The organism is Catenuloplanes japonicus, assembly GCF_000717135.1.
Lineage (GTDB): Bacteria > Actinomycetota > Actinomycetes > Mycobacteriales > Micromonosporaceae > Catenuloplanes > Catenuloplanes japonicus.
This window is the reverse complement of sequence record NZ_JNXY01000002.1, coordinates 57,672-115,342: the sequence shown is the minus strand read 5'-3', so window position 1 is coordinate 115,342 and position 57,671 is coordinate 57,672. Positions and strand designations below refer to the sequence as shown.

Here is a 57,671-nt window from a genome sequence, read left to right as displayed (position 1 = left end):
TCGCACCGTGGAACCTCCTCTTCGACGCCACCGACGGCCGCCTGACCGGCCTCGTCGACTTCGAGGGCACCCACTTCACGCTCCAGGTCGCCGATTTCGCGCTGTCCTGGCGCGGCTACCAGGACGAGGTGCTGCGCGGTTACGACGAGGTCCGCCCGCTGTCGGATCTCGAATGGCACGCGATCCGGCCGGCCTTCCACGCCTGGCTCTTCATCGGCGTCGCACAGACGCCGGCCGTCCCGGGCCCGCCGCCGGACCTGGCCTGGCAGGTGGCCCACCTCAGCAAGCACTCCGCCCTCCTGGACCGGAAGACCGGCCTCGGCCGCTGAGGCACCTCAAGATCGGCCCTGTCGTGCCGGTGTGACAGCTCCGGAGGCGTGTGCCGCGCGATGGGCCGCCGTCGCTGGTCGCGACCGTGGCCGCCGTCGCCGGAGTGATCTACCTCGACCGACGCACGCGCGCGACGGTGCCGGTGGCCGCGCCGCCGGTATACGACACCGGATAGCCGGGCCGGCGGTGGAGCCGCTCCCGTCGCGGATGGCGGTGGCCATGGGTAGCAGTGCTGCTGGTCGCCGCGCCCTCAGGCCCACGATCCCCGCGAAGCTGACATCGCCGGGGTGAGCCGCGCTCGGGCACTGTGCCGCGCAGGCCGGGATCGCGGCTGCGGTGCCGCTCCTGGACGGTCCCGAGGGCGCGACGGTCACTGTGGACGGTGGGCTCACGGCCTGAGTGCGGCCTGCGCCGCGACCGCGTCGGCCAGTGGTGTCCACAGGTGCTGCTGGATGAGGTGGCCCATGCGGGGCAGGATGACCGCTCGCGCGCCGGGAACCCGGCGGGCCAGGGCGGCGCCGGCCGATGGGCGGATGAGCGGGTCGTCGGCGCCGTTCAGGAGCAGCGTCGGCGCGGTGATCTCGCCGAGGCGGGCACTGAGCGGGCCCGGACTGAGGCCCGCCGCGGCCTGCCGCTGCGTGCTGCCGGGGTCGTGTGGCGCCCGAGCGTGACTGATCGCGGCGGTGGCCCGCGCCCACTCCTCGTCGAACGGCGCGTGTGGCGTGGCCAGCATGCGGGTCAGGTCGACCATGGTGCGGACCGCGCCCTCGCCGGTCGCGGGATGCCGGATCCGGGCCGCGCGCGCGAAGAAGCCGAACCGCACGAAGCGCAGCGCGTCACGGCGGCGCATCGGGCCGCCCATCGTGGCCGTGACCGTGCGGACGCGGCCCGGGTGCAGGATGGCGGTGGCGAGCGCGATGCCGCTGCCCATCGAGGTGCTGCACAGGTGCGCGGAGTCCCAGCCGAGCGCGGACATCACGGCCGGCCCGTCGCCGGCCATGTCGTGGATGGTGCAGGGCGGCCGGGTCCCGCGCCCGCGCAGCAGCACCGTGAACGGGCTGCCGGTGCTGATCGGGGCGCTGTCCCACGACGCCGCGATGGCCGTGGTGGAGGCCCACCTGATGGAGACGGGCCGCCGTCCCGGCGGCCCGTCTCACTGATGCAGGACTCAGCCGACCTTCAGGACCTCGTAGTAGAACCGCGTCTGCGGGTACGAGGTCGGGTCCAGCGGCGGGAAGTTCGCGATCAGCGGCGAGTTGCCGTTGTCCGCGGCCTGCCACAGGTTGCCGGTGACGACGGTCTGGAACGCGAGCGACCCGTCACCGAGGTGGTAGTAGTAGAACGTCTGCGGATCGCCGGCCGTCGTGCTGTTCGCGATGAGCGGCTGGACGCCGTTCGACGGGGACGTCACGTACTGCCGGTTGGCCTGCGAGCGGAACGCGACCCTGTCCGCGCCGAGGTCCAGCATGTCGAACTTCTCGGGGTTCGCCGGCGCGGTCGTGGTGCTGCTGGCGATGAGCGCGGTCGCGGCGTTGTTCGGCGCGGTCACGATCTTGTCGTTGACGGCCGCGCGGAGCACGACGACCGCGGACGGTGAGGCCCAGATGAACTTCTCCGCGCCGCCGATCGTGGTCGCGCTGGCGATCAGCGGGCTGTTGCCGCTGTTCGGCACCGTCACGTACTTGCCGTTCAGCTTGGAGATCAGGCTGACCGTGCCGTCGCTGTTCGTCACCGGCTGGAACCGCTCGGCGTCCGTGACCGTGGTCGCGTTCGCGATGAGCGGGCCGTTGCCGGCGTTCGTGGCGCTGACGTACCTGCCGTTGACCCACGAACCGAACGTGATGTAGCCGGTCCCGGCCGCGGCGGTGGTGAACTTCTCCAGGTCGCCCATGGTGGCCGGCGCGGAGAGCGGCTGCAGCGGGCTGTTGCCGTTGGCGCCGACCGACACGTTCTTGCCGTTGGTCAGCGACCGCAGGCCGGTCACCTGCGGCACCACGTTCGTACCGATGCGCAGGATCACGTCCGCGGTGCCGGCGTAGGCGGCCACGTTGCGTACGACCCGGCGGGTGCCGCCGAAGACGAGCGCGTTGCGGACCTGCACCGGTGTCAGGGCCGGGTTGGCCGAGAGCGCCAGGGCTGCCGCGCCCGCGACGTGCGGGCTCGCCATCGACGTGCCGCTGAGCTTCCCGATCGCGGTGTCGCTGGTGGCCACGGACGACGGGATGTGGTTACCCGGCGCGAAGATGTCCACGCAGCTGCCGAAGTTCGAGTCGGACGTGCGGTAGTCGACCTCGTCGGTGGCGCCCACGGTGATCGCGTCCGGGACCCGCGACGGCGAGTAGTCGCAGGCGTTGTCCCAGTTGTTGCCGGCCGCGACCGAGTAGGACAGGCCGGAGGCGATGGAGGCGTTCACGGCCGCGTCGAGCGCGTCGCTGGCCTCCACGCCGAGGCTCATGTTCACCACGGCGGGCTTCACCGCGTTCGCGGTGACCCATTCGACGCCGGCGATGGCGTTCGCGACCGTGCCGAGGCCCTGGCAGTCGAGGACGCGCACACCGACCAGGCCGACCTCCTTGGCGACGCCGTACGTGGTGCCGCCGATCGTGCCGGCCACGTGCGTGCCGTGCCCGTCACAGTCGTTCGCCACCGCGTCGTTGTCGACGAAGTCGTAGCCGTTGCTCGCCCGGCCGCCGAACTCGGTGTGCGAGACGCGGATGCCGGAGTCGATCACGTACGCGCGGACGTTGCTCGCCGTGTTCGGGTACGTGTACCGCTTGTTGAGCGGCGCGAAGATCTGGTCCAGACGGTCCAGACCCCAGGACGGTACGTTGAGCTGGGTGGTGTCCGCGCTCTTAGAGATCGTCCGGTTCTGCTCGACGTACGCCACCTCGGGCGCGGCCGCCAGCTTCCCGGCCTGCTCCGCGCTCGCCGTGACGGAGAAACCCTTGAGCGCCCTGGTGAACGTGCGCTCGACGGTGCCGCCGTACTTCTTGGCCAGGGCACCGACGGTGCCGTCGGCCGCGGTGCTCTTCAGCACCACGATATAGCTGTCCTTGATAACGCTGCTGTCGTTGCTGGTCCGGACACCGCCCGGAATCGTCCGGTTGTCCGGACGTGCTGCGGAGGCGGATCCCGGTGCGGAGACGACCGTGACCGCCGCCAGGGTGGCGACGGCGATTCCGGTCAGCACCGAGCGACCAGCCCGGTGAATCTCGAACAATCTGACTCCCCGTTGTCTCGGACGTCCGCCGCGATGCGCGGACGGACGCTGCCGCCTGTCGGCAAGGACGCGTGTCATCCTCGCCTAGTCGTCATGATCGATGGTTCCCCCGTTCGGCTCATATGGACAGTGGGCGCGGACACGAAAAAGGCCGCCGGGACCGAGGTCCCGGCGGCCGTCAATCAGGTGGATCAGCCGACCTTCAGCACCTCGTACCGGAACTCGGCGTGCGGGGTGAAGACGCCCGGCTCACCCGTGATCAGCGGCGAGTCGCCGCCGTTCGGGGTGAGCAGCCAGCCGCCGTTGCCCCACGAGCCGAAGCTCAGCGTGCCGTCGCCCCAGGTGACGTACAGGAACTTCTGGGGCTCGCCCACGGAGAGGGAGTTCGGGCGGAGCTGCTGGTCGTAGCCCAGCGCGGTCACGAACTGGCGGTTCAGGTGCGACCGGAACGCCACCGTGTCGTCGCCGAGGTCCAGCATGTCGAACTTCTCGGAGTTCGTCGGCGCCGTCACCGTGCTGCTCGCGATCAGCGGGCCTGCGCCCGGCGTCGTGACCAGCTTGTTGTTCTGGTTCGAACGCAGCACGACCACCGCGGACGGCGAGGCCCAGATGAACTTCTCCGCCAGCAGAATGTCGTTGGCGGTGGCGGTCAGCGGGCTGTTGCCGTTGTTCGGCACCGTGACGTACTTGCCGGTCAGCTTGGAGAGCAGGCTGACCGTGCCGTCACCGTTGAGCGCCGGCTTGAAGCGCTCGGCGTCGCCGATCGCGGACGCGTTCGCCACCAGCGGTCCGGAACCACCGTTCGTGACGCTGAGGAACTTGCCGTTCACCCAGGACCCGAACGCGTAGTAACCGTCGCCCGCGGCCGACAGCGTGAACTTCTCCTGGTCGCCCATGGTGGCGGGCGCGGAGACCGGCTGCACCGGCGTGGTGCCGTTGGAGCCGACGGAGATGTTCTTGCCGTTGACCAGCGACCGGAGACCGGCCACCTGCGGCACCGCGTTCGTGCCGATGCGCAGGATCACGTCGGTGGTGCCGGCGTAGGTGGCCACGTTACGGACCACACGCCGGGTGCCACCGAACACCAGGAAGTTGCGCACCTGCGTCGGCGTCAGCGCCGGGTTCGACGAGAGCGCCAGCGCTGCCGCGCCCGCGACGTGCGGGCTCGCCATCGACGTGCCGCTGTGCTTGATGATCCCCGTGCTGCTGGTGAAGTCCGCGGACGGGATGTCGTGCCCCGGCGCGAAGATGTCCACGCAGCTTCCCCAGTTGGAGAAGGACGCGCGGAAGTCGACCTCGTCCGTGGCACCCACGGTGATCGCGTTCGGCGTACGCGCCGGCGACTGCTGGCAGGCGTCCGCGCTCTTGTTACCGGCCGAGACCGCGTAGGTCACGCCCGAGGCGATGGATCGCTCCATCGCCGCATCGAGCGCGGAGCTGACCTCGCCACCGATGCTGACGTTGGCCACGGCCGGCTTGACCGCGTTCGCCGTCACCCAGTCGATGCCGGCGATGACGCTCGCGTCGTCACCGGAACCCGCGCAGTCGAGCACGCGCACACCGACGAGCTTGACCTCCTTGGCGACACCGTAGTTCGTGCCGCCGATCGTGCCGGCCACGTGCGTGCCGTGCCCGTGGCAGTCGTCCGCGACCGCATCGTTGTCGATGAAGTCGTAGCCGTAACTGGCCCGGCCGCCGAACTCGGTGTGCGAGGTCTTGATGCCGGTGTCCAGCACGTAAGCCCGGACGTTACTCGCCGTGTTCGGGTACGTGTACCGCTTGTTGAGCGGCGCGAAGATCTGGTCCAACCGGTCCAGACCCCAGGACGGCACGTTGAGCTGCGTGGTGTCCGCGTCGACAGTGACCTTGCGGTTCTGCTCGACGGACGCCACGGCGGAGTTGCCGGCCAGCTTCTTGGCCTGCTCCGCGCTCATCTTCACGGAGAAACCACGCAGCGCGCTCCTGTAGGTGCGCTGCACGGTGCCGCCGTACTGCTTGGCCAGGGCGTTGGCGGAGACATCGACCGCGTCGGCCTTCACCGCGGTGTCCTTCAACACCACGATGTAGCTGTCCGCGATCACGCCACGATCGGCCGTGAAACTCTGCTTCTTCTCCAGATCATCGGACGGCGCGGCGAGCGCAGCCCCGGAACCGACCAGCGTCGACGACACCGCGAGCGCGGCGACGGCGATACCGGCCAGAGCGGTACGACCCGCTCGGCGAAGTAGAAACACGTAAAACTCCCCGTTTGTCGAACACCCGCCGCGAGACCGCGGCGGACGATGCCTCCCGGCAAACCGCCTGCCATCCTCGCCCATCTAGATCATCAATGCCTCATCCGTTCGTCCATATTGACGTGTCTCCGAGCTGACATTCAGCTAGCCGGCGTAGGTGCGGACGTAGTCGAAGGCCGCGGTCGCACCGGACGCGTTCATCGAGACCAGGCCGATGCGCAGCGGGCCGTCGTGCGGGAGCGTCCAGACGCCGCCCCAGGTCCAGGTCCGCCCGTCGATGCTGGAGGCGGCCCGCACCTCGTCCTCACCGGTCGCCGCGTCGTGGTGGTAGCGCAGCCGCAGCCAGGTCACCGGGGCCGCGGGGCCGCCGAACATGGGCGCGTTCGCGACCGGCGTCGGCAGGCTGTAGGTGGGGCGCGGCCCCTCCTTCGCGAACTCGACCTCGTGCAGGATTTCGGCGGAATTGTTCAGTGGCAGCACCGAGTGCGCGAGTGTGAAGTACCGGTCGTCGGTGCCGTAGAGCAGCACCCCGGCCCGCTGGTTGCCGCGCGTGCCGTCGAACGTCAGCTTCGTCTCCACCGTGAAATCGGTCAGCGCGGGGGCGTCGCGGAGCAGCACGGAGGCGGTGTTGGTGCTGTTCCACAGCTCCGCGTTCTGCGTCGGCCAGACCAGCGCGCCGCCGGTCCGGACCGCCTGCGCGGACTCGCCGCGAACCCACGACCACGCCGTCTCCGACGCCCTGACCGTGCCCTCCGTCGTGCCCGCGGTCGTGTTGACGGTCGTATTGACGGCCGGGTCGGATCCGTCGCCGAACTCGTCGCCGGGCTCGTCGTCGAACTCGTCCGAGAAGGCGGGCAGCAGCGGGCCGGGCACCGGGTCCGGGACGCGTGTGGTGACCGGCCGGTGCAGCGGTGCCGCGCCGAGATTGTCGGCCGCCGAGCCCGCGGACGACGCCGCCGCACCGATCCGGCCGGCCGTCTGCGAGACCGGCAGCGTGACCGTGGCCAGCGGCGCGCCCTGCCGGTCCGCGGTCATCTCGACGGTCAGCGACCGCCCGCGCCGGGACGCCGCGACCGTGTGCCAGGTGTCGTGCCGGAACCCGGCCGGGAGCGCGGCCGAGGCCGAGGCCGCCCTGCCCGCGACCGTCGACGTCACCGTCAGCCGGTCGCGCGACAGCCAGGCCACCACGTGGTTCGCCGGGTCCCGGTAGGAGACCACCAGGCCGGCGCCGCCGCGCAGATCGCCCTCGACGCGCACGTCCCCGCTGACCGACCGGTCGCTCAGCTCGAAGGAGGCGCGCTTCGCCACCGCGTACCGCCCGGAGTCCGGGTCCGTCGCCCGGCTCCACGCGGTCGAGAACCCGGCGCCGGACGCGAACGTCGTCCCCACGGTCCAGGTCGTCACCGGGGCCGGGCGCGCGTCCGCGGACGGTCCGTCGACGACCGGCCAGCCGTCGGCCCAGTCCAGCCGGTCGATCATCAGCGGGCGCTTGGTGAGCCGCAGCGTGGCGCCGTTCGCGCCGGTGATCGCCGGGAAGTCCGGGTCCGCGGCCGGGATCGCGTGGTAGACGATCCAGTCCTGGCCGGAGACGTCGGTGGCGATCGAGTGGTGGCCGGGACCGATCCAGCCGTTGCCGGTCGCGGTGAGCACGATGCCGTCGTGGCTGCGCAGGTCCATCAGGTCGTCGCCGAGCGGCGTGGTGAACGGCCCGAGCGGTGACGTGGCCCGCCCGGCCTTGACCGTGTATCCGCTGAACGCGCCGTCGCAGCAGCCCGCGTCCGAGTAGAGCAGGTAGTACCAGCCGTCGCGGTGCACGACGTAGCCGCCCTCGGCGCGGCGGCCGCGTGCGACCTGGGTGACCGGGCCGGTGAGCGCGGTCGCGTCCGCGGTCGTCCGGGACACGCAGATCACGTCGTAGCTGCCCCAGTAGAGGTAGTGCGCGCCATCGACGTCGGTGAACAGGGCCTGGTCGATGCTGCCGGTCGGGCATCCGCTGTTCGCGGCCGGCACGATCAGGCCGTGGTCGGTCCACGGTCCGAGCGGCGTCGGGCCGGTGAGCAGCGCGATCCCGCCGACGGAGAGCGAGTAGGTGAGCCGGTAGGTCCCGTCGACGTAGCGGATGTCGGGCGCCCAGGCGCGTGTCGCGGCCGGCCACCACGACGGCTTGGCGTCGACCGGGTACACCTCGCCGCGCAGCGTCCAGTGCACCAGGTCGGGCGAGGACATGATCGGCAGGATGTGCTCGCCGGTCTCGCCCGCGCTGTTGCGGATCGGGTTCGTGGTCCCGTAGGCGTACCAGAGACCGTCCTTGGCCTTGAGCAGCGCCGGGTCGGGAAACGTGTCCACGGTCCCGGCGCTGACCGGGTTGGTGTAGGACGCGGGCGCGGCCTGTGCCGGCGACGGCAGCGTCAGAAAAGACACGATCAACAACAGCAGCGGGGGTACGACTCGGAGCTTCACAAAGCCTCCTCACTGAGGGCGACGGTCCGGAATCCGGCATTGCCCGTCGACGAATCGGGCGTGTTCGACGACCGGGCCGCATTGCGGTAGCGGTTGCAGTACGAGTCGTGGCACAGGTAGGAGCCGCCGCGGAGCACACGGGTCACGCCGTCCGCCGGGCCGTTCGGCGAGTCCACAGCGGACTCGCCGTAGTACGTGGGTGAGAACCAGTCGGCACACCACTCCCAGACGTTGCCGACCGGCTGCCAGAGCCCGTATCCGTTGGGGGCGAACGACTCCACCGGTGCGGTGGTCACCCAGCCGTCCTCGGCCGTGTTCTCCACCGGGAAGCGGCCCTGCCAGATGTTGCAGGCCCAGCCGTCCGCGGGCAGCGCCGAGCCCCACGGGAAGCGCGCACCGGCCAGGCCGCCGCGGGCCGCGCACTCCCACTCGGCCTCGGTCGGCAGCCGGCGTCCGGCCCACGCGCAGTAGGCCTGCGCGTCGTTCCAGCTCACGTGCGTGACCGGATGGTCGTCCTCGGCGTGCGAGCGCGGGCCGTGCGGGTGTGCCCAGTCGGCGCCGCGGATGCCGAGCCACCACGGCGTGCCGGCCAGCGTGCCGAGCACGTCGTCGTCCGAGGCCGTGGCCGCGACCAGGTGGAACACGGCCGACCAGCCGAACGACTCGGCCTCCGTGCGGTAGCCGGTCGCGGCCGTGAACCGGGCGAAGTCGCGGACCGTGACCGCGGTGACGTCGATGTCGAACGCGTCCAGGCGCACGTCGTGCACCGGGCCCTCGCCGTCGGCCGGGTCGCCGTCGCCGTGTGCGTCGCCCATGGCGAAGACCTGCGCGGGGACCCGGGCCTGCGGAATGCGGTGCTCACCCCGTACCCCCGGCAGAATTTGATCTTGATCGTTCGCGCGGTGGCCACCGGAGGGCGTGCAGCAGGTCATGTGTACGTCGCGTCGTCGAGGCCGCTCAGCGTGGGGTCGTGGCCGAGCGTGCCGACCTCGTACATCGAGGCCATCCAGTGGTGGAAGTTGTCGCCGCGCTCGCGCAGCAGCGTGTAGAGGCGGGCCACCAGGCGTCGCCGCACATCCGCCATCTCCGGCAGCTCGTACATGTTGATGAGTTCATCTGCATCAACCTGAAGGTCGTACAGCTCGTTGACCGAGTCCGGGTTGACGACCAGCTTGTAGCGCTCCTCGCGGAGCATCCGCTGTGGGTACGGGAAGTGGTGGCCGTGGAACTCCGAGACCACGTCCGGCGCCCACTCCGGCGTCTCGCCGCGGACCAGCGGCAGCAGGCTGCGTGAGTCGACCGCGTCGGAGGCGTCCACGCCGGCCAGGTCCAGGATCGTGGCCGTGCAGTCGGTGAGGCTGACGAACTCGCGGCGCACCACTCCCCCGGGCGCGCCCGGCACCCGGATCAGGCCGCTCGTGCGGTAGATGTCCTCGTACATGGCCGGGCCCTTGTCGTGCAGGCGGTGGGCGCCGGTGAACTCGCCGTGGTCGCTGGTGAAGAAGATCGACGTGTCGTCCTCGTCGACGACCTCCAGGACCCGGCCGATCTGCTGGTCGATGAGCGTGACGTAGCCGTGGTAGACCGCGATCAGCTTGCGGCTGACCTCGAGCGGCATGGTGTCGAACGTCCAGTGCGCGCTGTAGTTGCGCTGCACCGGCGGCTTGCCCAGGAACGTCTCCGCGACGGATTTCGGCATCTCGATGTCCGCGGGGTCGACCAGGTCGAAGTACTCGTCCGGCACGATGTACGGCAGGTGCGGGCCGAAGAAGTGCAATCCCAGGAAATATGGCTTTTTTTCGCTTTTGTAGCGGCGGATCATTTCGATCGCGCGGTCCGCGAGGTAGTGCTCGAACGTGGCCTCGACCGGCTGGTGCAGGCGCGCGGCCAGCAGGTTCCCGGGCTCACCGTTCGGCAGCGTGCCCCGGATCCGATCGCTGATCTCGTAGGGCGGCAGCCCCCGCTCGGCCAGATACGCCCGGTAGTCCGCGTGGCCGACCGGGTTGTGCCAGCCGGGCAGGTGCACGCCGTCGAAGCCGAAGTCGTTCGGCCCGCGCTCGGTACCGGCGTGCCACTTGCCGACCAGCCCGCAGTTCCAGCCGGCCTTCCGCAACGCCTGCGGGAACGTGAACGTCTCCGGTGGCAGATCCTCCGCGTACCCCACGTTGCGCTCGTGGTTGGCGAGCAGCTTGTGCCGGAACGGGGCCTGGCCGGTGAGCAGGCTGGCCCGCGCGGGCGTGCAGATCGCGGTCGGCGTGTACCAGCGGTCGAACCGGGTCCCGGTCGCGGCCAGCCGGTCGAGGTGCGGCGTGACCGCTCGTGCACCGCCGTACGCGCCGAGCGTGTCCACCCGGTGCTGATCGGTCATCAAAAACAGGATGCTCACGCCGGACTCCCCTTCGGCCTGCGGATCCGTCGCACTCGGCGCCGAGCCGATGACTCGCTCACGCCGCCCCCGTGTAGACGTCGCCCAGGTAGTAGCTCGCCGGGTCGGCCTGCTGCGGCAGCTTCCCCGCGCCGACGAAGTAGTCCCCCATGCCGGTCAGCCACTTCGCGATCGTGCCGTCCTTCGTGGCCGCGTCCAGCTCGGCCGTGGTGAGCGTCCGGCTGTTCGCCGCGTCCGCCGTGACGTCCTCGACCTTGAGTTTCAGCAGCTCAGCGGTGGCGGCGATCGCGGCGTCGCGATGCGTGGCCCGGTAGTCGTTCGCCTCGCGCAGCACGGCCACCACCTTCGCGGTCCGTGCCGCCGGGACCGCGTTGCCGGCCACGAACGCGTTCGGGAACGCGACCGTGTCCGTGAAGTCGTCGTTCTTCGCCAGCTCGACCAGGTCCGGGATCGTCTTCTTGATCGTGGCGATCGCCGGGTACCAGAAGCCGGCCGCGTCGATCTGCTTCGACGCGAACGCGCTGACCAGCGTGGACGCGTCCAGTGGCACGCGCTCGACGTCCGCGTTCGTCAGGCCGGCCTTCTGCAGCGCGAGCGTGAGGATCATGTCGCCCGACGTGCCCTCCGGCACGCCGACCTTCCTCCCGCGCAGGCCGGCGACGCTGGTGATTCCGGGCTGGGCGATCACCCGGTCCGCCGCGCCGATCGTGTTGATCGCGATGATCTTCGCCTGACCGGACGCGGGCAGCCAGAACGCGCCCGGCCCGATGTACCCGTAGTCCAGGTCGCCGGTCTGCAACGCCTGCACCTGCAACGGCCCGTTCGTGAAGACCTTGATCGAGGCGTCCAGCCCGTGCTTGGCCCACAACCCCTGCTTCTGCGCGACCGCGAGCAGGCTGGTGCCGTTCCAGTCACCGATGTAACCGAAATTGATCTTCTCGGCGTTCGGGTCGCCCGCTTCCTCCCCGCACCCGGCCGATCCGGCAACGGCAGAAGCCCCCAAAGCGGCCAATATGGTACGACGTGAAAGTCCCACAACTACTCCTGGTGATAGACGGCGGTCCAGACCCGGTTGCGCAACGCCGCGAACTCCGGGCTCAGCCGGACCTCCTCCGTGCGCGGATGGGGCAGGTCGATCTCGACGCTCTCGACGATGCGGCCCGGCCCCGCCGCCATCACGACCACGCGATTCGCCAGGAACACCGCCTCGTCCACGTCGTGCGTGATGAACAGGACCGTGCGCCGCTCCCGGCTCCACGTGTCCAGCAACTGCTCCTGCATCCGGACCCGGGTCAGCGCGTCCAGCGCGCCGAACGGCTCGTCCATCAGCAGGATCTCCGGGTCGACCGCATAGGCGCGGGCGATCGCGCACCGCTGCTTCATGCCGCCGGACAGCGTCTTCGGCAGCGCGTCCGCGAACCGGGTCAACCCGACCAGGTCGATCGCCTCCTGCGCCCGCGCCTGTCGCCGCTTTCTCGGCATCCCGGCCGTGCGCAGACCGAACTCGACGTTCTTCCGGACGGTCAGCCACGGGAACAGCGCGAACTGCTGGAAGATCACGCCGCGGTCCGGGCCCGGACCGGTGATCGGCCGGCCGTTGACCAGCGCCTGCCCGTCCGTGGGCGTCTCCAGCCCCGCGAGGATGTTGAGCAGCGTGCTCTTCCCGCACCCGGACGGCCCGACCACGGTGACGAACTCGTTCTCCGCGATGTCCAGGCTCACGTCACCGAGCGCGGTGAACTCGCCGTCCCTGAGCGCGAACGTCTTGTGCACGTTCTTCATCGCGATCATCCGTGCCACTCCCCCGTCAGTGCGTCCGCGCGCGGCGCCGCCTGCATCACCGTGTTGACGGGCGCTGCCCGATCGGTCACGACCACGCGCAACGCCGCCCGGCCGGTCGCGATCACGCGCAACGCCGCCCGATCGGTCACGATCACGCGCAACGCCGCCCGATCGGTCACGATCACGCGCAACACCGCCCGGCCGGTCGCGATCACGCGCAACACCGCCCGATCGGTCGCGATCACGCGCGACGCCGCCCGATCGGTCACGATCACGCGCAACGCCGCCCGGCCGGTCGCGATCACGCGCGACGCCGTCTGGATCGTCGTGGTCATGCGCGGCGCTCCTGCCAGGCGGTGAGGCGGCGTTCGACGAGGAGCAGGGCGCGGTCCATCAGCAGGCCGAGCACGCCGATCGTGATCAGGCCGACGAAGATGGTGGGCAGGTCGTAGTAGAGCTGCGCGCTCTGCATCCGGTAGCCGAGGCCCTCCTGCGCCGCGATCAGCTCGGCCGCGACCAGCGTCGCCCACGACGAGCCCAGCCCGACCCGCATCCCGACCAGGATGAACGGGCTCGACGCCGGCACCACGACGCGCAGGAAGATGGTCAGATCGCCGGCGCCGAGCACACGCGCCGCGTTGATCAGCGTCCGGTCCACGCCGACCACGCCCTGGAACGTGGACACCACGCACACCAGGAACGCGGCCAGGAAGATGACGAACGTCTTCGGCGTCTCCCCGATCCCCATCAACACGATCGCCAGCGGGATCAGCGCCAGCGGCGGGATCGTCCGGAAGAACTGCACCCACGGCTCGATCAGGCCGCGCGCCACCGGGTACCAGCCCATCAGGAACCCGACCGGCACCGCCAGCAGACAGCCCAGCCCGAACCCGAGCACCACGCGACGCAGGCTGGCCAGCACGTCGTCGCCCAGCGTGCCGTCCGCGATCAGCTCGCCGGCGCGCGTGAGCACCTCCGCCGGGGCCGGAACGGTCGCGCTGCCACGCGACGCCCACCACCAGAGCGCGATCCCGGCCAGCGCGGACACCACGTTGAGCGCCGGCAGCAGCCCGCGCCGGGTGCGACGCCGCGGACTCGGCCGCGACGCGCCCGCTCCGGCCCGCGCCGGCACGGCTTCCACGACACTCATGCCGAGCACCCGCCCACGTCACGGCTCCATGCGGACCGGGCCGGAACCCTTGCCGGGCCCCGGCGCTCACTCATGCCGGACCCAGGTCGGCGCTGATCGCTCATGCCCGGCCTCCTTTCCATTCCACTTCCACGTGATTAATGGGTTATCGCGAAGACCTCGCCTGCCGGGCAAGGCGGGCCGCTCAGCCGGCGCGCCGATGTGCCTCCGGGTCCGCGGTCTCCGGGTAGCCCGCGAGCAGCGGCGTCTGCCGGAACAGTGCCGCGACCGCGCCGAGCGTGCCGTCGTCGTCGCCGAGCCGGGCGCCGCGCACGATCGGGCGGTCGCCGCCGACCGAGATCAGTTCCGCGTCCAAGATCTCGGCGACCGCGTCGACCAGGTGCGGGACCGCGCGGACCAGGCGCCCGCCGAGCACGATCCGGTCCGGGTTCACCACCAGCGCGGCGGCCGCGACCACGCCGCCGACCCGCTCGGCCACGTCGTCGATCACGGCACGCACCGCGGGATCGCCCTTCCGTACCGCTTCCGTCAGTGCGCGGGCGTCCGCGAGACCGCACCGGCGCAGCACCGCGGGCAGCGACGCCACCGTCTCCAGGCAGCCGCGCTTGCCGCACCGGCACGGCTCGCCGCCCCGGCGGACCACGACCACGTGTCCGAACTCGCCCGCGACGCCGTGGCCGCCGGACACCAGCCGTCCGCCCACGATCAGGCCGCCGCCGATGCCGTCGGACAGCCGGACGTACATGACGTCCTGCGCCTGCGGCCCGTCCGTCAGCGCCTCGGCCAGCGCCGCGTACCGCGTGTTGTTGTCCACCAGCACCGGCGTCCCGAGCCGCGCCGCGAACAGGTCCGCAACCGCTTCCCGCGCGTTCCCGTCGTCGATCGGCACACCGGCGAGGTCGATCGGCCCGCCGCCGACCGGCTCCGCCGCACGCAGGCCCGTCCCGTGCTGTCCCGCCTCGCGTCTCCCGCTCGCCTGGAAGCTGCGCGGGCCGCCGCCGGCCGACGGCGACGGCCGCAACGCCGCCACCTCCGCCCGCCGCGTCGTCGGGTGCGGGCCGACCACGCCGACCGCGACCGCCTGCAGCGCGCGCAGCGTGACCCCTCGGTCCCGGCACAGCCGGTCGATCAACCCGAGCGCGGCCTCGAGGCGCCCCGCCCACCCGGAATCCGCCGGGTACGGCTGGCAGCCGGCCGCGATCACCTCGTGCGACGCGTCGACGATCGCCACGCGTACCCGTGAATGCCCGATGTCCACACCGAGGAACTGGCCCGGCGTCGGGTCGAGCGTGAGCAGCTCGGCCGGGCGGCCGCTGCCGTGCCGGGAGGCCGCGTCCGTCGTGGTCACCACCACGGCGCCGCGGGACAGCAGCTCGCCGGTGATCTCGGACAGCGTGGTGCGGGACAGACCGACGAGGCGCGCGATCTGGCCGCGGCTGAGGGCGCCGTGCTCGCGCAGGACGCGCAGCACGCTCTCCTCATGGGTACGCCGCAGACGCACCTGAACACCCTCGGGCGGCTTCACGGATGCACCGTAGGCAAACCGCAATTTTTCCGTCAACGCTCCGACATAATTAATCCCAGTATTGAGATAGGAGATACAGGGATTTGTGGTCCGAGGGCTCACCCGAGTGGCCCTTCACCTCCGCCGCCGACGACCCGCCGGACCGTCTCTACGCGCTCTGGGACGACGAGGTCCGCAACGCCCGCGCCCGCCTCGCCGCGGCCCTGGACTCCGGCGGCCTCGACCTCCCCGCCGACATCGCCGACGACACCGGCACCCACGCCAGCCTCCGCCGTCTCGTCTGCGACCTCATCGAGGAGTACGGCCGCCACACCGGCCACGCCGACCTCCTCCGCGAGTCCGTCGACGGCCTCACCGGCGAGGACCCGCCCCCTGGCTGGCGGGCACGGTCCGGAACGTCCCCGGTCGGCATGCAGCCCTGAGCCCACGCCCCCCTCAACCCCAGGATCACATTCTTGCTTTCCCGCTTCCGGCGTGGTTGCGGTCCGCATGCTCCCGCAGGCACCGGTCGTCGCCGGCGCTCCTCCCTGCCGGTTTCGCCGTGGTCCGGGAAAACCCGCCTCCCGGCCGACGCGAATACCGGCGGCGAGCCGCGGCCCGGACCATCGCGCCGGCGGAATCGCGGCTGACCTCGCCCCGGGCAAGCTCAGGCGAACGTCACAGCAGGTGGAGGTGGCGGGGAGCGACGGAGACCGTGATGCGCTGGCCCCAGGTCAGGGGCAGGGCGTCGGACTCCAGGCCGTCGGCGAACGCGACCAGGCGCTCCGACTCGCTGCTCAGTTCGAGGGCGGCGCCGCGCGGGAGCAGGCCGGAGACGCGGGTGGTGCCGGTGGACGGCGACGGCCATGCCTCGCGGACGTACCAGCAGAGGGACGGCTCGGACGGCGACGGCATCGGCGGGGCGGCGGCGCGGTCGCGGGCGATGGAGGCGCACCAGCCGGTGGCGCCGGTGCCGGTGCCGATGATGAGGCCGGAGGAGGACTGCCGTTCGCGGGTGCCGTCGGGTGTGGTGAGGATGTAGCGGGCCGACTGGTGCCCGGCGTGTCCGATGTAGATCTCGTTGAGGCCGAACAGCTCCTGCCCGTCGTCGAGCCGGGCCGCGACCATCGTGCGCTGCTCGCCGCCCTCGCGGGAGCGCAGCAGGCCGGCCACGGCGCCGGCGGAGTGCCGGACCAGCACGCCGGCGTTGCGGCCCGGCTCCGGGTCGACGCCGATGACGGGCTGGCCGGACAGGTACTTCGCCACGTTCGCCACCAGGCCGTCCTGGCCGACGGCGACCACCACGTCCTCCGGCGCGAAGAGGAAACGCGGCAGGTCGGCGCGCTCGACGTGGCCGCGCCGCCAGTCCGCGGGGACGGCGGCGCCGACCGCGGTCAGCGCCGCGGTGAGCGCCTCGTGGCGGGCGCTCACCTCGTCCAGGTCGCGGCCGCGCTCGCGCAGGAAGAACGCGGCCGCGCCGCGGGTGCCGTGCCGGGCGAGGAGTTCGTCGAGCTCGCTGCGCCGTGACACGACCACCACGCGCGGGGAGAGCGTACTCATCCGAGGCGTCCGACGAGCTTGCTGATCAGGTCGGGCGTGACGGTCAGCTCGTTGATCGAGGGCAACTGGCCGGCCAGCTCCTTGAGCGCGAGCGCCTGGAGCACGGCGGGCGGCAGGTCGCGGTAGGCGGCGAGGCGCGCGGCCTCCGCCTCGGCCTCGGCCAGGCCGACCAGCCGGGCGCCGGCGGCGCGGGCCTCGTCACGGGCGCGCTCCGCGTCGGCCTCCGCCGCGGCGGCACGGCGGACACCCTCGGCCTCGGCGGCGCCGGCGACCTCCTGCCGGTCGGCCTCGGCACGCGCGGCGACCAGCTGGGCCTCCGCGTCGAGCTCGGCCTCGCGGCGGGTGTTGGCGCCACGCTGCTCGACCAGCTCCTGCTCTCGGCGGGACAGCTCGATCTTGCTCTGCAGCTCGTTCTCCGCGATGGTGCGCTCCTGCTGGACCGCGTGGGCGCGGCGGGCGTACGTGGCCCGGTCCGCGTCCTGCTGCACGGCCTCGCGGGTGGGGGTCTGCAGCGCACGCTCCAGGTCCGGCTCCGGGCGGATCGCGACGATCCGGGCGCTGACCACGGAGACGCCGGTCTCGGCGAGGCGCGGGTCGGCCGCGAGCGCGTCCGCGACGGACTGCCGGATCGGGGCCATGCCGGTGGTGAGCGCCTCGGCGAGCGGGAGCCGGGCCAGCAGGTCGAGCGCGGGCTGCTGGGCGAGCTCGGCGAGCAGGCCGGCGACCTGGTCGAGCGGCTGTCCGCGCCAGGACCCGGTGTACGGATCGATGGAGAAGTCCAGCCGGGCGGCGACCGCGGCCGGGTCACTCACCCGGTACGTCACCGTGGCCTGCACGGTCACGTCCGCGAAGTCCTCGGTGCGGGCGTGGAACAGCAGCGGCAGCTCGCGGTCGTCGACCGGCACCTCGGAGAGCACGGCGGTGAGCGGCCGGTACCAGAACGACAGCCCGGTGCCGGCGCGCTTGACCCGGCCGTTGAGCGTGTGGCTGACCCAGCTGGTCGGGGCCGAGCGCAGGTGCCGGAAGTTGAACCGTCGTGTCACGTCAGCCATCTCGGCCGCCCTTCATCGTTTTCGTCAACATGACGATAAAGCATCCACGCTATTATCGTCAACATGACGATTAACGGGTCCGCCGTCACCGTCGACCTGGTGCTGCTCACGATCCGGGCCGGCGCGCTGCACGTGCTGCTGATCCGCCGCGGCATCCCGCCGTTCAAGGGCCGGTGGGCGCTGCCGGGCGGGTTCGTGCTGTCGGGCGAGGACCTGGAGGACGCGGCCCGGCGGGAGCTGCGCGAGGAGACCGGGCTGGATCCGACCGCGGGGCACCTGGAGCAGCTCGGCACGTACGGCACACCGGACCGCGATCCACGTGGCCGGGTGTTCACGGTCGCCTACCTGGCGCTGCTGCCGGACCTGCCGGCACCGGTCGCGGGCAGCGACGCGGCCGGCGCGGACTGGCTGGCGATCGAAGGGCTGGAAGATCTCGCCTTCGACCACGACCGGATCCTGGCGGACGGCGTCGAGCGGGCGCGGGCGAAGCTGGAGTACACGCCGCTGGCCACCGCGTTCTGCCCGCCGGAGTTCACCATCGCGGAGCTGCGCGGCGTCTACGAGACGGTCTGGCGGGCCAGGATCGACGCCCGGAACTTCCATCGCAAGGTCACCGGCGCGGACGGGTTCGTGGAGGCGACCGGGCAGAGCGTGACGCGCGAGCGCGGCCGTCCGGCACAGCTGTTCCGGCGCGGCCCGGCGGCACTGCTGCACCCCCCGCTGCTGCGGCCGGGGTCATAACAGCTTGGACATACCACCCGGCCCGCCACTCACCTGACCAGGCGCAACGCGCGCCGCGCAGGCCCGCCCCGGATAGAGAGTCTTGTGCCGCCCGCATCGATCGCGTATTCACGCATCTAGATCGCGCAATCGGTTAGGGCGTGCCCGCGGTCACCGCGGGCGAGAGGGGACGATCGTGCGCAGACTCCCACCAGGAATCAGGAGGGCGACGGCAGGGGCCGCCGCCCTCATGCTCGGGACCAGCATGTTCGCGGTGCTGCAACCGCCGGAGCGGGCCGTGGCCGGCACGTCGATGCGGGAAGCGGCGCCGCAGGGCGAGCACGAGCACGTGAGCTTGGACCAGGACAACCGCCGCGGCACCGTGGCACCGGACGCGCGCCAGCGCGGCGCGGCGCCGGGCGTGCGGTTCAACGCGCTGGGCACGCCGAGCGCGGAGGGGCCGGGCACGCTCGCGTCCGGCCTGCCCGCGGACCCGGTCGCGGCCGCGCGCGCCTACCTGGCGAACCCGGAGAGCGGGTACGGCCTGGACGCGGCCTCGGTCGGCGCGATGGACGTGGTGCTGCAACGCACGATCGGCGACGGCACCGTGGTGACGCTGCGCCAGCGCTTCGGCGACCTGCCCGCCGGCTTCGACGGCCTGGCCACGCTGCTGGTCAAGGGCGGCGCGGTGCTGCGCGTGACCGGCTCGTTGTCGCGGGACGCCTCCGCGCCGGACCCGGCGACGATCACCCGGGACCAGGCGGTCACGATCGCGCTGGCGGACGTGCGCCTGCCGGCCGGCACCGAGACCAGCGCGCAGACCGTGGCCGTGCCCACGCCGGCGGACGGCCCGCGGACCGCGTTCGCCGTGACCGCGATCGCGCCGAGCGGCGGCGACCCGACCGCGGTCACGACCTATGTGGACGCGCGCACCGGCGCGGTGCTGGTCCGGGAGGATCTGGTCGACCACGACTCGGACAACCCGACGTGGGCGGTGTTCCCGTCCACGCCGAGCCAGCGCAACCAGCGCGCACTGTGGTGCTTCGAGCCCAAGCCGGGCTGTGCGAGGACGGTCTCGACCGCGGACACCGGCGCGCCGTGGGACCTCGACCCGGTGACCGGCGCGCCCACGCTGACCTCGAGCGGCAACTCGGCGAGCAACGTGGTGCAGTGGGGTGGCGGCGTCGCCGCGTTCCCGGCCACGCCGCAGGCCGACCGCAATTACACGTATCCGTTCACCGATCAATGGAAGACCGCACGGTGCAACCCGTCCGTCTACACGTCGGCGCAGCGCAACGACGCGGACGCGGCGGTGTCGAACCTGTTCGCGATGCACAACCGGATGCACGACTGGTCGTACCACCTCGGTTTCACGGAATCGGCCTGGAACATGCAGGTGGTGAACGTGTCCGGGCAGGGGCTCGGCGGTGACCCGGAGAACGGGCGCGCGCAGTCGAACGCGCTCGGCGGCTCCCGGAACAACGCGAACCAGGGCACGCCGCGCGACGGCCTCCCGCCCACCACGAACATGTTCCTGTGGCAGCCGGTCGCGGGCAGCGCGTACCCGCCGTGCGTCGACGGCGACTACGACATGACCGTGATCGGTCACGAGTACGGCCACGCGATCACGAACCGGATGATCGCCGGGCCGGACACCGGCATCGGGTCCGTGCAGGGCGGCTCGATGGGCGAGTCGTGGAGCGACCTGCTCGCCATGGAGTACCTGTTCGAGAACGGGTTCCGCGCGGCCGGCAACACCCCGTTCGTGACCGGCGCGTACGTGACCGGCAACACCGTCAACGGCATCCGCAACTTCGACTCCAGCCGCAGCCCGCTGAACTTCTCCGACGTGTCCTACGACCTGGTCGGCCAGCAGGTGCACGCGGACGGCGAGATCTGGAGCGCCACCCAGGTCCGGCTGCGCGAGGCGTTCCTCGACGAGTACGGCGACGGCTCCCCGGAGCTGCAGAAACGCTGCGCCGAGGGCAAGACCGACGTCAACCGGTGTCCGGGCAACCGGCGCTGGATCCAGCTGATGTTCGACTCGTTCCTGCTGCAGGCGTCCAGCCAGTTCAGCATGCTCGACATGCGGGACAACATGCTGGCCGCGGACCTGGCCCGGTTCGGCGGCGCGAACCAGAAGCTGATGTGGGACGTGTTCGCCGAGTCCGGCATGGGCCGCGACGCCACCAGCGGCCCGTCCGACGCGCAGCCGGTGCCGAGCTTCGCCTCCCCGCAGGCCCGGAACGCGACCGTGACCGTCAAGGCGTCCGCGCCGGTGCAGGTGTTCGTGGGCGACTACGAGGCGCGGGCCACGCCGATCGCGGACACCGACCCGGCCACGCCGCTGGGCGACACGTTCGAGATCGTGCCCGGCGTGGAGTTCGATTTCACGGTGACCGGCGCCGGCTACGGCCACCAGCGGCTCTCCGAGTCGTTCCGGGCGGGCCGCGCGTCGACGCTGCGCGTGGACCTCAAGCCCAACCTCGCCTCCGCGGCGGCCGGAGCCACGGCCACCGGCCCCGGCGTGAACCTCGACAAACTGATCGACGACACCGAGGGTACGAACTGGGCGTCGACGGACGGCGTCGCAGGCAAGGCCGTGACCGTCGACCTGGCGGGCACTCAACGCCGCACCGTCACCGACGTCAACGTCAGCGCGCTGCTGCGGCCCGCCATCCTCACCGACGCTGACCCGGCCAACCCGCAGAACCGGTTCACCGCGCTGCGCTCCTTCGCGGTCTGGGCGTGCGACGCCACCCGCGCGGACTGCACCACGGACGCCGGTTTCCGCAAGGTCTACGTCAGCCCGTCCGACGCGTTCCCGGCCCCGAACTTCCGGCCGACCGCGCCCACGCTCAACCTGCGCAGCTTCCGCATCCCGCCGACGCAGGCCACCCACCTGCGCCTCGAGGTGCTCAGCAGCCAGTGCACCGGCAACCCGCGCTACGCCGGTGAGCAGGACGACGACCCGGCCGCGGCCACGGACTGCGCGACGGCCAGCCCGTTCCGCAACGAGGTCCGCATCGCGGAGTTCCAGGCGTACGGACGGTGACTTCATCCCCCTTTCCCGGCATGATCATGGCGGGAAAGGGGGACCCACCGTGGTACTGGACTGGTTGAACAGCACCGCCGTCACCGCGTTCGGCGCGCCGACGAGCTGGGCCGAGGTGCTCGGCTTCGCCACCGGCGCGCTGTGCGTGTGGCTGGTCGTCCGGCAGCACATCGCGAACTGGCCGCTCGGCATCGCGAACGTGCTGCTGCTGTTGCTGGTGTTCCTGGACGCCAAGCTCTACGCGGACGCCGGGCTGCAGGTGGTCTACGTGGTGCTCAACGCGTACGGCTGGTGGCACTGGCACACCGGGCGTGGCCAGGCCCCGCTGCCGGTACGTCGTACCACCCGGGTGGAGTGGATCGGCCAGATCGTCGCCGGAATCGCCGCCACCGCCGCGCTCACCTGGTGGCTGACCACGCACACGGACTCGACCACCGAGCTGCCGGACGCCGCGACCACCGCGCTGTCGCTGATGGCCACCTACGGCCAGTCGCGCAAGCTGCTGGAGAGCTGGTGGCTGTGGATCGCGGCCGACCTGATCTACATCCCGCTCTACGGTTACAAGGGCCTGTGGCTGACCGCGCTGCTCTACGTGCTGTTCCTCTGCCTGTGCATCGCCGGCCTGCGCTCGTGGCGGAGGACCGTATGAGCTTCGGCACCGGCCTGGTGATCGGCAAGTTCTACCCGCCGCACGCCGGCCACCACCATCTGATCGCGACCGCGGCCGCACAGTGCGACACGCTGACCGTGGTGGCCGCGCCGTCCCGCCGGGAGTCCATCCCGCTCGACCTGCGCCTCACCTGGCTCCGCGCCGAGCACCCCACCGTCCACTTCATCGGGATTTATGACGATCATCCGGTGGATTACGGCAGCGACGACGCCTGGGACGCGCACGTCGCCGTGTTCCGGGAGGCGGCCGGCACGGACCGGTTCGACGCGGTGTTCAGCTCCGAGGAGTACGGCGCGGAGCTGGCCCGCCGCTTCCGCGCGGTCCACGTGCCGGTCGACCCGCCGCGCGCCACGGTCCCGGTCTCCGGCACCGCGATCCGCGCGGACCCGGTCGCGCACTGGGAGCACCTGGCACCGCCGGTCCGCGCCTGGTTCGCCCGGCGCGTGATCGCGGTCGGCGCGGAGTCCACCGGCACCACCACGATCGCGTCCGCGCTGGCCGCGCACTATCGGTCACGCGGCGGCGTCTGGGCGAATACGCGGTGGGTGCCGGAATTCGGTCGCGAGCTGACCGAGCGCAAACTGCGCGCGGGCGTGGCGCTGGCGGACCTGACCTGGGACCGCGACGACTTCGTCGAGGTCGTCACGGAGCAGAACCGCGCCGAGGACGAGGCGGCCGCGCTCGGCTCCCCCGTCCTGTTCGGCGACACGGACGCGGCCGCCACCGCGATCTGGGAGCGCCGCTACCTCGGCAGCACCTCCACCGCCGTGCTGCACGCGGCCCGGAAACCGGACCTCTACCTGCTCACCGACCACGAGGACGTGCCGTTCGAGGACGACGGCACGCGTGACGGCGAGCACCTGCGGGCCTGGATGACCGGCCTGTTCCGCACACACCTCGCCGGGACCGGCGTGCCCGTGGTCGCGCTGCGCGGACCGCACGAGACCCGGATGGCGATCGCGGTCGCGGCCTGCGACGCGTTGCTGGACAAGGGCTGGAGCCTCGCCGAGCCCGAGAAACCACGTAGCTGAACAGATCGTCCGCTGACCGGCACAGTGGACGTTCACCCACAAAACGTCATGTCGTACGCGCTAGGCTCTGGCCCCAGCCGCACCAGTGGCCGAAGTCCTGCGAAGGAGCGAGCTGTGATCGAGCGAGGCGTCCCGCTGCGACCGGGAGACCCTGCGCGCGTCGGCCCGTACGAGATCGTCCGCCGGCTCGGCGCAGGTGGCCAGGGCGTGGTCTTCCTCGCCAAGGACCCCTCCGGGCGGCCGGTCGCGGTGAAGGTCGTGCACGCGGAGACGGCCGCGGACGAGGAGTTCCGGCACCGGTTCCGGTCCGAGGTCGCGCGCGTGCGCCAGGTGCCGCCGTTCTGCACCGCGGAGGTGCTCGACGCGGACCCGGACGCGGCCCGGCCGTACCTGGTGACCGAGTTCGTCGACGGCGCCTCGCTGGCCCAGGAGGTCGCCGAGCGCGGGCCGCTCAGCCCGTCCAACCTGCACGCGGTCGCGATCGGCGTGGCCACCGCGCTCACCGCGATCCACGAGGCCGGCGTCATCCACCGCGACCTCAAGCCGCACAACGTGCTGCTCGCGCCCGGCACGCCCAAGGTGATCGACTTCGGCATCGCGCGCGCCTGGGAGTCGACCACGCAGCACACCCGCACCGGCCAGATCGTCGGTACGGCGAACTACATGGCACCGGAGCGCTTCGACGAGTCCGGCAGCCCGCTCACCCCCGCGTCGGACGTGTTCGCCTGGGGCTGCGTGGTCACGTTCGCCGGGACCGGCCGCGCGCCGTTCCACGCGGACAACCCGATGTCGATCTTCGGCCGGATCCTCACCCAGGCGCCGGACCTCGGCACGCTCGACGGACCACTGCGCGACCTCGTGGCACGTGCGCTGCAACGCGATCCCCGGCAGCGGCCGACCGCGCGCGAGCTGCTGGACCTGCTGCTGCACGGCGGCCCCCAGCGGTCACCGCAGCTCGCGGACGCGCTGGACCAGCAGCCGGCGCTGAGGACCGCCGCGATCGAGCTGCAGAACGCGCCCGTCTTCACGCTGCCCACCGAGACGCCGCCGGACTCGACCTACATGCCGGCCGCGCCCACGTTCTCCCCGTCCTTCCCGCCGCCACCCACAGGCCCGGCCTCGGCCCCGCCCTACGCTCCCGGCCCGGCCTCGGCCCCGCCCTACAGCGCCCCGCCCTACAGCGCCCCGCCCTACGCCGCCGGTCCCGCGTCGGCCCCGCCCTACACCCCGATCTCCGGGATGCCGATGTCGGCCGTGCCGCAGTCCCCCGCGCACCCGCACGAGGACCACACGCTGCCCATGCAGGCCGGTCCCGGCTTCCCGTCCCCGCCCAGCTTCCAGGGCGGCCCCGGCCTCCCGCCGCCCGGCTATCCGCAGCCCCCGCAGAACAGCGCCCCGCGCCGCGGCGGCCGTACCGTCGGCGTCCTCGTCGTGGTCGTGCTGCTGCTCCTGGCCGGCACCGGTGGCGTCGTCGCCGCGCAGGCCGCCGGCATGTTCGGCGCGGCCGTCGAGAACGAGCGGGACAACGAGGCAGCCGGCCCCACCACGCCCGCGCCGTCCCCGTCCGACGACGTGTTCACGCTGCCCAAGGGCAAGTCGCTGATCGTCGACGCGCTGACCAACCCCGGCCAGTGGTACGGCACGTACATCGTCGGCGAGGAGGAGTCCGAGTGCGACGTCCTGGAGGGCGCGCTCCGCGTGCAGCGGGTCACCCCCGGGTCGTACACCTGCGGCGGTCCTGATGACAAGGTCAAGGGTGACCACACCGTCGCGGTGACCGCGCGCCTCGAGAAGCCCGGGACCTGCATCGGCATCTGGCTGTTCTGGGAGCAGCCGCGCAGCTACCAGCTGACCGCCTGCGAGGACGCGTTCCGGCTGTCCGTCGAGCGCGAGGACGGCAGCGGTTACGTGATCCGCGAGTTCCCGCTCACCGAGGCGCTGCCGCTCAACAAGCCGCTGCGCATGCAGGTGCTGGTCGAGGGCGACGGCGTCAGCTTCGGCCACGACGGCATCCTGATCGGCCAGGCGGACCTCCCGGAGAAGGACATCACGGAGGGCATCGCCGCCGTCATCGGCATGGTCAGCGCGCCCGGCGACGACTCCCCGCCCTACGGCGCCTCCTTCAACGACATCGAAGTCCGCACGCTCAACAGCTGAAAACCCTTTAAAAGCGGATATTCCCGCTTCCGCCGTGGTCCGGCCCGCATGCTCCCGCGGGCTCACCGTTCGCGGTGGTCAGGAAGACCCGTCGGTCAGCGCCGGGCCCGGCACCGCTGGGTGACGCTGACCGCGGGATCGCTCTCCGACGTCGCGTTCAGCGTGACCTCGGCCGTGCGTGCGCCGTTGCGGCCCGGATCCACCGCGACCGTCACCGTGGCACCCCCGCCGGGACCGGCCGTGACCAGCGCGTGCGGCAGCTCCGCCCGCCAGCCCCGGCCGTCGACCGCGGCGGACAGCCGGTAGACGTCCGTTACCGGCCCGGTGAGCGTGAACGTGCAGGTCCGCGGCGCGGTCAGCCGCCCCGGCGTCAGCGCGGCGCTGCGCACGGCCGGCCCGGCGCCGTCCAGCGACCGCACCGCCACCGTGTACGACAGCACCCCGCCCGGCCCGCGCGTCAGGTCCAGCACGTAGAAGTGCAGGCGGTTGGCCGCGTCCACGTACTCGTAGAAGCTGCCGGACCGGGTCCCCGCGTGGAACAGCGCATCGGACAACTGCCGGTAGTCGCCCATGGTGATCATCTGCTGCGTACCGTCCGGACGCACGAAGTCGACCATGCCGATGTCCTGCGGGTGCGCGTCGACGACCCACTGGAACGGCGCCCGGTCCTCGTTCTTCGTCTTGCTGATCAGCACGCCGTGGTCCGGCGTGAACGAGTCCGCGCCCATCCGGTCCACCACCTCGACCGTGTAGTTGTCGTAGCCGCCGCCGTCACAGAGCACATCCGTGGTGACGGAGCAGGACGGCGACCGGTCGCCGTCCAGCGCGATGGTGATGCCGTTGAACCCGGTCGTCGCGACCGCGCGGGCCGTCACCCGTGCCACGACGAGTCCCGAGCCGGCCAGGTCCGCTCGGGACAGCCGCAGCACCTGGCCGTCGCCGATCAGCTTGATCTTCATCTTGTCGCGGATCGTGTGCAGCGAGCCCATCGCGCCGCCGTTGACCGGCGGGATCTGCCAGCGCGTGTGCGGTCCGCCCGGCCCGTTGAACGAGCCGCGCGACATCATGCTCCACGGCCCGGTGTAGGCGCGGCGCAGCGGCGTACCGTATGGATTGTTGTAGTTGTCCCCGATGCTCAGCAGGTGGCTGAGCTCGTGCGCGTAGACCGCCTGCCCGCTGCTCTCCGCCTGGGTCGACGATCCGCCGCCCGCGTTCGGCCAGATCGTGGCCGCGGAGGCCCAGGACGTCCACGGCACGTACCGGGTGGCGGCCGAGTTCGGCAGCGCCGGGTCCGGCGGCCCGAAGTCCTCGGACACCGAGGCCGCGTCCGGGAAGCGCATCTGGCCGAACTCCTGCCACGTCGACGACTCGTCCTGGCCCGCGGAGAGGATGAAGACCAGCTCGTAGGAGTCCGCCACCTCGTCGCCGACCTGGGCGCGCCACGCGCCGAGCCCGTCCGTGCGCAGGTTCCGGTTGCAGGTCTCGCCGGCCGGGCACGCGCCCGGGTTCATGTCGTCGGTGATGCCGTACCGGTGGGCCGGGTTCGCCATCTCGTACGGGCCGAACGCGGTCAGGTCCACGCCGTACCGGCCGTAGGAGTCCTGCATCCAGTACTCGTGCAGCGTGTGCCCGTTGTTCAGCGTGCCGGGCGTGTTCAGGAAGTCACGGTAGAACGCGGGCACGTCCGCCCGCGCGATCCCGGCCGCGCTCGGCTGCGGATTGCCGAACACGGTGGACTGCGCCGCCTGCGTCACCACGAACGGCTGGTCCGGATAGTCCAGCGTGACCAGCGCGATCCGGAAGTTCCGCTCCGACCCGGTCGCGGGCACGGCGGCGCCGGGCACCGGCACGTAGTCGCCCCAGGTCATGTGGTCCGGGTTCTCCCACCGCTGCGGGTCGACGACGCGGAACGGGTCCGGCGGTGCGGCTCGGGCGACGCCGGCCGGCACGACGATCAGTGACAGGGCCAGCATCGCGATGACCGCGCCGGCCGTCCGGGAACGTCTCATTCGCACACCTCTCGACAACCCTAGGACCAGGGCCGGGGGTACGACAGCAGCGCGCGCCCCCGGCCTTCTCAACGACTGATCGGTCAGTCAGGAAGTGGCGGGCTGCAGCTCCGGCGCGGCCACCCGCCCGCGCCTGGTGAGCAGCGCGTCCAGCGAGAACGGCCCCGGCCCGAGCACCGCGATCAGGAAGAACGCCCAGCAGAACAGCGCCGCCGACTCGCCGCCGTTGGCCACCGGGGCGAGCGCGTCCGGCTGGTGCACCACGAAGTACGCGTACGCCATCGAGCCGGAGCAGAGCAGCGCGGAGACACGGGTGCCGAGACCGACCACCACGAGCGTGCCGAAGACCAGCTGGATCAGGCCCGCGTACCAGCTCGGCCAGGTGCCGGCCGCGATCGCCTCGCCGGTGCCGCGGCTGCCGCCGAACAGCCCGAGCACCCCCGCGGCGCCGTGCACGGCGAAGATCAGGCCGACGACGAGGCGAAACAATGTAGTAACGGGTACGGACAGTCGGTCAGACATCATTACTCCCTAGCATCTGATCGGTCACCCACCGGAATCACCACAGGATTCCACAGATATCGACAGTCGTCGATATGACAAGCCACATAGGTGAGATCATTCAGGGATGCTGACCACCGTGCTCGCCGTCGCGGGCGTCATCGTCTTCGTCGGCGCGGCCCTCGCGGTCTGGACCTTCGGCATGTGGGACTACGTCACCGGCCGCGCCGCCCGCCAGCACCAGGCCACCGAAATGCTGATGCGCGGCGCGGAAGCGTGGGCCATGCCGAAGGACCGGCACACCACCTCGGAGCCCGGCCGGGACGCCGCCTCCGCGTCAGGCCGGGACGCCACCTCGGCGGGCTGAGGCTCCGGCGGCACCGCGCGAGGCCCGCACCGCCGTCATGCCCCGTTACCATTGCCGGAATTCCGGTATACAGAGGTTGTCGAGTCAGGGTCTGAGCGGCGTGAGGCCGGTGAAGACCCTCACGACCCCCGCCCCGAACCGATCAGGACGCCAGCGCGGCGTAGCGGCCGTTCTCGGCGATGAGGCCGTCGTGGGTCCCGGCCTCGACGATGCGCCCGTGGTCAACCACCGCGATCTGGTCAGCGTCACGAACAGTGGACAGCCGGTGAGCGATCGTGATCGTGGTACGCCCCTCCGCGAGCGTGTCGAACGCGGCCTGTACCGCCCGCTCGGTCTCGGTGTCCAGCGCGGACGTCGCCTCGTCCAGGACCAGCACGCGCGGGTCGCGCAGCAGCGTGCGGGCGATCGCGATGCGCTGCTGCTCGCCGCCGGAGAAGCGGTAGCCGCGGGATCCGACGACCGTGTCGTACCCCTCGGGCAGGCTCTGGATGTGGTCGTGGATCTGCGCGGCACGCGCGGCGGCCTCGAGCTGCGCGTCGGTCGCGTCCGGTTTCGCGTAGCGGAGGTTCTCCCGGATCGTGGTGTGCAGCAGGTACGTCTCCTGACTGACCACTCCGACGATCCCGGCCAGGTCGTCCAGCCGCAGATCCCGCAGGTCCACGCCGTCGATCGTGACGCGGCCGGAGTCCGGGTCGTGCAGGCGCGCGATCAGCGAGGCCAGCGTGCTCTTGCCGGACCCGGTCTCGCCGACCAGCGCGAGGCTGCTGCCGGCGGGCACGTCCAGCGTGACACCGGCCAGCGCCGCGGTGTCGCTGCCGGGGTAGGAGAACGTGACGTCCTCGAGGCGCAGGTGACCGCGGGGGCTGGCGATCGTCTTCGGCCGCGCGGGGTCGGCCACCTCGGTCGGCAGGTCGAGGTACTCAAAGATGCGCGCGAACAGCGACAGTGAACTGGTGATCTGCACGCCCACGCTGAGCAGGCCCATCAGCGGGCGGAACAGGCCGTTCTGCAACGCGGTGAACGCGACGAGCGTGCCGATGCTGATCGCGCCGGCGGTGCCGGGCAGGCCCGCGGACAGGTAGATGAGCGCGGGGATCGCGGCGAAGATGATGCTCATGGTGGCCATCCGCCACCGGCCGGCCAACTCCGAGCGCAGCTCCAGGTCGATCAGGCGCGCGGACGACTCGGCGAACCGGGCGATCTGGTGCGCGCCCGCGCCCATCGTCTTGCTCAGGCGCACGCCGCTGACGGACAGGCCCTCCTCGATCGTGACGTTCAGGTCGGCCAGTTCGCGCTGCCGCTCCGCCACGATCTCCCGGCGCATGCCGGCGACCTTGCGCGTGAAGTAGACGGCCGGCGGGAGAACGATCAGCGACGCGAGGCTCAGCTGCCAGGAGAGCGCGAGCATGGCGACGATCGTGGCGACCGCGGTGGTCAGGTTCGAGGCGATGCCGGCCGCGGTGTTGGTCACCACGGTCTCCATGCCGCCGATATCGTTGGTGATCCGGGACTGCACCTCGCCGGTACGCGTACGCGTGAAGAACCCGACGGACTGTCGCTGCAGGTGGGTGAAGACGTCCACGCGCAGCCGGTGCATGACCTCCTGCCCGACGCGGGTGGAGATCCAGGTCTGCACCACGCCCAGTGCCGCGGTCACGGCCGCGACCGCGATCATGCCCGCGACCAGCCAGGACAGCAGCGTCAGATCCTGTCGCGGCAACGCGGCGTCGATGACCTCGCGCAGCAGGAACGGCGACGCCATCCCGACCACGGCCGAGACCACGATGATCCCGGTGACGATCGCGAGCGGCGTGCGGTGCGGGGTGAAGAGCCGGGCGATGCGGCGCAGCGACACGTCCCGGGCCTTGGTCCTGTCAGCCTCCGAGGGCTTCCGTTGATCTCTTGGCAATGCGACTCCTATTTATTGAGGTAACCTCATCATGAGGCTACAACCGCATCTGCCGCTACGCTATTTCCGTGTTCTCCTCGTCTCCCTCGCCCGAGTCGCTCCCGGAGCTGTTCTGGGCCGTCGCCCGCCGCCTGCGTCACACCGGCCGCGAGACGCTGGCCCCGTTCTCGATCACGCCGAGCCAGTCACGGGCGCTCGGCGTGCTCGCCCACCACGGCCCGCTGCGACTGAGCGCGGTCGCGGACCACCTGCGCATCGCCCCCCGCTCCGCCACCGAGGTCATCGACGGCCTGGAGTCCCTGGGCTACGCGGCCCGCCGCCCCGACCCCGACGACCGCCGCGCCACGCTGGTCTCGCTCACGGACGCCGGCGTGGCCGCCGGCGACGCCATCCGCGCCGCCCGCCTGGCCGAGGCCGACCGCATCTTCGGCTCCCTCCCCGACGACGACCGCGCCACCCTCGACCGCATCCTCCGCGGCCTGCTCCAGTAGCTCTTCGCCCTGGCCGGAAGGGCAAGGCCAAGATCAAAATGTTGATCTTCCCGCTCCCGGCGTGGTGGCGGTCCGCATGCTCCCGGCCCTGCCGCCCACTACCGTTCGGTGCGATTGGTCGCGATGCCCGAGCCGGCGCCGGGCTGCTCGGTGCGCCGAGCCGGTGCCGGGCTGCTCGGCACGCCGAGTTCATCGGGGCAGGGCAGGGCGCTCCGCGCCCGAAATTTCGGTATATCAGGGCCTAATCCGTGATCGTTGCGACTTCTGGCCCAGGCCCAGGCTTCCTGGTTCACTTTTCGTGGTCACTCTCCTCGGCAGGGCTGTCCGTCTTGCGGCTTCTGGGTCGCGGGCCGGCAGTGGCTCCGGCCTTGATCGGCGGTCGTATGTACGTTCTCCACGCTTTGAGTGCCTGAGACCGTAGAAAACGTACATACGACCGTTGATCAAGTCCCGTAGCGTTCCGTGAGCAGGCGCCATGAAATGACATATCCGGCATCGCCGGCCTTCCGGCGACAAGGCTAGGCTGCCGGGCCACAGCCGGGGCCGCGTGCAGTGGTGCTGGCCGGGCGGGCGGGTTCTGGTTCTGGGCCGGTGCCGCGCGGGACCGGCAGGGAGGAGCGCCAGCGACGACCGGTGCCCGCGGGAGCATGCGGACCGCCACCACGCCGGAAGCGGGAACATGAATTGAATCTTGATCTGGCTTTTATGGCGCGGCGTCCGGCCGGGCGTCACGATAGCGTCGGCGCGTGACGGGCGATCAGGTGTTGCAGGACGGGCCGCACCGGCGGGTGGTGCGGGTCGGGGACACCGTGCGGCGGCCGATGCTCGCCTGGTCGGGTGCGATCCACGAGTTGCTGCGGCATCTCGAGGCGGTCGGCTTCCCGGCGTCGCCGCGCGTGCTCGGGATCGACGATCAGGGGCGTGAGGTGCTGACCTATCTGGACGGGGACTCCGGCCCGGACGGGTGGGACCGGGTCGTGGACGAGCGCGGGCTGGCCGCGATGGCTCGCCTGCTGCGGGATTACCACGACGCGGTACGGGATTTCCGGCCCTCCGCACGCTGGGCCTCGGGTGCGGACAGGGTCGGCACGGACCAGATCGTGTGTCACGGCGACTTCGGCCCGTGGAACCTGGTCTGGCGCGGGCCGGAGCCGGTCGGCATCCTGGACTGGGACTACGCCGGCCCCGGCACGCACCGGCGGGACGTCGCCTACGCGCTGGAGTACGTCGCGCCGTTCCGGGACGACGACATGTGCCTGCGGTGGCTGCGGTACCCGTCGCCGCCGGACCGCCGCCGCCGGATCGAGGTCTTCGCGGGCGCGTACGGGCTCGGTTCCACGGACGGGCTGGTCGACGACGTGATCGCGGAGCAGCAGCGGGTGCTGGCGCTCACCCGCCGGCTGGCCGCCGAGGGCCGCGAACCGCAGCTGACCTGGCTGCACGACGGCGTGATCGACGAGGGCGACCGGCGGGTGGACTGGAGCCGTCGTCACCGGCACCTCCTCGCCGGTCTGCCATGATGACGCACGCCGCGACCACGAAGGACTCCACCCGCAGGCCGCCACCGCGCCGCGCCCGCGCCGACCGTGAGCGGAACCGGGACGTGATCGTCACCGCCGCCCGCGCGCTGTTCGCCGCCGCCGACGACGCCGGCGAGCCGGTCTCGATGAACGAGGTCGCCCGCACCGCACACGTCGGCATCGCCACGCTCTACCGGCACTTCGGCACGCGCGAGGAGCTGGCCGAGGCGGTCTACATGAGCAAGCTCGACGAGATGACCGCGCGCGTGGATTCCCGCACGCGGGACGCGGACGCGCACACCGCGCTCGGCGCCTGGGCGCAGGAGTTCGCCACGTTCATGCTGGCCAAGCGCGGCATGATGGACACGCTGCGCGCCACCTGGCAGTCCGGCGCGCTGGACGGCTCCGCCACCGCGTCCCGCATCACCGCGATCATCGCGGGCTTCTACACCCGCTCCTCGACCGACCACAGCCTGCGCGCGGGCGTCGACCCGGCCGACGTGACGCTGGCCGTGGCCGCGCTGCTGACGACCGCGTCGACGCCGGAACGCGCCCGCCGCCTGATCGCCCTCTTCATCGACGGTCTGGCCTCCTGAGCAGGTCCGCCGGCCGGATACTGAGCGGGTGATCACGTTCGAACAGCTGGTCACCCTGATGTACGAGGGGAGGACGGCTGAGGTCGCGGAGGTGCTGATCGCACTCGACGAGCCGGAGCGTCGCGCGTTCGCGGCGTCGCTGAAGGAGGTCCACTACCTCCGCCCCGCGCCGCCGTACGAGCCGGAACCGCACGGCCCGGACGAGACCGAGGCCGAGCAGCGCGCGCGTGCCTCACGCGAGTGGTACCGGGAGCACCTGTTCCGGTGCGAGCAGATGGATGCGCTGCGCATCGCCGGTGCCGCCTGCATGCCCCGGGCCGCGGACGTCACCTCGTGGCTGCGCTCGGACCGGTTCCGCATCGAAACGCTGGCGCACAACGCCGTGCACCTCGTCCGCGTGCTGCAGGCGCCGGGGCGGCCGTCGCTGCCGGCCGTCGCCCGCGCGCTCGCGGCGAGGATGACGGCCGACACCGCCGACCTGTACTGGCCCATCGTCAGCGCGCTGCTCCAGGCCGCGGCGCTGCCGATGCCGGTGCACGAGGGCACGGTCTCCGCCTGGCTCGCGGAGACGTCTTCACCGGAGTTGCTGCGGTCGTCGCCCTGGACGGCCGTGCTGCTGCCGCACGTGTTCACGATCCGCGGCCTCGGTCGGCGCGCCGACGCCGGCTGGCCGGCCGCGGTGCACGCATTCTGCGCCGAGGGCGGCACCGACCGGCGGATGCTGCTGGACGGCTGCCTGCACCGGATGCGCGAGGGCGATCGGCAGAACGCGCTCGGTCCCTTCCTGACGCTGTACGGCCTGCTCACACCGACCCTGGACGAGCAGGTGGCGGCCGTGCCGGACTACCTCGGCATGCTGTCCGGCGCGAGCTCCGCCGCGGCCGGGCTCGCCGCACAGGCGTTGCGGGCGGTGAACGCGCACGGGCGGCTGGAGACGCGCGCGACCGCGGATGCCGGGCAGGCGATGCTGTCCCGCCGGGAGAAGAAGCTGGTCCGCGCCGGGATCGCACTGCTCGGGGCCGCGCTGGACCGCGGTCCGGACCCGGCGCTGTTCGCGGCGCTGGTGTCCGGCCTCGGCGCGCGATCCGCCGATCTCGTCGAGGCCGTGCTGGCGTCGATCGCCCGGCACCTCCCGGCCGCAGGCGATGAGGGACGCTCGCTGTTCGCGGCCGCGGCGGCGTCGCTCGACGGCGACCTGCGGCGACAGGCCGGCACGATCCTCGGTGCCGAGGCTTCACCGCTCGTGTGGCCGCCGTCCGGGCCGACCGTGTCGATGCCGGAACGGGCCGAACCGATGCCGGCGCCGATCGCGTCGCCGGCGGAGGTGGCCGACGAGGTGGCGGTCACGCAGCAGGTCTGGGGCGGTGGCAGCCTGATCGACATCGAACGGATCATGGATGCCGTGGTCCGGTTCGCGCATGCGGACCGGGAGGCGCTGGTCGCCACGCTCGCGCCGATCGCCGACGTGGAGTCCGACTCGCAGCTCGGCCATGTGGTGCGGGCCCTCGTGCACGGCGGGGAGATCCGGCGCAGGTGGCGGCGCCCGTTCACCACGGTCGACCTTCTCACGGAAGAGCGCACCGACGAACTCGCCCGGCAACTGCGGCGGACGCCGCCGGATCCGCCTCCCGCGCTGCTGGCCACGCCGGCCACGGTTCTCGGGCACGTCGACCCGGAGCGGGTGCTCGCACTGCTCACCGCCGCGGAGCGGGACGGGTGGCAGCCCGGCCCTCTCGACCTCGCACAGGCGCTGCTGCGGCTGCCCCGTGACATGGACGCGCTGGTCGCCGGCGCGGAGCGGCTCACCAGCCCCGCCGGGCTGGTCCTCGCCCGCTGGGTGCGCCGGGGCGGACTGCCGGATCCGGTGGTGACCACGATCGACGCGCCGGCGAGGGCCTGCGACCACACGCCGGTCTGTGAGCGATGCCGCTATGCCACGGCCCGGTACGGCCGGGCCCGGCGGGTCACCACGTTCGCACCGGTCGCGCACGGTCTGCCCGGCCTGCCCGCGGACCTGTTCTCCCAGCCTGAGGCACATGCCGTGCGGCGCGCCCAGGTCGGCACCGGCCTCGACGCGCACGCCGGGTGGGTCATGGCGTTGCCCAGCAACCGGGAGATCGCCGCCGCGTACCTGCAGCTCCCGCTCGCGCAGGCCGCGGACGGCCCGTTGTCGCACGCCCTCGACGTGCTGCCGATCCTGGCGAGCGCGGACGGCGCGTGCGGTCCCGCCGTCGCGCTCTGCCTCGCCTACGGCCTCGCCGCCGGACGGCCCAGCGGGCGCATCGCCACCGTCGACGCGTTTCTGCTGCTCGCGGCGCGGGGCGATCTGGACGCTCCCCTGGTCGGCCGGGAACTCGGGGCGCTGGCGGCCGTCCCGGGCGCGATCGGCCTCGCGCGTGTCGCGGACGGGCTCACCGAGGCGTTGCGGGCCGGCGCCGGCCCGCAGGTCTGGGCGGTCACGCGCGTGCTCGTACCCGCGCTGCTCGATCTTCCCAGGATCCCGGCCGCCACCGCGGACGTGCTGATGCTGGCCGAGGCGGCAGCGGCGGCGGCCCACGCCACCGGTGACCTGCCGTCGGTCACCGCGGTCGCCGCCCGCGGGTCCCGCACCCGGCTCGCCGTCGAGGCCGGCCGCCTCGCGCGGACCCTCGCGCGATCGGATGCCGCTGGTACGGTCACCTGACGCCGATCACGAGGGGAGACGTCGATGGCCGAGGTGGCGCTGCGACCGGTCCGGGACGCGGATCTGGACACGCTGTTCGCGCTGATGCGTGACCCGGAGTCGGTGCGGATGGCGGCGTTCACGGCGAAGGATCCCGGCGATCGTGCCGCCTTCGACGCCCACATGGCGAGGATCCGCGCCTCGCCGGACGCGGACAACCGGGCCGTCACGCTCGACGGGCGGCTGGTGGGCAGCATCGCCGCCTTCGTCCTGGACGGTGACACCGAGGTCACCTACTGGATCGACCGGTCCTTCTGGGGGCAGGGGATCGCCTCCCGCGCGCTGGCGCTGCTCCTCGACTCGGTGCCGGTCCGGCCGGTGCTCGCCCGCGCCGCGAGCGACAACGCGGGCTCGCTGGCGGTGCTGCGGCGCGCCGGTTTCACCGTCATCGGCACGGACACCGGTTTCGCCAACGCCCGCGGCACCGAGATCGAGGAGACCATCCTCCGCCTCGACCGATAGAGGGATCGGGACGTCAGCGCAGCCCGGCCCTGCGGAACATCTCGTCCTGCTCGGGGTCGTCCATGATCTCGCGGACCTCCTGGGCGCAGCGACACCCGGCCGCGATCCTGGCGGCCCACGCGAGCGCCTCCTCGCGGGTGGCCACCTCGACGACCGCGAATCCGCCGATGACCTCCTTGGTCTCCGGGTACGGCCCGTCGGTGACGAGGCCGTCGGTGCCCACGATGCTCGCCCGTTGACGTTGCAGACCCGCGCCGTACACCCACACGCCCGCGTCGAAGGCCTCCTGGCACACGGCCTTCGAGGCCTTTGCCACGTCGCCCCAGTCCCCGTCGGGGATGTGGTCCATCGCGCCGTCGTCGAAAGAGATCAGGTACCGCGTCATCGCAGGTCTCCCCTGTTCCGGCAGCCCTCGCGGCCACCTCTCGCATGTTCTACGAACGCCCCTCGCCGAATCCGACGCTACGCCGGGGAAAATTCTCCGCGGCCGGAACCCGCTCGCGATGATCAGCACCGGCCGGGGATCATCGGGCGGTGATCGGTGACGCGTTCGGCAGTCTGCTCGGCCCGCGGCTGGGCCGGGGACACGGCCGTGGCGGAGGTGGAGCGGGACGACGGCGTCATCAGTCGCGGCGACGCCGCACGCTGCTTCCGGGGCCCGGAGTTCTGGTCCGCGACGGAGACCGCGCTGCTGGACCGGGCCCGTGGGCGGGTGCTCGACATCGGCTGCGGCGCCGCCGTCGCGTGTGGTGGCTGACTCGCCGTGGCGGCTGGAGGGCGTGGACCGCGACGGACCGTTGCCGCCGTGCTCGCGCTTCGCTGAGGCGCCCGAGCCTGTGGTGCGGATGACACGCCGGCACGACATGTTGTGGGTTGCACTCCGGGCGTACCCAGATATGGTGTTGGCGCAGGTTTGTTCGGGCGTGAATTCGTATGCGCCGGGACGTGTGGGCGCTGGACGCCCGCGACCCTGCCACCGCGCCCCGTCGCCCATCCGGTGACGTGGCGGTCCGGGACCGCGCGGGACGGCCGTCGCCGACCAGCCCCGGTGGCCGCAATCCACGCGTGCCCCGTGGTGGCCTGTGCCCGCGCGGTCCGGCGACCTCGGCCGCACGGACGTGACGCATCGGCCGCGCGCCATGGTGACGCGCCACGTTTCACGGAAACGGGGCCGGGCATGCCGGGAAATCTGCTGTGGAAAGTCGTCGCCGCGCCCGCTGTCTGCCGGCATTCGGACGTGGAGCGTCGATGATCGGCTCACGGGTGTCCACGGTCGACGCGGGCGCGGCAGCCTGTCCGCCGTCGTCCCGGTGCCGGGCCTGCGGGACGGATCGGCATGGGCGGGCGGGTTGTGCGGGCGGGTTGTGCGGGCGCACGGCGTACCCACGCAAGGTTGTGGATTTTGTCTTCAGAAACGCTCTGATCAGCAAGAATGGGGCGATGACAGCTCGTGGGACGGCCCGGCGCGCGGTGGTGCTGGGGATGGCGGTCGCGATGGCCGCCGGGTGTGGCAGTGATCCGGTCGAGCCGGTGTCGCTGCCCGCGCCCGCGCCGGCCCTGCCGAGCGTGACGCCGGCGCCGACGCTGCCGGACCTGCTGGGCGAGTCGGACGTCACCACCGGTCCTCCGGCGGTGTCGACCGCGCCGCCGGTGACGTTGCCGCCGTCCTCGCGGCCGCCGCTGACGCCGAGCGCGAGTCCCACACCGAGCAAGACCGCGGGCGCGACCGCGAGCCCGACGCCCAGCCCGACGCCGAGTGGCATTCCCACCGCGCACGCGGACGGGGTGCTGGAGCGGGGCGAGACCGGCGCGGAGATCACCGGGTTGCAGGAGCGGCTGACCGCGCTCGGGTACTGGAACGGGCCGGCGGACGGGCGGTTCGGGCCGTTGACGCAGCAGGCGGTCTACGCGCTGCAGAAGGCGGCCGGCATCAAGATCACCGGGACGGTCGACGCGGCGACGATCACGGCGCTGTCCGACGGTGTGCGGCCGGTCGCGAAGAGCCGCAAGGGGCACCGGGTCGAGATCGACCTGACGAGGCAGCTGCTGCTGATCGTGGACGACGGCGCGGTCACCAAGATCTTCAACACGTCGACCGGCACCGGGAAGCACTACCGCTACCAGGGCAAACGCTATCTCGCGAAGACACCGGCCGGGCAGTTCGCGGTCGACCGGCAGGTGAGCGACTGGCGGTACGGGCCACGCGGGCCGCTCTACCGCCCGAAGTACTTCACCGGCGGGATCGCGGTGCACGGCGCGGAGAACGTGCCGTCGTGGCCGGCGTCCGACGGGTGCGCACGCGTGACGATCGCGGCGATGGACTGGATCTGGAAGAAGCGCGCGATCCCGGTCGGCACACCGGTCCAGGTCTACTGATCACCCCGGCCGCGCACGTCGCGGTCGAGGCCCGCTGATCCCGTCGCGCACGTCGCAATTCAGGTCCGGGTCCCGCCGCGCACGTCGCAATCCAGGCTCGTCGATCCCGCCGCACCGCGTGCGGCTCGGCGTCTACCGGTCCTCCGGGCCGCACACGTCGTGCGGTCCGTGGCCGAACGTGGCCAGCACCTCGGCGGCCCACGGCGCCGGCGGCACGGCCTCGCGGCCGGCGACTCGGATCGCCCCGAGCACGGTCAGCAGCATGCCGTGCGCGAGAAACTCACGGAGCTCCAGCGGGCTCGCGCCGGTGATCTCGCGGACCGTCTCGTAGATGCGGCCGAAACGGTCACGCACCACCTCGCCGATCTGCGGGTCCGCCGCGGCGGAGAAGCCGTGCAGCAGCACGGACAGCAGGTCGTGCTCGCTCAGCAGCCGGTCGTAGGCCTGGCCGAGCGTCGCAAGATCCTTTCCTTGGGCGGACGCGTCGCGGAACGTCTGCTCGATCCGGTCGCAGGTGTGCTCCAGCGTGGCGATGAACAGCGCCTGCTTCGTCCCGAAGATCCGGATCACGTAGGGCTGGGTGACGCCCGCGAGCCGCGCGACCTGGTCCGTCGTGGTGCCGGCATAACCGCTGCGCGCGAACGCGGTGACGGCGGCGGTGACCAGTTGCTCGCCGCGCTCGGCGGCGGTGAGGCGGGTGCGGGGAGTCATGGTTGACAGGTTATCAGTCGATAACTACATTCGCCATGGACGCAGTTATCAGTCAATAACAACAACCTCCCGGGGGTACGGACATGAGCTCCACACCACGGCCGGTGGCGGCAGTTCTCGCCGCGGTCGGCATACCGATGTTCATGGTCACGCTGGACAACCTGGTGGTCACCACCGCGCTGCCGGTCATCAAGTCCGAGCTCGGCGCTTCGTTGACCGATCTGCAGTGGTTCGTCAATGCGTACACGCTGCCGTTCGCCGCGCTGCTGCTCACCGCGGCCGCGCTCGGTGACCGGATCGGCCGGCGCCGCCTCTTCCTGGCCGGCATCGCGGTGTTCACGCTCGCGTCCGCGGCCTGCGCGCTCGCCACCGAACCGTGGATGCTCACCGCGGCCCGTGCGGTCCAGGGCGCGGGCGGCGCCGCGGTCATGCCGCTGTCGCTCACGCTGCTGGCCGCGGCCGTGCCCGAACGGATGCGCAACGCGGCCGTCGGCATCTGGGGCGGCATCAGCGGCCTCGGCGTCGCGGTCGGCCCGGTGGTCGGCGGCGCGGTCGTCGACGGCCTCGACTGGCACTGGATCTTCTGGCTGAACGTGCCGATCGGCGTGCTCGCGCTGGTCATGGCCGCGACCGTGCTCGGCGAGTCCCGCGGTGGCGCCCGCCGTCTCGACCCGCTCGGCCTGGTGCTCTCCGCGGGAGGCGTGCTCGGCCTGGTGTGGGGCGTCGTCGACGGCCCGGACTACGGCTGGACCTCCGCCCGCGTGCTGCTCATGATCGGTGGCGGCGCCGCGCTGATGACCGGGTTCCTGATCTGGCAGCGCCTCAACCCGGTGCCGATGCTGCCGCTGAGCCTGTACCGCAACCGCGGTTTCGCCATCGTCAGCGCGGTCGCGTTCGCGTTCTCGGTCGGCGTGTTCGGCTCGGTGTTCCTACTGGCCCAGTTCTTCCAGGTGGTGCAGGGACTCGGCCCGTTCGAGGCCGGCGTGCGCACGCTGCCGTGGACGATGGCGCCGATGGTGGTCGCGCCGATCGCCGGCCTGCTGGTCTCACGCGTCGGCGCCCGTACCCTCATCGTGCTCGGCCAGGCCCTGCTCGCCGCCGCCATCCTGTGGATCGCGGCCGCGTCGACCGCCACCGTCACCTACGGCGCGCTGGTCGGCGCGTTCGTGCTGGCCGGCATCGGCATGGGCCTGACGTTCGCGCCGATGAGCACGCTGGTGCTGTCCAGCGTGCACCCCGACCAGCACGGCGTCGCCTCCGGCGCGAACAACACGATCCGCGAGCTGGGCGTGGCCGTCGGCGTCGCAGTGCTGGCCTCGGTCTTCACCTCACACGGCGACTACGCCAGCGCAACCGGCTTCGTCGACGGCCTGGTCCCGGCGATCACGGTCGGCGGCCTGGTCGTCACCGCCGGGACCGTGCTCGCGCTCTTCCTCCCGGGCCGGCGCGCGATCACCCGGACCGAGACCGCCCCGGCCCTCCAGCCGGCGTAACCGACGGATTCCATGGCGGGCCCAGGCGGAGACCTGGACCCGCCAACCCCTTGCTTCACAAGCTTTTCTTCCGCTTCCAGCGCGGTTGTGGTCCACACGCTCCTGCGGCAGCGGCCCATTGCCGCTCAGCTTGTGTTGAACGCGACCCACGCGACCCTGCGCGCGGGAACGGGCGCTGCGTGCCCGAAATTTTGCCATTTACAGCAGGCGCAAGTCGTGGACCGCCTCGGAGAACGCGGCCGGGGAAGGGTCGCCGTCGAGCGTCAGGCGGACGATCGTCTGGTCCGGTACCGAGGCGGCACGGTCGTAGTGGTACCAGCCGGGCGCCACCTCCAGCAGCAGCTCACCGCCGGTCAGCGGCTTGGTCAGCTGCACGACGTCGGGCTCGTCGTGCGACCGGTCCCAGCCCTGGCGTTCCAGACCGCGCAGCGCGGAGAAGCTGACGGTCCGGCCCGCGTAGCCGTCCAGCGCGGTGCCGGACCTCCGGTGCACCGGGCGGTCCAGCTGCGGGAACGGCTGCATCAGGTCGTAGTCGTCGAGCACGGTGCGCCAGGCGCCGAGTTCGCCGTCCGGGAACGCCGCGGGGTGCAGCGGGGCCACGGACGCGGCCTCGGGCAGGACGAACGTCTCGTCGGCGACCGTGGCCAGCGAGCCGTCCTCCGCCACCCGGACCGTCGCGGTCAGCGTCTCCCCCAGGAAGACGCCCCAGACCAGCCGCCGGGCCAGATGGGTCATCCACGGATGTCCGGCGAAGCGGTCCAGGAACGCCGCGGCCGGGATGCGCCGCTCGTCGCACATCGCGTTCTCCAGCCGGGCCAGGTGCAGCGCCGCGGACGCCTTGGCCTCCGTGCGCACCTCGGCGAGCCGGTCCTTCGCGGCCTGGTGGCGCTTGCGGTCCTCGCCCCGGGCCGGCGCGGGCAGGTCCGCGAGCACCCGGCCGGACGTGTCCCGGACCACCGGCATCAGCTCGTGGTCGAACACGATCCGGAACGTGCCCGCGTCCGTGGCGAGCACGTCGCCGCCGTCGTCCAGGCCGAACCTGGGGACCAGGCGGTCGGCCAGCTCGTCCGCCGTCAGGCCGCGCAGCTGCGCGATCTCGTCGATGTGGTCGCGGACGACGGCCTCGAACTCGGGGAAGCGGCTCTTCTCGGCCAGCCCGGCCAGCGCGATCAGCGCGGCGTCCGTGCCCCGGAGGCGAAGCGCGTCCAGCGCGGCCCGGTCGCGGACCCGCACGGACGGGCCGGCCCAGCGGCGGGCGAGCGTGGCCAGGCGACGGAGGCCGGCGTCGTCGCCGATCAGCGCGACCGCGTACATGGTCCAGACGCCGGCGCCGGGCATGCCGGCCTCCAGCCAGCGGTCGACCAGTGCGGCGGCGAAGGTCGCGCGGGACGCGGCGGTCCAGGTCTCCCGTGCCTCGGCCAGGCCGGGGTGCACGGCATCGGGTTCGGAAGCCGCGAGTCGTACCAGCAAAAGCTCTTGATCTTCTTGAGCGGCGGGCGGATCGAGCGGCGGCAGCGGGGTGGCGGTCAGGTAGTCCGGGATCTTCGGGCGTTTCGCCTTCGGCGCGGCGAGCGGGTCCTGGTCCAGCATCGCGATCACGTCCGTGGCGGTCTTTCCGGTCACGGACTCGATCAGCGCCCGGTGCCCCTGCGTGTCGAGCCAGCGCAGTGCCCGCCTGATCGCCGGGTCAGCCGGTTTGGCCCGCCACTCCGCGACCAGGCCGGCGGCCGCGTGCCGGGGGTGGTGCAGCAGCCAGGCGCGGGCCGCGCGACGGTGCGCGCGGGCCGTGAACGCACGCGCGACCGGGGCCGCGAGCGCCACGTGGCCGACCGGCTGGGCCGCCGCGAGCGCGGGCTCGACGGTGTCCTTGTGGGCGAACGCGGCCAGCAGCACCGGCACGTGGCTGACGCCGTACCGGGCCAGCAGCGACGCCATCGCCCGCGCGCCCGTGTCCCGGTGGTCGTGCGTGAACCCGAGCGCCATCAGCCGCTCGTGGGTCCAGCGGGGCGCGAGCGCGAGCGCGGTGAACGTGCTCGGGATCGCCCAGTGCTCGTGGTGCTCCAGCCACGCGGTCACCTGCGCGTCGTCGCAGTCGCGGAGGCCGATGCCGTTCCAGGACTGGTACTGGTCGTGCACGTCCATCAGCGCGGGTGCGGACCCGGGCAGGTCCAGCACCGGTGCGACCGTCACCTCCGTGTCCCGCGGCACCGGGCGGACCGGTTCGGGCGGCTGATAGGCGAACGGTGTGCCCGAGGCGACGGACGGCAGTCGCCACGCCGGCACGACCGGCGTGGTCCGCGCGCCCGCCTCCGGATAGCCCTCGTCGTGCAGCTCGGCCAGGATCTCGCGCGCGTCGTCGTGATCGATGTGCGCGAGCAGGCTGGTCCAGACCGCGCTCTCGTGCGCGCCGTTCCGCAGCGACAGCGAGCTCGGGCGCAGTCGGCAGACGGCCGTGGCGTTCCCGCTGTCCAGCAGGCCGGCGAGGAGGAGACGGCCACCGACCGTGCCGAAGACGTCCGCGCCCGGGTCGACGGCCAGGATCCGCTCCAGTGTCTCCGCGTCACCGCACGCCAGCCCGAGCAGGCGGGTGCGCCACATGTCGTTCGTGTCCAGCCGGTGCAGCGCCGCGTCGTGCGCGGCCCGTTCCTCCGGGCCGGATCGCGGCCCGAGCGGCAGCAGATAGGTGATCGACCAGTGAAAACGGGCGATCGTGTCCCCCTCCAGCCGCCCGCGATGCCGGTTGCCGTCCTGGACGAGCCGGTCATCGCGACCGGCGAGAATCGCGTCCCGGGCGCGCGCGTAGGTGGCGTCGTCCGCGACGGCCAGCAGCTCCCGGAGGCGGCCGGTCAGCGCGCCGAACACGGTCGGCAGGTCGCAGTCGTAGGCATCGATGATCATGCGGGCCGCCTCGGGCAGCCCGCTGGACGCGGCCAGGTAGTCGACGAGCCACTCGAACCCGGCGTGGCCGGCACCGCAGAGCCGCCGATGGAACGCCCAGACCAGCTCCTGGTCCTCGCCGGGCTCGCCCGGCCTGGCGCGCGGGTCCAGCAGCCGCTCGCCCATCGCCCGCTCGACGACGTCGGTCGACGTGGCCAGGTGCCAGATCTCGTCGCCCTTGGCCGCCCAGACGTGGTCGCGCAGCCCCGCCCAGGCCTCGTCCAGCGTGGCGGCCGGGCGGACACCGGTGTCGATCCCGCCCCGGCGCGGCGGCACCACGTCCCGCAGCCAGCGGTCGACCAGCACGCCGTCCTTCCAGACGTCCGCCTGCGAGGGCGGGGTCCAGGGGGCGGGCACGATCGACGGCGGCGGTGCGTCCCAGGAGATCACCGCGCCACGATAGAACGTTCGAGTGGGTACGCCCACGGCGTACCCACTCGTGTGTCAGGGTTTGTGGCCGACCGCGGTCCAGACGTTGATGTCCGATCGTTCCGGGATCTCCGTGCCCGGCTCCGGGCGCCACTCGCTGGCCGGCACGATGCCCGGCTCGACGAGCTCCAGCCCGTCGAAGAGCGCGGCGAACTCGTCGCGCGGCCGCGTCCACACGTCGGACTTCCCCTGCGCGATGAGCTGCTGGTAGAGCTTCTGCTGCTCCGGCGTGCCGAAATCCGACGTGGCGTGCGTGGCGACCAGGTAGCTGCCCGACGGCAACGCGTCCAGCAGCGTGCGCACGATCGGCACGGCCGCACCGTCGCCGTGGATGAAGTGCAGCACCGCGATCAGCATCAGGCCGACCGGCTTCTCCAGGTCCAGCGTGCCGGCCAGGATCGGGTCCGCGAGGATCGACGCCGGATCGTTGAGATCCCGCTCGATGTACGCGGTGCGACCCTCCGGGCTGCTGTTCAGCAATGCCCGCGCATGCACCATCACCAGCGGATCGTTGTCGACGTAGACGATCCGGCTCTCCGGCGCGTGCCGCTGTGCCACCTCGTGCGTGTTGTCCGCGGTCGGCAGGCCGGTGCCGATGTCCAGGAACTGCCGGATGCCCGCCTCCGCCGCGAGGAACCGGGTCGCACGCCGCAGCAACGCGCGGTTCGCCAGTGCGCCCAGTCGTACCTTCGGAAACAGCCTCTGCAGCTCGTCGCCGGAGGCGCGGTCGGCGGCGAAGTTGTCCTTCCCGCCCAGCCAGTAGTTGTATCGCCGCGCGGGATGCGGCTCGGCCGGGTTGATCCCGGACGGCGCTGCGGTCATCTCATCCACGGCGACACCATACCGTCACGATCCACAAACGACGCGATCGTCGCTGACCCGGCCCTATGCTGCGATGATGGTCCGGGACGAGTTGATGCGGATGCGAACGGACGCGGAGACCGAGGCCGCGACGCTGGCCCGGGACCTCTCCGCGCTGTTCGCGGCGTCGCGGGACTCGAACGCGGACGACGAGCACGACCCGGAGGGCGCCACCGTCGGCTTCGAGCGGGCGCAGCTGACCGCGGTGCTGGCGGCCACCCGGGAGCGGATCGCCGAGGTCGACGCCGCGCTGCGCCGGGTGGACGCCGGCACCTACGGCGTGTGCGAACGGTGCGGCGCGCCGATCGGCGGCGACCGGCTCGCCGCGCGACCGTTTGCACGCTGGTGTATCGCCTGCGCGTCGCTCAGTGCGGGTAGGCGCGCGGGATCCGGGTAGTGGCCAGCTCCCTGCGGTACGCCTCGATCCGGCTGATCACCTGGCGCCGGCCGACCGTGTTCTCCAGCCGGTCCAGGTAGAGGCAGCGGGCCGCGAGCTTGTCCAGGTCGACCGTGAAGTACATCGCCATCAGCGGATTCACGAACAGGCTGCTCCCCCGCGTGCGCTTCGTGAACTGGACGTCGCCGAACTCGCCGCTCAGCGCGGCCGCGATCTGCCCGTTGACGATGCTCGGCCGTTCCGGCGTGGCCGCCGCCGCGTCCGCGACCGCGTCCCGGTAGAGCGCCGCCTCCCGGCTCGCGCCCGGTATGGACAGCGCGCCGAGGTAGCCGCCCTCGCGGTCGAGCGCGGCCAGGTTCTCCAGCACGTTCACGTGGTTGACGCCGTGGTAGGCGTCGATCCCGAACCCGAGGCAGGTCACCAGCTTGACCGGCACGTCGATGCCCGCGACCGCGCCGAGGCTGGTCATGTCCTCCACCGGCGTGCCGAGCGCGTTCTCGTCGCCGCGCATCAGGATGTCGGTGCCGCCGTCGACCAGCACGATCGCGTCCAGGTCCAGCAGTTCCACCAGGTAGCGGTAGCCCTCCCGCAGCGTCTGCACGCCGAGCGGCGGGAACGCGTAGACGGTCGACGGCATGTCGTGCGCGGCCAGCCACCGGGCGAGCACGCCCTCCGGGAAGTACCAGTCCGGGCTGGTCGCCTCCGGCGTCACGGCCACGACATGTTGATTCACCCAGAAATTACGGTCCACCAGTTCCAGCTCGGAGAACGACAGGTTCGCCAGATGCACCTCCACGCCGCTCTCCCGCAGCGCGAACACCAGCGGCAGCCCCGCGTACACGTCGAACCCGCCACCCGCGCCCGCGACCAGCACGCGCCGCGCCCCGCTCAACGCCCCCAGCAACGGCGGCAACCCCAGACTCATCACCCCCCAATGATCAGACCCCACCACAACCCCTTCGCGGGTACGCCGTCGCCGCGCGCGGCACAAGGTGCGCGATACCGGGAGCGCGGCATCCGGGCGTGCGGAGCCGCGGGAATCGCGTGGCGTTCCGGACCACGGCGGGGCCGGCTCCGATGCGAAGCGGCAAGCGGAGCGCCGGCGGAGTCTTGGCGCGAGGCGAGGGTTGCCCCCGAGAGCGGCTGCACCAGGCTGGAAGCGGGAGATCGGGGTCTGGGGTCGCCCCCAGGCCGGCTCGAGCGCCCGCGGGAGCATGCGGGCTGCACCACGCCGGAAGCGGGAAATGCATTGGCCCTTGGCCCGCCTGGGTCGGCGGGCCCTGGGGATCGGTCAGAGGGGGACGGCGGGCCAGCCGTGGCCGGGGCGGGGGGTCGTGGTGGCGGGCGGGGTGTGGAGCGGGAGGCGGAAGTAGGTGCCGATGTCGGCGGGGCCGGCGTCGCGGGTGCGGTAGCTGACGAGTTCGTGGACGGCGGTGGGGGTGATGGCGGCGGCGATGCGGCGGTGGACGTCGGCGGGCGCGCCCTCGCGGGTGAGGAGCGCGGTGATGCGGGCGGCGGCGTCGGTGTCGGTGGGGGCGTTGCCGGGCAGGCGGAAGTAGATGTTGGCCTCGTCGGCGCCGTCGCGGCCGGCGCGGAAGGCCAGGCCGGTCATGGGTTCGTTGGCGATCGGGCCGTGGTAGAGGTCGGCGGCGGCGTGGGCGGTGCGTTCCGCGTCGTAGCTGCGGGCGAACGCGCCGAGTGTGTGGATGCCGTCGAGGCCGCCGGTGCGGTGCCGGAAGTAGATCTTTGCGCGGGCCTGGGCGCCGGTGGCCAGGTCCAGGGCGACGTAGTCGAGGTGGGCGCCGGCGGCCGAGATCGCGTCGCGGGCGCGAGCAAGCGGGGACCAGGCGGCGGCGAGTCCGAGGCGGTCCATGGCGCGGGTGACGGTGTCCCATTCGCGACCGTGACCGTTTACCCACGGGTTGAGGTAGACCTTGTACTGCGGCGGGCCCTCGGGGCCGCAGGCGAGTGAGAGCCAGATGCCGGAGCGGTACGCGGGCGGGTCGTCGGACGTGAACAGGTCCTCGACGGCCCGGTAGCCGCCGATGGAGACGCCGGGGCGGGACGCGAGCGCGCGGACCATGGCGCGGCCGGCGTCCTGGACGGCGCGGGCGGTCGGCACCTGCCCGACCGGTTCGAAGAGGATGCGGACCTCGGTGACGCCCTTGCGCCAGCTGACCGACAGCTCAGCGGGGAAGCCGTCACCGGACACAAAGGACTGATATCGGGGCTGGTCCTCTATCCGGCGGTGCGCCCACGGGTGGAGCATGTCGGCGAGGCGGCTCGGGTCGCGATCGGCGCGTCCCCAGGCGGCCGTGCAGACGCGATTCCAGAGGTCGGTGAGCAGGGCGGCGTGCGTTCTCTGCCGTGCGAGTGACACACGGCCGGACTCTTCAGGCATAACGGTATATTCTGCCTCAAAACATTGAGGCTGGTCACCCTCCGCGTGACACTGTGCACAATCAGTACCTGATCGTGCGCTCAGTGCTTACGCAAGTCCACCCTGGACGATACTCTCCGGATACGGCCGCTCGGAACGGTTTTCGGCGAGGAGGAAAGATGACTGATCACTCAGTCTGTGTCATCGGCGCCGGCCTGTCCGGGATCGCGGTCGCGCGAGCGCTGCAGCGGGCGGGCGTGTCGTTCACCTGTCTCGAACGGGCGGACGAGGTCGGCGGCATGTGGGGCCAGGCCGGGACCGGGGCCGGCGGGCCCGGGTACGCGAGCCTGCACCTCAACACGTCGAAGCGACTGACCGGTTACTCGGACACGCCGATGCCGGGCGACTACCCCACGCACCCGAGCCACGCGCAGTTCGCCGAGTACCTGCGCGGGTACGCCAAGGAGCACGGCCTGCTCGACCACGTGGAGACCGGCGCCACCGTGGTCTCCGCACGGCGAGGGCCCGACAAGCGCTGGACCGTGGTCACCGGCGACGGCGTGACGCGCACGTTCAGCCATGTGGTCGTCGCGTCCGGCCTGCACCAGGCCGCGCGCATCCCGGCGGACCACGGCGGGTTCACCGGCGAGGTGCTGCACACCATGGACTACCGGGACGCCGCGCCGTTCGCCGGGAAACGCGTGCTGGTGGTCGGCTTCGGCTCGTCCGCGGTCGACGTGGCCGGCGACCTGTGCCGCACCGCCGGCACCACGCTGCTGTCGGTGCGGCGCGGCATGCACGTCACCCCGAAGCGGCTCTACGGCGTGCCGATCGACGAGATCGCGGACGAGCCCTGGTACGCCGAGCTCGGCCTCGAGGGCGCCCGCGCGTTCATCCAGCGGACCCTGTGGACGATGCACGGCAACCTGACCGACTACGGCCTGCCGGAGCCGGACCACGCGCTCTTCTCGGCCGGGCTGACCATCTCCGACTCGATCCTCAGCCAGATCAGCCACGGCCTGATCACGCCGAAGCCGGGCATCGCCGGCTTCGACGGGCCGCGCGTCACGTTCACGGACGGTACCCGGCACGAGGTCGACACCGTGATCTACTGCACCGGGTACGCGCCGCGGTTCCCCTTCCTGCCACCGTCCTGCCCCCGCGACCGGCACGGCCGGATGCGCCTCTACCAGCGGATCGTCGCGGCCAACCACCCCGGGCTGATGTTCGCGGGCATGGTCCGGCCGGTCGGCGCGATCACCCGGATCGTGGAGCTGCAGGCGCGCTGGATCGCGGGCGTGGTCACCGGCGCGGTGCGGCTGCCGGGCGTGGGGAAGATGCGCCGGGAGATCGCCTCCTATCTGGACGGCATCGCGGCACAGTACGGGCCGGACCCGTACAGCACCGTCCATGTTGATTTCGCCGGGTACGCGCGGTCACTCTCCTAGGAACTCCTCGGTGAACGCGTTGCGGAAGACACCGTCCGGGTCGAGCGCGCGCAGCTCCGCGCCGGCCCGGTCCCAGGACTCGCCGAACGACGCCGGGATCGTCTCCTCCAGCAGCGTCGTGTTGGTCCAGGGCGCATCCGGCGTGTACGCCCAGGCCTTCGACCACTCGACGCGGGTGAGCGCGCGGTCGCCGGCGAACGTGTCGAAGCAGAACGCCTCCAGGTCCGCGTAGAACGCGTTCGCGTGCAGCGCGCCGGGCAGCGTGAGCACGTCCAGCCAGACCGCGGTGTCGAAGCCCTCGTGCGGGGTGACCGCGGACAGCAGCGGCGGCTCCGCACCTCCTATTTCGACGTCCGAAGGATCGTCCAGCCCGGTGACCCTGATCTCGACCGCGCCGTTGACCGGGAACCGGCCCTGCGCGGCATAGGCGTGCAGCAGCCGCTCGTACTCGGTCGCGAACTCGTGCAGCACCCACTGCACATCCGCACGGCGCGTCAGCACCGCATAACCGTTCGGGTGTACGCGCAGCGTGGTCGGCTTGATGTAGAGCAGCAGATTCTTCGACGGTCCCCACAGGTCCGTGGCCAGCGTCGCGGTCAGGCCCGCGGTCGTGGCCGCGAACTGGAGCTGCCCCAGGACCGGCGCGAGATAGTACTGGCCGCTCAGGATCGCGCCCGCCACTCGTGCGACCGGGCGCGGGATGTTGTCCGAGAACGGATAGTTGTACGGCGTCAGCGCCGGCCGGGACGTGACCGGTTGTACCGGCGCGACGCTCCACACCTTGAGCCACGGGTGCGTGGTGAACGCGAACCAGATCACCTCGATCCGCCCGGCCTGATGCAGGAACGTGTCGACCGTGTTCGTCCCGCCGGCGCCCGGCGCGGCGAACAGGTCGGTGGCGGGGATGTCGACACGGCTCAGGCAGCGCAGGTTCGTGTTCACGCCGACCCGCAAGGTGACCTCGACCAGGCAGATCACGCCGAGGTCGGTGAGCAGCGCGGCCGCGTCCTCCTCGCCGCGCGTGACCGTGCGGAGCGTGAAAGCCTGGCCGTCCCAGACGACCGCGGTCACCGACGTGATCAGGTTGCTGAGCGAGCCGTAGGTCGTGCCGGGCGCACGCGTCTCGCCGTCCGCCGGGATCGCGGTGCCGTGGCCGCCGATCGCCAGCACTCCCCCGACCGACAGGTCACCCGGCGCGGGGCAGTGGGTGAGGCCGCGGCCGTTCTGCTCCAGGAACGTCAGCAGCGACTCCATCGAGGCGCCGGTCTGGGCGCGCACCTCGTCCGGCGCGGTCATCTCCAGCGCGGTCAGGTGCGCGGTCATGTCCAGAAGGACCAGGTCCGGGTCGTCGCCCGGGGCCAGGGTGAGTGGCGACCAGCCGTGCTTGAAACCGTGCGGGCGCAGACGCCAGCCCTGAGCGTGCGCCCAGTCAGCGAGGCGGACGATGTCCGCGGGCGTCTGCGGGACCGCGGTCCAGACGTCGTCGGCGACGGTCTCGCCGGACCAGCTCACGTAGGTGCGTCGTTCGTGCGCGATGCCGGCCGGGAATCCGGGCGGCTCGGGGCCCGGATCCGCCAGCCGGCCGATCGGCGTCCACAGGAGACCGGCCGCGGCCGATCCGGACAGTAGCGTGCGTCGATTGATCCCCATGAGGGGGACGCTAAATCGATTCCATCGATGCTGCTCGCTGCGTGGGCGTTTCGTCTCGATGGTCCCGCGTGGCGTCATGCGGGCGCGCCAACACGGTCACGCTGGTGCTGCGGCGCCCGCGTTCATCAGGCCGCGCCAAGGGGTGCGCACTCTTCGGGCCGCGCTCAGACGCACCCGTGTATGTGCGCCCACGCTGTAGTGCTCACGCTGCAGCGCTCAGGAGGCCGCGCTCGCGCAGCAGCGCTCATACGGACGCGCTCAGGAAGCCGCGCTCGCACCATGGCGCTCATACGGACGCGCTCAGGAGCCGCGCTCAGGAAGCCGCCGAGGGAGGCGTGCCACCCGGAGCGCCCGACGGAGGCGCACCACCGGGACCGCCGCCACCCGGAGCACCGGACGGAGGCGCACCGCCGGGGCCACCGCCACCAGGCCCGCCCGACGGGGGCTGCCCGCCGCCACCCGGCGCCCCGCCACCGGTCGGCGTGGTGCGCGTATCCACCTTCGCCGTCAACATGACCGTGTATCCGGCGGTCACATCGCCGGTAATCGCGCCGAGCTGGAGCGCCCCGCCGTCCTCACCGAACACGTTGTCGCTGTCCAGGCTGACCTGGCCCATGTTGCTGACGGATGCCTCGTACCCCGTCTGGGTGTAGACCGTGTCGCACGCGTCCTTCGGCAGCGCGACCTGCGAGGTCGCGATCGCCTTCGTCGAGTCCGTGATCGACGCCTGGTCCGGGTACACCTCGAAGTGGATGTGCGGCCAGCGACCGGTGTAGCAGGCCGGGAAGATGCTGGTGAACCGCACCGTGCCGTCCGCGCCCGCGACCTGCACGCCGCGCAGATAGTTCTCGTTCGTCAACCCGTCCGAGTACATCGAGTACCCGCCGGCCCGGTCACAGTGCCAGACATACACCGCGACATTTGCGAACGGCGCATCGTTGTTCGTCATGTCAAGGATCGTCAGCTCGATCGTCAGCGGCACGCCCTCCGCCGTCGCGCTCCCGGTCCCGAAGCTGGTCCGAATGTCCTTCCGGACGACGCCGCTCTGTTCGAGCACGTCAGGACCATTAGAGCCATCACCGGGGTACGGCCCGGCCGTCTCGTCCGGGATCTCGCCCGTGCTGGTCCCCGTGGCCCCGGTCGTCGTGGTTCCGGACGGCGTGTCGGTATTGCTCCCACAGGCCGCAAGTCCCAGCGTCACCGCCCCGAGGCCGATCGCCCGGAGCATCTTCCGACGTCCCAGCAGCGTCTCCAGGTCGAACCCGAGCCCCTGGTCGACGACCTCGTCGTCCTGCCGCGGGAGGGTCCTGCCCTCGTACGTCCGCTTCATCGTTCCTCCGCTCGCTGCCGGTCAATGACAGGGACCAGGTTGGTGCGCGCTCCCATGCGCCGCCTGAGCACAACCTGTGCCTCACCTGTGGAATCGCGGAACGGCGTCTCACTTCACCGTAATCCGGGCTTTCCTCCCGTACCCCCGAATCGGCCTTTCAGCCCTTCACCGCCGCCGCGATGACCTCGTCCGCCGCCCGCTCCACCGCGTCCCGCTCCAGCCGCGTGGCCAGCGCCGCCGCCCGCTCCCGCACCGCATGATCCAGCAGCGCGTCGATTCCGTCCCGCAGACGACGGGCGTCAAGGTCAGCGAAGCGCAACCAGTCACCGACGCCTCGCTCGCGCAGCCGCTCCCCCCAGAACGGCTGATCCCCGAAGACCGCACAGACCAGCGACGGAAGCCCGGCCCGGAGCGCCGCCGCGGTGGTGCCCGCGCCACCGTGGTGCACGGCGGCGCGGCAGCGGGGCAGGATCACGTCATGGTCGAGGCTTCCGGCGACGTACAGGTTCCCGGTCCGCTCGATCGGCCAGTCCGCACTGACCAGCACACGGGTCTTGAGCCCTCTGACCAGGTCCCGCATCGCCGCCGGATCCGCCGCCGGCATGCTGCCGAACCCGAGGTAGACCGGCGGGTCGCCGTCGTCGAGCCAGCGGTCAAGATCCTCGTTCGTGCCGCTTTCGCCGAGCCGTACACGTGCCTCATGGTTGAGCTGCATGAATCCGACGATCGGCCGATGCACGCCCCACTCGGGGATCGCCGGCACCAGCGCCGCACTGTAGGCCTGAATCTCGGTCGTCCCGGCGCGGGCCAGGCGGGTCGCGGTCGGAATCCTGGTGCGCGGCATTCCGAGGCGTTCGCGCAGCGCATCCACGCTCGGCGCAATCGTCCGCCAGTGGACGGTGGTGGCGAGGGAGTGGGCGAGCGCGGTCAGCGCCGGGGGTAACTGCCGGAGCGTCAGAAAGTACGGCGGAATGGTCCGGTTCGGCCGCGATGGCGCATAGTGCAGGCAGACCAACGGAATCCCCGCATGCTCCGCCAGCACCGCCGCATCATCCTCGACCAGCCTGGTCGCCACGATCACGTCCGCGCCACGTGCGGCCTCGATCAACGCGTCCTGGACAGCGCCGATGACCTGGCCACGCTTCTTCGCCAGCGCCGCCAGATACCGACGCGAGTCCCCCGCCGCCAGCAGCCGCTGCCCTTCCGGCGACTGCAGAAACTCCCGCGCGTCAACACCCGCGCCGACCGCCTCCAGCCCCGCGCGCTGCACAAACCCCACTAGATCCGACGGCACGGCCAGAGTCACGTCATGCCCGCGCCCCCGCAGTTCCACCCCGAGGGCCACCATGGGCTGCACATCCCCCCGGCTGCCCACACACATCATTGCGATCCGCATGTGCCGTGCAATCCCACCTGTTCGACCGAGTTAACAGCACCTCGGGTCAAGATCACGAAGGAGCCGAACTAGGCGCCCTGCATCTTCTCGTTGCGCACAACGACTTACGGCGCATCGCCACACCCCACACCCGCCATCACGCACCGTCATCCACCGTTACGCGGAATTACTCATTACACACAAGCGCCGAAAGAGCAATACTCACCACCAACACTCATCTAGGTCGTCTATCAATTTCTTATTGCAGCCACTCACGAATTCCTCTACACAAGGAACCCGATCAAGTACACAGCAATCAGGCAGTCCCGCAGCAACCGCAACTCGCCTCAGGCACATCGACCTACAGCAAATCCTTTATGCTCGATATCGCTACCTGCTCTCATCTTCAAGCTTTCGAACAACATTCGACATCGAATCAACGGCCGCACGCAGAGTCCGAGTCAATTCCATAAGGCGCTTTTCTTTATTTTCGGTGCGCGTTTCAGAAACAACCATCCGCCAGGCAAGCTTATAGGCATCCTCTAGGTCGGCAGCCTCTTCGGCAATCTCAATCCAACGATCATTCGAGATCCTAACCCCGGATATCGTGAGCATACTAAAGCGCGCTCCAACGGAAAGGAGATCACCCACGAGACCAATGTGAACCAAACCAACCCTGTTGCTAACAATAATCTCCGCAAGCACGGAGTTGTAGTGCTGACCATCACTCGGAAGCATCGAATCATCATAGCATCCTCCTCAAGTCAATCACCCCTCGCACCCCTTCTCTTACACTCGTCACCCCTCCCGCCCGCAATATGGAGACACAATATGTCACACAACTATTTCTAAGGCCGTCGTATGCGCCGAGGTCCTTCCCTATAGCTTCCAACTGAGCACGCCTGGCAGCCCTTGCATCAGGAAGGTGAAACGTCCTTTCCACGACATTCTTACCAGTCAGCGGTTCCGCAAAATCAGATGTCGTTGCACGCCCCTGAGGATTTTTTTTCTTTCCCAGACCCGGAATAATTTGTTCAGTTTCCAGCGGCGTGAGACCCTCCCCCTCCACCCGCACCGTGGCATGCCCATTTGGACCAAGGTCAGGGTCCCACCGAACCGTGGCTGTGCCACCACCAGCATCTTGAGTCGCGCTTGGCGTTACCTTTGCGGGCGTAGCCGGTCGAGGAGTCGCGGGCGCGCGCACCGGAAGCTTGAATCGCGCGAGTGGTAGGAGACCGATGCCGACCTCGATACCCTTACCAGCGACCGCCTCGGTCATTCCCTCTACATCGCCCGACCGGGCAGCATCGATAAAGTCCGACGCCACACCGACGTCGCTGACAATTTGGTCGTACATCGAACATTGAGGGCAAATACCGGCCTTTACGGTCGCGAATCCCAGCTCGCCGGTTGACCAGAGAGCGGCGCCGACACCCTTGTTCTTGTAATCGTTGTAGATTTGCTTGAATGGGGCGATGCCGCTGCTTACGAAATTTCTTCCGGCATTCCAGATTCCACTGCGGAACTGACTCCAAGAGCTGCCCCCACCGGAACTACCGCCACCGGAATTGCTACCACCCCCGGACCCACTGTTGGAGCCACCGCTGCCGGATGTGGTGCCACCGGGCGTGCCGCCGCCGGTGCTGGCACCGGCGTTTCCTCCGCAGCAGGGGTCGAAGTAGTCGGAACGCATTCCTGTGGGGTCGGACAAGGTGATGGGGCTGTTGTAGGCGTAGGAGTAGGCGTTCCACTGTTGTGGATCCGTCAGGTCCATGACGGGGTCGACGGAGATGAAGCGGCCCAGGTCTGCGTCGTACTCGCGGGCGCCGATGTGGATGAGGCCGTTGGGGTCGTTGTCGCCGCCGACGAAGCTCTTCTGGTTGGGCCAGGTGGAGGCGGTGCCGCGGGCCTCGCCGTAGGGGGTCTGCCGGCGGATGGTGACGGCGTAGCTGTCGGCGTTGACGCTGATGTTCTGGGTGCCCTGGTGGTCGCTGAAGATCCAGGAGAGGCCGGTGATGCTGGCACCGTTGCGGGTGGCGACGGTCCTGCCGCCGAAGCTGTAGTAGCGGGTGGCGGTGATGGTGCCGGAGGCGGCTCGGCGGACTTCCATGCCGGGCAGGTAGAGGGTGGTGCCGGTGGCGTCCCGGCGGATCAGGCGGCCGCCGTCCGCGTCGTAGACGTTGGTGTCTGTCTTGCTGCCTTCGACGGTGCTGGTGAGCTTGCCTTCGGCGTTCCAGGTGAGGGTCTGGGCGGCGGTGACGCCTTGCCGGGTGAGCGTGTTGCCCGCGGTGTCGTAGGTGACGTTGCGGGTGACGGGTGCGGCGACGCCGGCTGTGACGGTGGCACCGGTGACCGAGTGGGGACGGACAGAGGTCGGCCCTGATGCCGGGATCTGGTACGTGGTGGTGTCACCGGAGGCGGCGTGGTTGACCTCCTTGGTGCGGTTGCCGATGCTGTCGATGGTCCAGTCGGTCCAGTACGGGGCCGGGCCGCCGAGGCCGGCCACGCTGGGGCCGGCCTTGCATTCCGGGTCGGCCGCGGGAGTCCAGGCGGAGGTCAGCCGCCGGAGGACGTCGTAGGTGAAGCACTGGGTCTCGGCCGCGCCGGTGTCCGGCTTGTCGTGGATGGAGAGGATGTTGCCGGCGTCGTCATAGCTGTAGTGAGTCTTGGAGATGGTTCCGGCGGTCTGGGGCCGGATGCCGGTGTCGGTGACGCGGCGGGTGGCGAGGTCATAGCTGGTGCTGGTCTCGAGGTAGTAGTCGCGGAGGTTCGTCTGATACTTGGTCTGCGTCGGCTCGCCGTAGGCGGTGTAGAGCTGGTTGACGACGTAGGACCCGATGGACGACAACGAGGACTTGAGGGTGTTCGGGAACCCGGTGCTGGCGTGGAATTCCGTGGTGGCCTTCTCGAAGACGAGTCCGCCGGCCGCGGCGTAACTCATGCTCTTCGGTGTGCCGTCCTGGTCGGCGTACTCGATGCCGGTTTCCCAGGTGCGGCTCAGCCCGCTGCCTTCGACGCTCGGGATGATGTATTGGGAGGCCGAGACCTGGTTGCGGGCCGTGAAGGCGTTGACCTGCCACGTGTAGGCGGCGTTGACCCGGCCGGGGTTGTTGTTGTCGTATCTGATCGCCTGGGTGAGCAGGCCCTTTGCGGGATCGTCGGTCCACAGGGTGTCGTACTTCCACTCGGCGCGGAGCATCCCGGTGGCACTGTCGTCGCGCAGGGCGGTGCGGCGGCCGAGGATGTCGTAGCTGGTGTGCAGTACCTTGCCGACACCGTTGGTGGTCGTCTCGACCTCGCCGTAGGCGTTGTAGGTCGTCGTGGAGGTACCGGCATCCGGGTCCTTACGCGTGATCTCGCGGCCCTTGATGTCGTAGGTGAAGGTCCACTCGTTCGTGGCGGGGTCGGTGACCTTGGTCAGCTGGCCCTTGCGGTTGTACGTGTAGCTGGTGGTGAGGTATGGGCCGTTGACGCCCGCCGCGGTGTTGTGTGCGCGGACCTCGGTGGTGCGCCCCTGGTAGTCGGTGTAGACCGTGGCGGCGGTGCCACCCGCCGGCGGGGTCGTCAGGGTCCGGTCGCCCTCGGGGACGGTGACGGTACCCCACTTCTTGGCGAGGTTGGTGTCATCCTTGGTGGCCCAGAGCGCCGTTTCGAGGGTACGGCCGGCGAGGTCGTAGGTGATCCTGGTGACCGCCGGCACGCTCCACCCGGGTTCGTAGAAGTAGACACCGGAGGCGGTGCCCTTCTCGATGTGCTGCTCATAGGTGGAGGAGACGCGGCCGTACTCGTCGTAGTTGGAGTCGGTGACGACACGGTCGGCAGAGCCGTCGAGGGCCGGGCTCTGTGTCTGACGGGCGCGCAGGAAGCCGTCGAGGATCGTGAAGCCGACGCGATAGGCCTTACCGGCGTGCAGTGCCTCGGTCTTGATATACGGGTAGGCGTCGCGGTTGGGAGCGTATTCATAGGTGTTCCGGACGCTGGGACTGTTCGGATTCGCGGCCTTGGTCCAGCCGCTGTCCCAGCCGCGCACGAACCGGCCGAGCGCGTCGTACTCGCGCGTGGTGACGTGCTTGTTCGGATCGGTGCTGATCGTCGGGCTGCCCCAGTAGGGGGCGAGTTCGATGGTGGAAGCCCAGTTGAGCGGGTTGGTAGTGGTGACCTTGAGGGTCGGGCCGCCGCCGGCCGGGGTGTAGGCGGTGGTGGTCTTCCCGCCCTTGATGTCGGTCACGGTCTCGATGCGGCCGAACTTGTCGTAGCTGGTCTGCCCGGCGTTCTCCCACTCGGTGCCGCCGGCCGGCGTCCAGTTCTTGAGGATCTCCGACTTCGTGACCGCGCCCAGCTTGGGTGCGGCGTCGACGCTGGTGGCGCCGTCGTAGTACGAGCGCGCGTCGGAGAC

The 57,671-nt window shown here is 71.3% G+C and carries 46 protein-coding genes (2 of these 46 cut by a window edge); 19 read left to right on the top strand and 27 right to left on the bottom strand.

Annotated features, from left to right (window positions below):
* Positions 1–329, top strand: partial view of a phosphotransferase enzyme family protein gene (locus tag OP04_RS04525; RefSeq protein WP_198153715.1) — the final stretch only. The gene continues 553 nt to the left of window position 1, outside the view; 329 of the gene's 882 nt are visible here — the last part of the coding sequence; the start codon falls outside the window, past its left edge; the stop codon is at positions 327–329.
* Positions 330–718: 389 nt separating this feature from the next.
* Here the strand turns inward: OP04_RS04525 and OP04_RS04520 are convergent, their stop codons facing one another.
* Positions 719–1,378 carry an alpha/beta fold hydrolase gene (locus tag OP04_RS04520; RefSeq protein WP_051797085.1) on the bottom strand — a complete coding sequence of 220 codons (660 nt, stop codon included), beginning with the start codon at positions 1,376–1,378 and terminating at the stop codon, positions 719–721.
* Here OP04_RS04520 and OP04_RS52955 point away from each other — a divergent pair.
* Complete coding sequence (locus OP04_RS52955; RefSeq protein WP_157239284.1) at positions 1,329–1,490, top strand: hypothetical protein; 162 nt, start codon at positions 1,329–1,331, stop codon at positions 1,488–1,490. The two genes, OP04_RS04520 and OP04_RS52955, sit on opposite strands and share 50 nt — an antisense overlap.
* An 8-nt stretch (positions 1,491–1,498) precedes the next feature.
* Here the strand turns inward: OP04_RS52955 and OP04_RS04515 are convergent, their stop codons facing one another.
* The 10 genes from OP04_RS04515 to OP04_RS04470 form a co-directional block, all read right to left on the bottom strand.
* Positions 1,499–3,520: a S8 family serine peptidase gene (locus OP04_RS04515; RefSeq protein WP_051797084.1), complete on the bottom strand. Its 2,022-nt coding sequence runs from the start codon at positions 3,518–3,520 to the stop codon at positions 1,499–1,501.
* A gap of 221 nt (positions 3,521–3,741) precedes the next feature.
* Entirely contained in the window at positions 3,742–5,784 is a 2,043-nt protein-coding gene (locus OP04_RS54500; RefSeq protein WP_232323474.1) for a S8 family serine peptidase, read from the bottom strand.
* 144 nt (positions 5,785–5,928) lie between these two features.
* Positions 5,929–8,244 carry a family 43 glycosylhydrolase gene (locus OP04_RS04505; protein WP_085066223.1) on the bottom strand — a complete coding sequence of 772 codons (2,316 nt, stop codon included), beginning with the start codon at positions 8,242–8,244 and terminating at the stop codon, positions 5,929–5,931.
* Entirely contained in the window at positions 8,241–9,176 is a 936-nt protein-coding gene (locus OP04_RS04500) for a formylglycine-generating enzyme family protein (RefSeq protein ID WP_051797082.1), read from the bottom strand. The genes OP04_RS04505 and OP04_RS04500 overlap by 4 nt, the downstream gene beginning before the upstream one ends.
* Positions 9,173–10,612: a sulfatase-like hydrolase/transferase gene (locus OP04_RS04495; protein ID WP_033338214.1), complete on the bottom strand. Its 1,440-nt coding sequence runs from the start codon at positions 10,610–10,612 to the stop codon at positions 9,173–9,175. The genes OP04_RS04500 and OP04_RS04495 overlap by 4 nt, the downstream gene beginning before the upstream one ends.
* A gap of 76 nt (positions 10,613–10,688) precedes the next feature.
* On the bottom strand, positions 10,689–11,633 hold the full coding sequence (locus OP04_RS04490; RefSeq protein ID WP_198153714.1) for an aliphatic sulfonate ABC transporter substrate-binding protein: 945 nt from the start codon (positions 11,631–11,633) through the stop codon (positions 10,689–10,691).
* A gap of 35 nt (positions 11,634–11,668) precedes the next feature.
* Entirely contained in the window at positions 11,669–12,421 is a 753-nt protein-coding gene (locus tag OP04_RS04485) for an ABC transporter ATP-binding protein (RefSeq protein ID WP_051797142.1), read from the bottom strand.
* On the bottom strand, positions 12,418–12,747 hold the full coding sequence (locus OP04_RS04480) for a hypothetical protein (protein ID WP_033338211.1): 330 nt from the start codon (positions 12,745–12,747) through the stop codon (positions 12,418–12,420). The genes OP04_RS04485 and OP04_RS04480 overlap by 4 nt, the downstream gene beginning before the upstream one ends.
* Positions 12,744–13,562 carry an ABC transporter permease gene (locus OP04_RS04475; RefSeq protein WP_033338403.1) on the bottom strand — a complete coding sequence of 273 codons (819 nt, stop codon included), beginning with the start codon at positions 13,560–13,562 and terminating at the stop codon, positions 12,744–12,746. The genes OP04_RS04480 and OP04_RS04475 overlap by 4 nt, the downstream gene beginning before the upstream one ends.
* A gap of 184 nt (positions 13,563–13,746) precedes the next feature.
* On the bottom strand, positions 13,747–15,087 hold the full coding sequence (locus OP04_RS04470) for an ROK family transcriptional regulator (protein ID WP_033338210.1): 1,341 nt from the start codon (positions 15,085–15,087) through the stop codon (positions 13,747–13,749).
* An 83-nt stretch (positions 15,088–15,170) separates the two neighbouring features.
* On the opposite strand from OP04_RS04470, the gene OP04_RS04465 reads away from it, so the two are divergent.
* A complete protein-coding gene (locus OP04_RS04465; protein WP_085066221.1) occupies positions 15,171–15,509 on the top strand; it encodes a mycothiol transferase in 339 nt (112 codons plus the stop codon).
* A 235-nt stretch (positions 15,510–15,744) separates the two neighbouring features.
* Here the strand turns inward: OP04_RS04465 and OP04_RS04460 are convergent, their stop codons facing one another.
* Together OP04_RS04460 and OP04_RS04455 are read right to left on the bottom strand one after the other, a co-directional pair.
* Positions 15,745–16,626: an NAD(+)/NADH kinase gene (locus tag OP04_RS04460; protein WP_033338209.1), complete on the bottom strand. Its 882-nt coding sequence runs from the start codon at positions 16,624–16,626 to the stop codon at positions 15,745–15,747.
* Positions 16,623–17,678 carry an SPFH domain-containing protein gene (locus tag OP04_RS04455; RefSeq protein ID WP_033338208.1) on the bottom strand — a complete coding sequence of 352 codons (1,056 nt, stop codon included), beginning with the start codon at positions 17,676–17,678 and terminating at the stop codon, positions 16,623–16,625. The genes OP04_RS04460 and OP04_RS04455 overlap by 4 nt, the downstream gene beginning before the upstream one ends.
* 63 nt (positions 17,679–17,741) lie before the next feature.
* Here OP04_RS04455 and OP04_RS04450 point away from each other — a divergent pair, with 63 nt between their 5' ends.
* The 5 genes from OP04_RS04450 to OP04_RS54495 all read left to right on the top strand — a co-directional run bounded on the left by OP04_RS04450 (position 17,742) and on the right by OP04_RS54495 (position 25,311).
* The gene (locus tag OP04_RS04450) at positions 17,742–18,419 is read left to right on the top strand and encodes an NUDIX hydrolase (protein ID WP_033338207.1); all 678 of its coding nucleotides are present in this window, start codon (positions 17,742–17,744) and stop codon (positions 18,417–18,419) included.
* Between the two features lie 229 nt (positions 18,420–18,648).
* Positions 18,649–21,453 carry a M36 family metallopeptidase gene (locus OP04_RS04445; protein ID WP_051797080.1) on the top strand — a complete coding sequence of 935 codons (2,805 nt, stop codon included), beginning with the start codon at positions 18,649–18,651 and terminating at the stop codon, positions 21,451–21,453.
* A 49-nt stretch (positions 21,454–21,502) separates the two neighbouring features.
* The gene (gene pnuC, locus OP04_RS04440) at positions 21,503–22,102 is read left to right on the top strand and encodes a nicotinamide riboside transporter PnuC (RefSeq protein ID WP_033338206.1); all 600 of its coding nucleotides are present in this window, start codon (positions 21,503–21,505) and stop codon (positions 22,100–22,102) included.
* On the top strand, positions 22,099–23,154 hold the full coding sequence (locus OP04_RS04435; RefSeq protein ID WP_033338205.1) for an AAA family ATPase: 1,056 nt from the start codon (positions 22,099–22,101) through the stop codon (positions 23,152–23,154). Before pnuC ends, OP04_RS04435 begins: the two co-directional genes overlap by 4 nt.
* Before the next feature lie 114 nt (positions 23,155–23,268).
* Entirely contained in the window at positions 23,269–25,311 is a 2,043-nt protein-coding gene (locus OP04_RS54495; protein WP_051797079.1) for a serine/threonine protein kinase, read from the top strand.
* Between the two features lie 95 nt (positions 25,312–25,406).
* Here OP04_RS54495 and OP04_RS04425 read toward each other — a convergent pair whose 3' ends face one another.
* Entirely contained in the window at positions 25,407–27,320 is a 1,914-nt protein-coding gene (locus OP04_RS04425; RefSeq protein ID WP_033338204.1) for a M6 family metalloprotease domain-containing protein, read from the bottom strand.
* Positions 27,321–27,407: 87 nt separating this feature from the next.
* A complete protein-coding gene (locus OP04_RS04420) occupies positions 27,408–27,845 on the bottom strand; it encodes a DoxX family protein (RefSeq protein WP_033338203.1) in 438 nt (145 codons plus the stop codon).
* A 103-nt stretch (positions 27,846–27,948) separates the two neighbouring features.
* On the opposite strand from OP04_RS04420, the gene OP04_RS04415 reads away from it, so the two are divergent.
* Positions 27,949–28,188, top strand: a complete 240-nt coding sequence (locus tag OP04_RS04415) for a hypothetical protein (protein ID WP_033338202.1) — start codon at positions 27,949–27,951, stop codon at positions 28,186–28,188.
* Positions 28,189–28,330: 142 nt separating this feature from the next.
* On the opposite strand, the gene OP04_RS04410 is transcribed toward OP04_RS04415, so the two are convergent.
* A complete protein-coding gene (locus OP04_RS04410) occupies positions 28,331–30,043 on the bottom strand; it encodes an ABC transporter ATP-binding protein (RefSeq protein WP_085066219.1) in 1,713 nt (570 codons plus the stop codon).
* A 122-nt stretch (positions 30,044–30,165) separates the two neighbouring features.
* Here OP04_RS04410 and OP04_RS04405 point away from each other — a divergent pair, with 122 nt between their 5' ends.
* The 5 genes from OP04_RS04405 (at position 30,166) to OP04_RS04385 (ending at position 35,888) form a co-directional block, all read left to right on the top strand.
* The gene (locus OP04_RS04405) at positions 30,166–30,588 is read left to right on the top strand and encodes a MarR family winged helix-turn-helix transcriptional regulator (protein ID WP_033338200.1); all 423 of its coding nucleotides are present in this window, start codon (positions 30,166–30,168) and stop codon (positions 30,586–30,588) included.
* Between the two features lie 746 nt (positions 30,589–31,334).
* Positions 31,335–32,108, top strand: a complete 774-nt coding sequence (locus OP04_RS04400) for an aminoglycoside phosphotransferase family protein (protein WP_198153713.1) — start codon at positions 31,335–31,337, stop codon at positions 32,106–32,108.
* A complete protein-coding gene (locus OP04_RS04395) occupies positions 32,105–32,704 on the top strand; it encodes a TetR/AcrR family transcriptional regulator (protein ID WP_051797078.1) in 600 nt (199 codons plus the stop codon). Before OP04_RS04400 ends, OP04_RS04395 begins: the two co-directional genes overlap by 4 nt.
* 28 nt (positions 32,705–32,732) lie before the next feature.
* Entirely contained in the window at positions 32,733–35,387 is a 2,655-nt protein-coding gene (locus tag OP04_RS04390) for a hypothetical protein (protein WP_033338199.1), read from the top strand.
* 24 nt (positions 35,388–35,411) lie between these two features.
* Positions 35,412–35,888 (top strand): GNAT family N-acetyltransferase, encoded by a 477-nt coding sequence (locus tag OP04_RS04385; protein ID WP_033338198.1) that lies wholly within the window; start codon positions 35,412–35,414, stop codon positions 35,886–35,888.
* Between the two features lie 13 nt (positions 35,889–35,901).
* On the opposite strand, the gene OP04_RS04380 is transcribed toward OP04_RS04385, so the two are convergent.
* The gene (locus OP04_RS04380; RefSeq protein WP_033338197.1) at positions 35,902–36,273 is read right to left on the bottom strand and encodes a YciI family protein; all 372 of its coding nucleotides are present in this window, start codon (positions 36,271–36,273) and stop codon (positions 35,902–35,904) included.
* Between the two features lie 156 nt (positions 36,274–36,429).
* On the opposite strand from OP04_RS04380, the gene OP04_RS04375 reads away from it, so the two are divergent.
* Both OP04_RS04375 and OP04_RS04370 read left to right on the top strand, forming a co-directional pair.
* Complete coding sequence (locus OP04_RS04375; protein ID WP_033338196.1) at positions 36,430–36,645, top strand: hypothetical protein; 216 nt, start codon at positions 36,430–36,432, stop codon at positions 36,643–36,645.
* 683 nt (positions 36,646–37,328) lie between these two features.
* Positions 37,329–38,264, top strand: a complete 936-nt coding sequence (locus OP04_RS04370) for a L,D-transpeptidase family protein (protein WP_157239282.1) — start codon at positions 37,329–37,331, stop codon at positions 38,262–38,264.
* Positions 38,265–38,396: 132 nt separating this feature from the next.
* On the opposite strand, the gene OP04_RS04365 is transcribed toward OP04_RS04370, so the two are convergent.
* Positions 38,397–38,975, bottom strand: coding sequence for a TetR/AcrR family transcriptional regulator (locus OP04_RS04365; protein ID WP_033338195.1), 579 nt, complete (start codon positions 38,973–38,975; stop codon positions 38,397–38,399).
* An 83-nt stretch (positions 38,976–39,058) separates the two neighbouring features.
* Between OP04_RS04365 and OP04_RS04360 the strand changes: the two genes are divergently transcribed.
* Positions 39,059–40,468, top strand: a complete 1,410-nt coding sequence (locus OP04_RS04360; protein WP_051797077.1) for a DHA2 family efflux MFS transporter permease subunit — start codon at positions 39,059–39,061, stop codon at positions 40,466–40,468.
* Positions 40,469–40,666: 198 nt separating this feature from the next.
* On the opposite strand, the gene OP04_RS04355 is transcribed toward OP04_RS04360, so the two are convergent.
* Entirely contained in the window at positions 40,667–43,795 is a 3,129-nt protein-coding gene (locus tag OP04_RS04355) for a DUF4132 domain-containing protein (RefSeq protein WP_033338194.1), read from the bottom strand.
* A 54-nt stretch (positions 43,796–43,849) separates the two neighbouring features.
* Positions 43,850–44,656, bottom strand: a complete 807-nt coding sequence (locus OP04_RS04350) for an SAM-dependent methyltransferase (protein WP_033338193.1) — start codon at positions 44,654–44,656, stop codon at positions 43,850–43,852.
* A gap of 94 nt (positions 44,657–44,750) precedes the next feature.
* Here OP04_RS04350 and OP04_RS04345 point away from each other — a divergent pair, with 94 nt between their 5' ends.
* Positions 44,751–45,092, top strand: a complete 342-nt coding sequence (locus tag OP04_RS04345) for a TraR/DksA family transcriptional regulator (protein WP_232323473.1) — start codon at positions 44,751–44,753, stop codon at positions 45,090–45,092.
* Here OP04_RS04345 and OP04_RS04340 read toward each other — a convergent pair.
* Positions 45,061–46,017: a DUF1152 domain-containing protein gene (locus OP04_RS04340; protein ID WP_157239280.1), complete on the bottom strand. Its 957-nt coding sequence runs from the start codon at positions 46,015–46,017 to the stop codon at positions 45,061–45,063. The two genes, OP04_RS04345 and OP04_RS04340, sit on opposite strands and share 32 nt — an antisense overlap.
* 366 nt (positions 46,018–46,383) lie before the next feature.
* Positions 46,384–47,493, bottom strand: a complete 1,110-nt coding sequence (locus tag OP04_RS04335; protein ID WP_085066218.1) for a tryptophan dimethylallyltransferase family protein — start codon at positions 47,491–47,493, stop codon at positions 46,384–46,386.
* A 158-nt stretch (positions 47,494–47,651) separates the two neighbouring features.
* Here OP04_RS04335 and OP04_RS04330 point away from each other — a divergent pair, with 158 nt between their 5' ends.
* Positions 47,652–48,920, top strand: coding sequence for a flavin-containing monooxygenase (locus OP04_RS04330; RefSeq protein WP_033338191.1), 1,269 nt, complete (start codon positions 47,652–47,654; stop codon positions 48,918–48,920).
* Here OP04_RS04330 and OP04_RS04325 read toward each other — a convergent pair.
* The 5 genes from OP04_RS04325 to OP04_RS04310 form a co-directional block, all read right to left on the bottom strand.
* On the bottom strand, positions 48,909–50,570 hold the full coding sequence (locus tag OP04_RS04325) for a cholesterol oxidase substrate-binding domain-containing protein (protein WP_033338190.1): 1,662 nt from the start codon (positions 50,568–50,570) through the stop codon (positions 48,909–48,911). The genes OP04_RS04330 and OP04_RS04325 overlap by 12 nt on opposite strands.
* Before the next feature lie 313 nt (positions 50,571–50,883).
* Complete coding sequence (locus tag OP04_RS04320; protein ID WP_033338189.1) at positions 50,884–51,900, bottom strand: intradiol ring-cleavage dioxygenase; 1,017 nt, start codon at positions 51,898–51,900, stop codon at positions 50,884–50,886.
* 157 nt (positions 51,901–52,057) lie between these two features.
* On the bottom strand, positions 52,058–53,281 hold the full coding sequence (locus OP04_RS04315) for a glycosyltransferase (protein ID WP_269746658.1): 1,224 nt from the start codon (positions 53,279–53,281) through the stop codon (positions 52,058–52,060).
* Between the two features lie 384 nt (positions 53,282–53,665).
* Entirely contained in the window at positions 53,666–54,013 is a 348-nt protein-coding gene (locus tag OP04_RS52940; RefSeq protein ID WP_157239278.1) for a hypothetical protein, read from the bottom strand.
* A 7-nt stretch (positions 54,014–54,020) separates the two neighbouring features.
* On the bottom strand, positions 54,021–57,671 hold the 3' portion of the coding sequence (locus OP04_RS04310; protein WP_157239276.1) for an RHS repeat-associated core domain-containing protein. 2,916 nt of this gene lie beyond the right edge of the window; 3,651 of the gene's 6,567 nt are visible here — the last part of the coding sequence; its start codon lies beyond the right edge, outside the window; the stop codon is at positions 54,021–54,023.

Bases quoted from the DNA above. Each gene is read 5' to 3' on its own strand.
- OP04_RS04380 (WP_033338197.1), bottom strand. From the start codon at position 36,273: ATGACGCGGTACCTGATCTCTTTCGACGACGGCGCGATGGACCACATC.
- OP04_RS04480 (WP_033338211.1), bottom strand. From the start codon at position 12,747: ATGACCACGACGATCCAGACGGCGTCGCGCGTGATCGCGACCGGCCGG.
- OP04_RS04325 (WP_033338190.1), bottom strand. From the start codon at position 50,570: ATGGGGATCAATCGACGCACGCTACTGTCCGGATCGGCCGCGGCCGGT.
- OP04_RS04455 (WP_033338208.1), bottom strand. From the start codon at position 17,678: ATGGCTGACGTGACACGACGGTTCAACTTCCGGCACCTGCGCTCGGCC.
- OP04_RS04425 (WP_033338204.1), bottom strand. From the start codon at position 27,320: ATGAGACGTTCCCGGACGGCCGGCGCGGTCATCGCGATGCTGGCCCTG.
- OP04_RS52955 (WP_157239284.1), top strand. From the start codon at position 1,329: ATGTCGTGGATGGTGCAGGGCGGCCGGGTCCCGCGCCCGCGCAGCAGC.
- OP04_RS04445 (WP_051797080.1), top strand. From the start codon at position 18,649: ATGCTCGGGACCAGCATGTTCGCGGTGCTGCAACCGCCGGAGCGGGCC.
- OP04_RS04395 (WP_051797078.1), top strand. From the start codon at position 32,105: ATGATGACGCACGCCGCGACCACGAAGGACTCCACCCGCAGGCCGCCA.
- OP04_RS04475 (WP_033338403.1), bottom strand. From the start codon at position 13,562: ATGAGTGTCGTGGAAGCCGTGCCGGCGCGGGCCGGAGCGGGCGCGTCG.
- OP04_RS04320 (WP_033338189.1), bottom strand. From the start codon at position 51,900: ATGAAGCGGACGTACGAGGGCAGGACCCTCCCGCGGCAGGACGACGAG.
- OP04_RS04330 (WP_033338191.1), top strand. From the start codon at position 47,652: ATGACTGATCACTCAGTCTGTGTCATCGGCGCCGGCCTGTCCGGGATC.
- OP04_RS04335 (WP_085066218.1), bottom strand. From the start codon at position 47,493: ATGCCTGAAGAGTCCGGCCGTGTGTCACTCGCACGGCAGAGAACGCAC.
- OP04_RS04340 (WP_157239280.1), bottom strand. From the start codon at position 46,017: ATGAGTCTGGGGTTGCCGCCGTTGCTGGGGGCGTTGAGCGGGGCGCGG.
- OP04_RS04370 (WP_157239282.1), top strand. From the start codon at position 37,329: ATGACAGCTCGTGGGACGGCCCGGCGCGCGGTGGTGCTGGGGATGGCG.
- OP04_RS04485 (WP_051797142.1), bottom strand. From the start codon at position 12,421: ATGATCGCGATGAAGAACGTGCACAAGACGTTCGCGCTCAGGGACGGC.
- OP04_RS04350 (WP_033338193.1), bottom strand. From the start codon at position 44,656: ATGACCGCAGCGCCGTCCGGGATCAACCCGGCCGAGCCGCATCCCGCG.
- OP04_RS04360 (WP_051797077.1), top strand. From the start codon at position 39,059: ATGAGCTCCACACCACGGCCGGTGGCGGCAGTTCTCGCCGCGGTCGGC.
- OP04_RS04435 (WP_033338205.1), top strand. From the start codon at position 22,099: ATGAGCTTCGGCACCGGCCTGGTGATCGGCAAGTTCTACCCGCCGCAC.
- OP04_RS04345 (WP_232323473.1), top strand. From the start codon at position 44,751: ATGCGGATGCGAACGGACGCGGAGACCGAGGCCGCGACGCTGGCCCGG.
- OP04_RS04365 (WP_033338195.1), bottom strand. From the start codon at position 38,975: ATGACTCCCCGCACCCGCCTCACCGCCGCCGAGCGCGGCGAGCAACTG.
- OP04_RS04460 (WP_033338209.1), bottom strand. From the start codon at position 16,626: ATGAGTACGCTCTCCCCGCGCGTGGTGGTCGTGTCACGGCGCAGCGAG.
- OP04_RS04420 (WP_033338203.1), bottom strand. From the start codon at position 27,845: ATGATGTCTGACCGACTGTCCGTACCCGTTACTACATTGTTTCGCCTC.
- OP04_RS04385 (WP_033338198.1), top strand. From the start codon at position 35,412: ATGGCCGAGGTGGCGCTGCGACCGGTCCGGGACGCGGATCTGGACACG.
- OP04_RS04500 (WP_051797082.1), bottom strand. From the start codon at position 9,176: ATGACCTGCTGCACGCCCTCCGGTGGCCACCGCGCGAACGATCAAGAT.
- OP04_RS04415 (WP_033338202.1), top strand. From the start codon at position 27,949: ATGCTGACCACCGTGCTCGCCGTCGCGGGCGTCATCGTCTTCGTCGGC.
- OP04_RS52940 (WP_157239278.1), bottom strand. From the start codon at position 54,013: ATGCTTCCGAGTGATGGTCAGCACTACAACTCCGTGCTTGCGGAGATT.
- OP04_RS04450 (WP_033338207.1), top strand. From the start codon at position 17,742: ATGACGATTAACGGGTCCGCCGTCACCGTCGACCTGGTGCTGCTCACG.
- OP04_RS04315 (WP_269746658.1), bottom strand. From the start codon at position 53,281: ATGTGTGTGGGCAGCCGGGGGGATGTGCAGCCCATGGTGGCCCTCGGG.
- OP04_RS04495 (WP_033338214.1), bottom strand. From the start codon at position 10,612: ATGACCGATCAGCACCGGGTGGACACGCTCGGCGCGTACGGCGGTGCA.